General features: G+C 56.1%; 62 protein-coding genes and 1 tRNA gene (1 of these 63 only partly in view). 22 read left to right on the forward strand and 41 right to left on the reverse strand.

Translation table 11 applies throughout. The features are described 5' to 3' along the window. Positions 1 to 223: 223 nt before the first annotated feature. Entirely contained in the window at positions 224 to 1,324 is a 1,101-nt protein-coding gene (locus ACR0DH_RS18980; RefSeq protein WP_480551561.1) for a hypothetical protein, read from the forward strand. A 45-nt stretch (positions 1,325 to 1,369) separates the two neighbouring features. Then, positions 1,370 to 2,185 carry a hypothetical protein gene (locus ACR0DH_RS18985; protein WP_480545321.1) on the forward strand — a complete coding sequence of 272 codons (816 nt, stop codon included), beginning with the start codon at positions 1,370 to 1,372 and terminating at the stop codon, positions 2,183 to 2,185. Positions 2,186 to 2,522: 337 nt separating this feature from the next. On the opposite strand, the gene ACR0DH_RS18990 is transcribed toward ACR0DH_RS18985, so the two are convergent. Both ACR0DH_RS18990 and ACR0DH_RS18995 read right to left on the reverse strand, forming a co-directional pair. Beyond that, positions 2,523 to 3,077 (reverse strand): DinB family protein, encoded by a 555-nt coding sequence (locus ACR0DH_RS18990; RefSeq protein WP_480545323.1) that lies wholly within the window; start codon positions 3,075 to 3,077, stop codon positions 2,523 to 2,525. A 161-nt stretch (positions 3,078 to 3,238) separates the two neighbouring features. Beyond that, entirely contained in the window at positions 3,239 to 4,138 is a 900-nt protein-coding gene (locus tag ACR0DH_RS18995) for a histone deacetylase family protein (protein WP_480545325.1), read from the reverse strand. Positions 4,139 to 5,437: 1,299 nt separating this feature from the next. Between ACR0DH_RS18995 and ACR0DH_RS19000 the strand changes: the two genes are divergently transcribed. Further along, positions 5,438 to 5,626, forward strand: a complete 189-nt coding sequence (locus ACR0DH_RS19000; protein WP_480551563.1) for a hypothetical protein — start codon at positions 5,438 to 5,440, stop codon at positions 5,624 to 5,626. Positions 5,627 to 5,847: 221 nt separating this feature from the next. Here the strand turns inward: ACR0DH_RS19000 and ACR0DH_RS19005 are convergent, their stop codons facing one another. Next, positions 5,848 to 6,936, reverse strand: a complete 1,089-nt coding sequence (locus tag ACR0DH_RS19005; protein ID WP_480551565.1) for a hypothetical protein — start codon at positions 6,934 to 6,936, stop codon at positions 5,848 to 5,850. Positions 6,937 to 7,135: 199 nt separating this feature from the next. Between ACR0DH_RS19005 and ACR0DH_RS19010 the strand changes: the two genes are divergently transcribed. From ACR0DH_RS19010 to ACR0DH_RS19025, 4 genes are all read left to right on the forward strand, one after another. Beyond that, the gene (locus ACR0DH_RS19010) at positions 7,136 to 7,759 is read left to right on the forward strand and encodes a PepSY domain-containing protein (RefSeq protein WP_480551567.1); all 624 of its coding nucleotides are present in this window, start codon (positions 7,136 to 7,138) and stop codon (positions 7,757 to 7,759) included. Between the two features lie 37 nt (positions 7,760 to 7,796). Beyond that, positions 7,797 to 8,456 (forward strand): response regulator transcription factor, encoded by a 660-nt coding sequence (locus ACR0DH_RS19015; RefSeq protein WP_480545333.1) that lies wholly within the window; start codon positions 7,797 to 7,799, stop codon positions 8,454 to 8,456. Positions 8,457 to 8,533: 77 nt separating this feature from the next. Then, a complete protein-coding gene (locus ACR0DH_RS19020; RefSeq protein WP_480551569.1) occupies positions 8,534 to 9,784 on the forward strand; it encodes a sensor histidine kinase in 1,251 nt (416 codons plus the stop codon). Positions 9,785 to 10,105: 321 nt separating this feature from the next. Further along, positions 10,106 to 11,650: a ShlB/FhaC/HecB family hemolysin secretion/activation protein gene (locus ACR0DH_RS19025; protein WP_480551571.1), complete on the forward strand. Its 1,545-nt coding sequence runs from the start codon at positions 10,106 to 10,108 to the stop codon at positions 11,648 to 11,650. Between the two features lie 1,472 nt (positions 11,651 to 13,122). On the opposite strand, the gene ACR0DH_RS19030 is transcribed toward ACR0DH_RS19025, so the two are convergent. Further along, a complete protein-coding gene (locus ACR0DH_RS19030; protein WP_480551572.1) occupies positions 13,123 to 13,758 on the reverse strand; it encodes a hypothetical protein in 636 nt (211 codons plus the stop codon). Between the two features lie 31 nt (positions 13,759 to 13,789). Continuing rightward, the gene (locus tag ACR0DH_RS19035; RefSeq protein ID WP_480551574.1) at positions 13,790 to 14,317 is read right to left on the reverse strand and encodes a helix-turn-helix domain-containing protein; all 528 of its coding nucleotides are present in this window, start codon (positions 14,315 to 14,317) and stop codon (positions 13,790 to 13,792) included. 169 nt (positions 14,318 to 14,486) lie between these two features. Between ACR0DH_RS19035 and ACR0DH_RS19040 the strand changes: the two genes are divergently transcribed. Beyond that, positions 14,487 to 15,050 (forward strand): hypothetical protein, encoded by a 564-nt coding sequence (locus tag ACR0DH_RS19040; protein WP_480551576.1) that lies wholly within the window; start codon positions 14,487 to 14,489, stop codon positions 15,048 to 15,050. Positions 15,051 to 15,147: 97 nt separating this feature from the next. On the opposite strand, the gene ACR0DH_RS19045 is transcribed toward ACR0DH_RS19040, so the two are convergent. The 6 genes from ACR0DH_RS19045 to ACR0DH_RS19070 form a co-directional block, all read right to left on the reverse strand. After that, on the reverse strand, positions 15,148 to 15,954 hold the full coding sequence (locus ACR0DH_RS19045) for a hypothetical protein (RefSeq protein WP_480551578.1): 807 nt from the start codon (positions 15,952 to 15,954) through the stop codon (positions 15,148 to 15,150). Next, positions 15,954 to 17,144 carry a tyrosine-type recombinase/integrase gene (locus ACR0DH_RS19050; RefSeq protein ID WP_480551579.1) on the reverse strand — a complete coding sequence of 397 codons (1,191 nt, stop codon included), beginning with the start codon at positions 17,142 to 17,144 and terminating at the stop codon, positions 15,954 to 15,956. Before ACR0DH_RS19050 ends, ACR0DH_RS19045 begins: the two co-directional genes overlap by 1 nt. Positions 17,145 to 17,292: 148 nt before the next feature. Next, positions 17,293 to 17,369, reverse strand: a tRNA-Arg gene (locus ACR0DH_RS19055). A gap of 64 nt (positions 17,370 to 17,433) precedes the next feature. Continuing rightward, positions 17,434 to 18,816: an ATP-binding protein gene (locus tag ACR0DH_RS19060; protein ID WP_480551581.1), complete on the reverse strand. Its 1,383-nt coding sequence runs from the start codon at positions 18,814 to 18,816 to the stop codon at positions 17,434 to 17,436. Positions 18,817 to 18,835: 19 nt separating this feature from the next. After that, positions 18,836 to 20,254, reverse strand: a complete 1,419-nt coding sequence (locus tag ACR0DH_RS19065) for a dihydrolipoyl dehydrogenase family protein (protein ID WP_480551583.1) — start codon at positions 20,252 to 20,254, stop codon at positions 18,836 to 18,838. 4 nt (positions 20,255 to 20,258) lie between these two features. Beyond that, on the reverse strand, positions 20,259 to 20,990 hold the full coding sequence (locus ACR0DH_RS19070) for a TVP38/TMEM64 family protein (protein ID WP_480545416.1): 732 nt from the start codon (positions 20,988 to 20,990) through the stop codon (positions 20,259 to 20,261). A 295-nt stretch (positions 20,991 to 21,285) separates the two neighbouring features. Between ACR0DH_RS19070 and rpmH the strand changes: the two genes are divergently transcribed. From rpmH to ACR0DH_RS19135, 13 genes are all read left to right on the forward strand, one after another. Continuing rightward, positions 21,286 to 21,420: a 50S ribosomal protein L34 gene (gene rpmH / locus ACR0DH_RS19075; RefSeq protein ID WP_005980833.1), complete on the forward strand. Its 135-nt coding sequence runs from the start codon at positions 21,286 to 21,288 to the stop codon at positions 21,418 to 21,420. A 26-nt stretch (positions 21,421 to 21,446) separates the two neighbouring features. After that, positions 21,447 to 21,872, forward strand: a complete 426-nt coding sequence (gene rnpA / locus ACR0DH_RS19080; protein ID WP_480545353.1) for a ribonuclease P protein component — start codon at positions 21,447 to 21,449, stop codon at positions 21,870 to 21,872. Beyond that, entirely contained in the window at positions 21,869 to 22,114 is a 246-nt protein-coding gene (gene yidD / locus ACR0DH_RS19085; protein ID WP_480545355.1) for a membrane protein insertion efficiency factor YidD, read from the forward strand. The genes rnpA and yidD overlap by 4 nt, the downstream gene beginning before the upstream one ends. A 57-nt stretch (positions 22,115 to 22,171) precedes the next feature. Then, positions 22,172 to 23,065, forward strand: coding sequence for a tRNA 2-thiocytidine(32) synthetase TtcA (gene ttcA, locus ACR0DH_RS19090; RefSeq protein ID WP_480501777.1), 894 nt, complete (start codon positions 22,172 to 22,174; stop codon positions 23,063 to 23,065). Positions 23,066 to 23,129: 64 nt separating this feature from the next. Then, a complete protein-coding gene (locus ACR0DH_RS19095; RefSeq protein WP_480551585.1) occupies positions 23,130 to 24,683 on the forward strand; it encodes a putative bifunctional diguanylate cyclase/phosphodiesterase in 1,554 nt (517 codons plus the stop codon). Positions 24,684 to 24,794: 111 nt separating this feature from the next. Further along, positions 24,795 to 26,624 carry a membrane protein insertase YidC gene (gene yidC, locus ACR0DH_RS19100; RefSeq protein ID WP_480545359.1) on the forward strand — a complete coding sequence of 610 codons (1,830 nt, stop codon included), beginning with the start codon at positions 24,795 to 24,797 and terminating at the stop codon, positions 26,622 to 26,624. After that, a complete protein-coding gene (locus ACR0DH_RS19105; RefSeq protein ID WP_480551587.1) occupies positions 26,621 to 27,358 on the forward strand; it encodes an MOSC domain-containing protein in 738 nt (245 codons plus the stop codon). The genes yidC and ACR0DH_RS19105 overlap by 4 nt, the downstream gene beginning before the upstream one ends. Beyond that, entirely contained in the window at positions 27,355 to 28,008 is a 654-nt protein-coding gene (yihA, locus tag ACR0DH_RS19110) for a ribosome biogenesis GTP-binding protein YihA/YsxC (RefSeq protein WP_480545364.1), read from the forward strand. Before ACR0DH_RS19105 ends, yihA begins: the two co-directional genes overlap by 4 nt. Then, the gene (locus tag ACR0DH_RS19115) at positions 28,005 to 28,373 is read left to right on the forward strand and encodes a DUF2946 domain-containing protein (protein ID WP_480545366.1); all 369 of its coding nucleotides are present in this window, start codon (positions 28,005 to 28,007) and stop codon (positions 28,371 to 28,373) included. The genes yihA and ACR0DH_RS19115 overlap by 4 nt, the downstream gene beginning before the upstream one ends. A 67-nt stretch (positions 28,374 to 28,440) precedes the next feature. Continuing rightward, a complete protein-coding gene (locus ACR0DH_RS19120) occupies positions 28,441 to 29,844 on the forward strand; it encodes a PepSY-associated TM helix domain-containing protein (protein WP_480551588.1) in 1,404 nt (467 codons plus the stop codon). 114 nt (positions 29,845 to 29,958) lie between these two features. Next, a complete protein-coding gene (argB, locus tag ACR0DH_RS19125; protein WP_480551590.1) occupies positions 29,959 to 30,822 on the forward strand; it encodes an acetylglutamate kinase in 864 nt (287 codons plus the stop codon). Between the two features lie 18 nt (positions 30,823 to 30,840). Next, positions 30,841 to 31,515, forward strand: a complete 675-nt coding sequence (locus tag ACR0DH_RS19130) for a ferredoxin (protein WP_480545372.1) — start codon at positions 30,841 to 30,843, stop codon at positions 31,513 to 31,515. Next, positions 31,512 to 32,009, forward strand: coding sequence for a SixA phosphatase family protein (locus ACR0DH_RS19135; RefSeq protein ID WP_480545374.1), 498 nt, complete (start codon positions 31,512 to 31,514; stop codon positions 32,007 to 32,009). Before ACR0DH_RS19130 ends, ACR0DH_RS19135 begins: the two co-directional genes overlap by 4 nt. Before the next feature lie 46 nt (positions 32,010 to 32,055). Here ACR0DH_RS19135 and ACR0DH_RS19140 read toward each other — a convergent pair whose 3' ends face one another. From ACR0DH_RS19140 to ACR0DH_RS19170, 7 genes are all read right to left on the reverse strand, one after another. Continuing rightward, positions 32,056 to 32,847, reverse strand: coding sequence for an amino acid ABC transporter ATP-binding protein (locus ACR0DH_RS19140; protein WP_280922860.1), 792 nt, complete (start codon positions 32,845 to 32,847; stop codon positions 32,056 to 32,058). 12 nt (positions 32,848 to 32,859) lie between these two features. Then, the gene (locus ACR0DH_RS19145; protein WP_480545376.1) at positions 32,860 to 34,158 is read right to left on the reverse strand and encodes an amino acid ABC transporter permease; all 1,299 of its coding nucleotides are present in this window, start codon (positions 34,156 to 34,158) and stop codon (positions 32,860 to 32,862) included. A 3-nt stretch (positions 34,159 to 34,161) separates the two neighbouring features. Continuing rightward, positions 34,162 to 35,394 (reverse strand): amino acid ABC transporter permease, encoded by a 1,233-nt coding sequence (locus tag ACR0DH_RS19150; RefSeq protein ID WP_353010789.1) that lies wholly within the window; start codon positions 35,392 to 35,394, stop codon positions 34,162 to 34,164. Between the two features lie 122 nt (positions 35,395 to 35,516). After that, positions 35,517 to 36,533, reverse strand: coding sequence for an amino acid ABC transporter substrate-binding protein (locus ACR0DH_RS19155; RefSeq protein ID WP_170531599.1), 1,017 nt, complete (start codon positions 36,531 to 36,533; stop codon positions 35,517 to 35,519). Positions 36,534 to 36,740: 207 nt separating this feature from the next. After that, positions 36,741 to 37,448: an ATP12 family chaperone protein gene (locus ACR0DH_RS19160; protein WP_480545380.1), complete on the reverse strand. Its 708-nt coding sequence runs from the start codon at positions 37,446 to 37,448 to the stop codon at positions 36,741 to 36,743. A 3-nt stretch (positions 37,449 to 37,451) separates the two neighbouring features. After that, complete coding sequence (locus ACR0DH_RS19165) at positions 37,452 to 38,123, reverse strand: HAD-IA family hydrolase (protein ID WP_480551592.1); 672 nt, start codon at positions 38,121 to 38,123, stop codon at positions 37,452 to 37,454. Further along, complete coding sequence (locus ACR0DH_RS19170; RefSeq protein ID WP_480551594.1) at positions 38,120 to 39,163, reverse strand: RluA family pseudouridine synthase; 1,044 nt, start codon at positions 39,161 to 39,163, stop codon at positions 38,120 to 38,122. The genes ACR0DH_RS19165 and ACR0DH_RS19170 overlap by 4 nt, the downstream gene beginning before the upstream one ends. Before the next feature lie 199 nt (positions 39,164 to 39,362). On the opposite strand from ACR0DH_RS19170, the gene ACR0DH_RS19175 reads away from it, so the two are divergent. Then, complete coding sequence (locus ACR0DH_RS19175) at positions 39,363 to 40,403, forward strand: serine hydrolase domain-containing protein (protein WP_480551596.1); 1,041 nt, start codon at positions 39,363 to 39,365, stop codon at positions 40,401 to 40,403. 8 nt (positions 40,404 to 40,411) lie between these two features. Here the strand turns inward: ACR0DH_RS19175 and ACR0DH_RS19180 are convergent, their stop codons facing one another. The 23 genes from ACR0DH_RS19180 to ACR0DH_RS19290 all read right to left on the reverse strand — a co-directional run. Further along, the gene (locus tag ACR0DH_RS19180) at positions 40,412 to 41,722 is read right to left on the reverse strand and encodes a replication-associated recombination protein A (protein ID WP_480551598.1); all 1,311 of its coding nucleotides are present in this window, start codon (positions 41,720 to 41,722) and stop codon (positions 40,412 to 40,414) included. A 4-nt stretch (positions 41,723 to 41,726) separates the two neighbouring features. Beyond that, entirely contained in the window at positions 41,727 to 43,112 is a 1,386-nt protein-coding gene (locus ACR0DH_RS19185; protein WP_480551599.1) for a trypsin-like peptidase domain-containing protein, read from the reverse strand. A gap of 142 nt (positions 43,113 to 43,254) precedes the next feature. After that, a complete protein-coding gene (gene rplQ, locus ACR0DH_RS19190) occupies positions 43,255 to 43,674 on the reverse strand; it encodes a 50S ribosomal protein L17 (protein ID WP_170334079.1) in 420 nt (139 codons plus the stop codon). Positions 43,675 to 43,804: 130 nt separating this feature from the next. Then, positions 43,805 to 44,821 carry a DNA-directed RNA polymerase subunit alpha gene (locus ACR0DH_RS19195; protein ID WP_010437127.1) on the reverse strand — a complete coding sequence of 339 codons (1,017 nt, stop codon included), beginning with the start codon at positions 44,819 to 44,821 and terminating at the stop codon, positions 43,805 to 43,807. A gap of 114 nt (positions 44,822 to 44,935) precedes the next feature. Continuing rightward, positions 44,936 to 45,325 (reverse strand): 30S ribosomal protein S11, encoded by a 390-nt coding sequence (gene rpsK, locus ACR0DH_RS19200; protein WP_008757289.1) that lies wholly within the window; start codon positions 45,323 to 45,325, stop codon positions 44,936 to 44,938. Positions 45,326 to 45,340: 15 nt separating this feature from the next. Continuing rightward, on the reverse strand, positions 45,341 to 45,709 hold the full coding sequence (gene rpsM, locus ACR0DH_RS19205) for a 30S ribosomal protein S13 (RefSeq protein ID WP_008757392.1): 369 nt from the start codon (positions 45,707 to 45,709) through the stop codon (positions 45,341 to 45,343). Between the two features lie 202 nt (positions 45,710 to 45,911). Next, positions 45,912 to 46,487, reverse strand: coding sequence for an adenylate kinase (locus ACR0DH_RS19210; protein WP_480551601.1), 576 nt, complete (start codon positions 46,485 to 46,487; stop codon positions 45,912 to 45,914). Next, positions 46,484 to 47,848 carry a preprotein translocase subunit SecY gene (gene secY, locus ACR0DH_RS19215; RefSeq protein WP_170531614.1) on the reverse strand — a complete coding sequence of 455 codons (1,365 nt, stop codon included), beginning with the start codon at positions 47,846 to 47,848 and terminating at the stop codon, positions 46,484 to 46,486. The genes ACR0DH_RS19210 and secY overlap by 4 nt, the downstream gene beginning before the upstream one ends. Before the next feature lie 109 nt (positions 47,849 to 47,957). After that, positions 47,958 to 48,431 (reverse strand): 50S ribosomal protein L15, encoded by a 474-nt coding sequence (gene rplO / locus ACR0DH_RS19220; RefSeq protein ID WP_480551603.1) that lies wholly within the window; start codon positions 48,429 to 48,431, stop codon positions 47,958 to 47,960. Between the two features lie 202 nt (positions 48,432 to 48,633). Next, positions 48,634 to 48,849 carry a DUF1127 domain-containing protein gene (locus ACR0DH_RS19225; protein ID WP_480545396.1) on the reverse strand — a complete coding sequence of 72 codons (216 nt, stop codon included), beginning with the start codon at positions 48,847 to 48,849 and terminating at the stop codon, positions 48,634 to 48,636. A gap of 244 nt (positions 48,850 to 49,093) precedes the next feature. Further along, a complete protein-coding gene (locus ACR0DH_RS19230; protein ID WP_480545398.1) occupies positions 49,094 to 49,864 on the reverse strand; it encodes a VOC family protein in 771 nt (256 codons plus the stop codon). Between the two features lie 192 nt (positions 49,865 to 50,056). Next, positions 50,057 to 50,245, reverse strand: coding sequence for a 50S ribosomal protein L30 (rpmD, locus tag ACR0DH_RS19235; protein WP_008757946.1), 189 nt, complete (start codon positions 50,243 to 50,245; stop codon positions 50,057 to 50,059). A gap of 13 nt (positions 50,246 to 50,258) precedes the next feature. Continuing rightward, positions 50,259 to 50,837, reverse strand: coding sequence for a 30S ribosomal protein S5 (rpsE, locus tag ACR0DH_RS19240; RefSeq protein ID WP_480545400.1), 579 nt, complete (start codon positions 50,835 to 50,837; stop codon positions 50,259 to 50,261). Positions 50,838 to 50,955: 118 nt separating this feature from the next. Beyond that, entirely contained in the window at positions 50,956 to 51,315 is a 360-nt protein-coding gene (gene rplR / locus ACR0DH_RS19245) for a 50S ribosomal protein L18 (protein WP_039523386.1), read from the reverse strand. An 11-nt stretch (positions 51,316 to 51,326) separates the two neighbouring features. Beyond that, positions 51,327 to 51,860: a 50S ribosomal protein L6 gene (rplF, locus tag ACR0DH_RS19250; RefSeq protein WP_170356679.1), complete on the reverse strand. Its 534-nt coding sequence runs from the start codon at positions 51,858 to 51,860 to the stop codon at positions 51,327 to 51,329. An 11-nt stretch (positions 51,861 to 51,871) separates the two neighbouring features. Then, positions 51,872 to 52,264 carry a 30S ribosomal protein S8 gene (gene rpsH / locus ACR0DH_RS19255; RefSeq protein ID WP_039523381.1) on the reverse strand — a complete coding sequence of 131 codons (393 nt, stop codon included), beginning with the start codon at positions 52,262 to 52,264 and terminating at the stop codon, positions 51,872 to 51,874. Positions 52,265 to 52,277: 13 nt separating this feature from the next. Then, positions 52,278 to 52,583 (reverse strand): 30S ribosomal protein S14, encoded by a 306-nt coding sequence (gene rpsN / locus ACR0DH_RS19260; protein ID WP_010437098.1) that lies wholly within the window; start codon positions 52,581 to 52,583, stop codon positions 52,278 to 52,280. Between the two features lie 19 nt (positions 52,584 to 52,602). After that, on the reverse strand, positions 52,603 to 53,163 hold the full coding sequence (rplE, locus tag ACR0DH_RS19265; RefSeq protein WP_480501807.1) for a 50S ribosomal protein L5: 561 nt from the start codon (positions 53,161 to 53,163) through the stop codon (positions 52,603 to 52,605). Further along, a complete protein-coding gene (gene rplX, locus ACR0DH_RS19270) occupies positions 53,156 to 53,467 on the reverse strand; it encodes a 50S ribosomal protein L24 (RefSeq protein WP_170531626.1) in 312 nt (103 codons plus the stop codon). Before rplX ends, rplE begins: the two co-directional genes overlap by 8 nt. Before the next feature lie 2 nt (positions 53,468 to 53,469). Then, positions 53,470 to 53,838, reverse strand: coding sequence for a 50S ribosomal protein L14 (gene rplN, locus ACR0DH_RS19275; protein WP_039523372.1), 369 nt, complete (start codon positions 53,836 to 53,838; stop codon positions 53,470 to 53,472). A gap of 75 nt (positions 53,839 to 53,913) precedes the next feature. Further along, positions 53,914 to 54,144: a 30S ribosomal protein S17 gene (gene rpsQ / locus ACR0DH_RS19280; protein WP_008757253.1), complete on the reverse strand. Its 231-nt coding sequence runs from the start codon at positions 54,142 to 54,144 to the stop codon at positions 53,914 to 53,916. A 4-nt stretch (positions 54,145 to 54,148) separates the two neighbouring features. Continuing rightward, the gene (gene rpmC, locus ACR0DH_RS19285) at positions 54,149 to 54,355 is read right to left on the reverse strand and encodes a 50S ribosomal protein L29 (protein ID WP_037311745.1); all 207 of its coding nucleotides are present in this window, start codon (positions 54,353 to 54,355) and stop codon (positions 54,149 to 54,151) included. A gap of 270 nt (positions 54,356 to 54,625) precedes the next feature. Continuing rightward, positions 54,626 to 55,095 carry the 3' portion of an SDR family NAD(P)-dependent oxidoreductase gene (locus ACR0DH_RS19290; RefSeq protein WP_480551605.1) on the reverse strand. It continues 313 nt past the right edge of the window, so the window shows 470 of its 783 coding nt (coding positions 314-783); its start codon lies beyond the right edge, outside the window; it ends in the stop codon at positions 54,626 to 54,628.

The raw sequence follows: 55,095 nt of genomic DNA on the forward strand, positions 1-55,095 counted from the left end.
GCCGCCGGTGCCTGAAACCATCGTCCAGATGGACCAAAGGCCGATCATGCACTAACAATCAAATTGGACCACTCAAGTGGGGCTGATCAAGTTTTGTTGCGGGTACACTATACTCCTCGCGAAAAATAATCTGAAGCCGCCTGAATCGATTACTAACAAATTGGCGTGTATTTGGAGCATTATGCTGTCGCGTAAATTTATTTAGAGCGGAGCACCATTTGACATGTCGAATCTAAATTGGAATGCGCTTTTCACTGGGCTTGTTCGAAATGAGGCTCCCTCGCTCTGGGGCAATTGGACTCTGAACAGTTCGGTCCAACCAGGTATGATGGGCTTCCTTGATGCGACCAGCGGAGATTTTACATCTTATGGACTAATCGACTCCCCGCAACTAACTGCAAAACCGTACAACTCCCACTGGAACATGACAACTAACGGAGTGACTAAAACAGGGAGTGAGGTGAAGATAAGTGGACGTCATGATCCGACCACAAATACAACTGTTGAAGTCGAAGCGGAGGCTAAGTGGTCGTTTAGCAATTCCCAAGATATGATGTCCAAGTTCCAGCCATCGAAAAAGGTTCTCTTGCAAGGCCCAAAGATCAGCAGCGGTGTGCAAATTGCAAACAACATGGATTTAATAAAGTCCACCGCAAGCGCCAACAACTACACGCAAAATGGCCAGATCACACAGGGCTTCGGGGTTATCACTCAGGTGATCTATGCAGAGGCAGGCATGAATGTTGGGTCAGCGTCAACCAACTCCAGCTTTTCGATGTCGGCGTCGGTCGATGGAATGGCAGGGATGACGGACAGTGATAAATCGAAGGCCAGCCTCAAAGGATCATACTTTTCAGAAAACAGCACCGGAACCATATCCTCGCATCTTTGGCCAGCTTCTTCGGATGAAATCTCATCGGTTGATGCACCGATTGCATTCAAATTCGCCACCTTCGTCGGCGACAACTTATTGGTTCCGCTATGGGTGAATCGCCTGAACTACTTTACTCTGTACTTCGACAATCAGCACGGCGGCACTTACATCGTGAATGTCTCTGTGACTGGCTTGATTCCCGGGAAAGATGGGATGCAGCCTTTGGGCGGATGCCAGGTCTCCGGTGGATCAAGTAAAGAGGTCACCAATATTCCTCTGAACGTTACAAATCTTACCGCTACACTATCGTTGGAATCCGGCCCAACATTCGCACCAAATTGGCCAACTCCACTATCGTTGATCCCGACAGGAGAAGCATGGATAGACATTTACGGCTATTCTGGTGGGCCACCAGCGCACATTAAAACACACGTCGTCCCTCCACCGTAGGCTACACCCTCTGATGATCCAAGAACATTGTGATGAGAATGGACAATGAATTTTGATGTAACCTACCCGCAAGGAATGCCTCAAGGCGCGCAAGCTGCTTTTGCCCGCGCTATAGCTACATGGGAGGCCACAAACCTTCAGTCCAATATCGATATCAAAGTCAATGTGCAGTGGAATCTACAATTGGGAGGCCTATTGGGAATGTGCATTCCCGGTGGCCACGAGAACTTCAACAACGCTCCGCGCCAAGATACTTGGTACACCAGTGCGTTAGCAGACAAACTCGCAGGCGCCGATTTGTCAGCGCAAAACCTGTTCGATATGGAAGTCATCTTTGGTCAGCAGAACTTCTACACAGGCCAGGGTCAACCTGCACAGGACCAGTACGACCTGGAATCAGTTGCCCTTCATGAAATCTGTCATGGTTTAGGGTTTGTTGGGCTATTTTGGGTCGCCGACGTGAATGGGAATAACTTTGGCTCTTACGGAAACAATGCGGTGCTTGGGGCAATTCCACCAAATCTGAACCCCCAAGTAAGCCTTCCTGCAAACCTGAACGGTCATCCCAGCGCTTTTGGCGTTCTCGTTGAGGATGCACAGGGCAATGAGCTTGTCGGGAACCACTATGCAAACAATTCTCAGCCACTTGCCGTGGCGCTCACCTCAGGAAGTTTGCGTATCCGAACCGGTCTGAACCAGACCTATCCAATATATTCACCAAACCCGTTTCAACCGGCATCAAGTGATGAACACTTTCGGCCTCCACCAAATTCCTTGATGGTCCCAGATAGAAACTCAGGAACGACTTTTCGGAACATAGATCAGCCGGTACTGAACGTCTTGACGGCGATCGGTTGGTAGCTGCTCAATCAAAGGTAACCCGCTTTTCCGATCTTGCCATCGATAAATCCAAATTCTTACAACTAGATGGCAACTGCTTGTTAGCTGGGGGAGAATCTAGGGGCAGGTCAAACCATAGAGTTCGACTTCCCGAGGAGCAACTATACTTTCTATATAAGTACCTCATAGTAAAACATTAAAATTCAAAAACTCAAACAAATACCACTAAATATACCACACTGAGGTTAGACACTCGCGATTCAAAGCCAAAGGCTTGAATGCAATGGGACGCACGATAAGAAATGTATAACAGACACTCATTTAGAGTAAAGCGAAGGCCTTCTTCGAGCCCAAACTGTCAGTCCCAGATGTCTTTTTCCGAGGTGCTCATCTGCTCCAAGTCAGGTGCACGCAGTTGTCGATCTGGCTCCCAAGCGAGATAAAACTCATCAAGCTGAGGCGGTGCGACGCTCGTCGCTGATAACATAGAGTGGACTTGTCCACGATGGTGAATTTGATGCTGGATAAGATGTAGAAAAGTTCTGTCAAAGCGCTCGGTCTGAATGTTGCCACCGCGTATCATCTCGACAGGCTTAGCTCCTAGGTCAGTACTTGCATCTGAGCAGGTAGACACAAAGCGTTGGTCAATTTTTCGCTGTTCTTCAATGAGATTACCTATGTTGGGGCAAGGTATGCGATTGTCGAAAGCGCTTAGGCCAATGCACCGACCTTCCAACGCGGAAACGTAGAACCAATCTACAATCAGAATGTGATTGAGGGTGGCGATGATCGAGCCAAAGAAGCTCTCTCTTTCCTTTTCAAGTTCGCTCTTTGATAACAAAGAGCAGGCGACCCCCAGCCTATGGTTCGCCCAAGCATTGTTGTAGGCTTGTACACAAAGTAATTTGTTCATGTATTGTTCTTATCTTTGTCATCAAATCTTGTCTATGCTGTAAATGTCAACTTCGTCCGCTTTCCCTACATCTGCACAAAGCTCGGCATCCGTGAATTTGGGCTCAGTGCGGACCATCGATACACAGTTAGAATGACGAACCACAAAGATCATATCTGTTGTCAAAATCGGTGAAGTTTCTTTGCGACCCGGTAGGTATTGGCATAGGCCGTGACGGAAGCATCGATTGGGTCGGCATAGCCACCGCCGATTGCCATTGAAACTGGGATGCCACGGCCTTTGCAGGCGTGTAGAACGGCCCGATCGCGCTGGATGAGGCCATTATGGGTCAACGCAAGCCGCCCTAGCCGGTCTTCTGCCAGCGGATCAACACCTGCCTGGTATAGAATGAGGTCGGGGCGAAATTCGAATACGGCGGGCAAGTGGTTGGTTAAGGAGCGTAGGTAGTCCTCATCGCCGGTGCCATCTGGAAGGGCAACATCGAGATCCGCCGGAAACTTCCGGAACGGAAAATTCTTTTCGCCGTGCATCGAAAAGACGAAGACCGATGGATTGGCAGCGAAAATCGCGGCGCTGCCGTCACCCTGATGAACATCAAGATCAATGATTGCGACCCTTTCGGCCTTGCGAGTCGCAAGCAGGTGGAGCGCCGCGACGGCCTGATCGTTGTAGACGCAATAGCCAGATCCAAACGTTGGATGGGCATGATGCGTGCCACCAGCGAGCTGCCCCGATATACCGTACTCATGAGCTGTCTCAGCAGCGGCTATTGCGCCACCGGCCGTTGCGCGAACGCGCCTCACTAATTCCAGGCTCCACGGAAAGCCAATCCGTTTCATGGCTTTTTCTTCGAGTTCCCCGATTTCAAACTGCGCGACAAATCCGGCGGCGTGCGCGCGCCTTATTGATTCATCGCTGGCTGGCAAAGACTCTGCCAGCTGCGCCTCCTGAAGAATACTATCTTTCAGCAGTAGCTTATGGAGCATCTCGTACTTGCCCTGCGGAAAGCGATGTCCGGAAGGCAGGCTAAGAGAGGAGTTTTGAGGTGCGTAAAATCTCATGACTTCGGTGTATTGGAGCTCAGGCAACGCGCCAGCGTACAACCGACCTCAGAACAGATCTTCAATAACAGTCCCCGATGGCATTGTGGTTCAAATTGTGCGTCGATTTGCAGGAAGGTGACAGTTGATATCTTATGAGATTGTTCGATGTGCTGGACTTTGCTTTCGTTCCGGCTGCGGCCTCGAAGATTCGCTCACCAGCCATTTGTCGACATCAAGGGCGAATGAGTGACTCGTCCTTTTGGAAGGCCTTGCTGTAAAACTTTGACTTTCTAGCTTCTTTAAAATTTTCTCGAGCATCCAAAAAAATCGTAAATCAATGATCGGTACGTAGCAACGCTGCTCAGGCAACGTTTAGTGCTTTTCGGAGTAGCGCTGCAGCCATTACAGGATGGCGTCATGATCTGTGACTAGTTCTTGGGCTAGACCGTCGCAGAACCGGAGGAGCGCGGCTGCGTTCAATGCGTTTGACCCCACCAGAACCGGCAGATGACCGGTTTGAGCCCGTTGTCTCTTGTCGTGGTTCGCGTCCGAAAGGCCTGATACCAGGCATATTTGGTCTGAGAAGAAGGCCGTTAGTTAAGTATATCAGCTATGGCGCCTATCAGGTTCAACACCTCGTGCGTCTCTCGGTTCACCTGATAAACATAGTCTCCAGCACGCACATAGTAGCCGTTTCGCCGTAGTCCATATCGGCTGGGATTGTCGATAGGTACGTACCCATCGTAGATGTAGTCCCCAACCCGATATCGTTTTACTTGGCCTGGCGGCACGCATGGAATTGCTTTTTTGGCCAAGCCAGGTGGACAATGTCCCACCTTCGATTTCACGAGAACAGGCTGCACTGCGGTATGTGAACTAATAAGTAGTCCAAGCCCAAGGGTCTGTAAGTCGAAACTCGCACCCGCAACCGGCGCAGTCTGAATGGCAGACAGTGTTACCGCGATTACTAAAGTTGTTTTCATCTTTTGGGGCCTCATTTGCTTTAAAATTTTAAGTATGCTTCCGGTCACGGTTTGCCTAACCCATAGGCGGAGACTGGCTTGCGGCTAGCATCTTTGGATCTGAGGCGATGGTTCGACTGATGCATCATCCTCACCTAGCGACCTTCCAAACCGTTAAGTTAAAAGGTGGCAATCGAACGGTCCCACAACCAGAGAATTCATTTGTTTTTATTCCGTAAACAATATTAACCGAACATGAACAGCATATTCTCGGTGCGTTCAACCACGCTGAGTCATAGTCCCTGAATTGGATCGAACGACATGTGTATCGTTTGACGAAAACAAGGGGAACAACATGGTCAAGCCTGCCTTTGTGACTAAAGACTGTGGCACACCAGCTGCAATGCAGACCTCCGGCAAAGCTGCCGACGAGCGTCTGCAAACCTTGATCAATTCGAGCAATGACCGCTTCCCTCCTATCGAAAATGCACTAACCGAAATCACCAAAAACATGCGGCTCTCCGAGGCTCGTCAGGACGCCTGAAGGCAGATCAGTTGACCCCCCCGAACAATTCTCGATATTCACCCTAAACATCAGAATTGTCCCCCGATCCCACCCCATCATTTGGGGTGGGATTTGTTTTGGATGGGCGACACTATCACCAGAAAACGCGTTTCAGCTTCAGAAATCGTCAAAACATCTCTGGGCGCGCCTACGGTCGGCACGCCCAAAGTGTAGATCAACAAGGGCCTAAAGGCTTCGGGTTATAATCCCAAAAGGGCTTTGACCTGTTCTTCGACGGCGTCAGTTACAGGTTTGTTGGCCGCCGCTTCCAACGCTTCGCGCTCGGCTAGATCCTGTTCTTCAACAAGCTCTGTCAGTTCTTCCACCTCTTCGACCGCGTCATTGTAATCGATGGCAGCCTGTCTTTTGTCGCCCAGGTCTTGCGCTTCATCAATTGAGGCATCCAAAGCGGCCTGAGCCTCTTCAAGCTGCGCTTCGATGTTGGGATCTGTTCCGCCCGCTTCAGCCAAGGCCTGTTCAAGCTCTTGTACTTTGTTCTGGTTTTCTTGAACTTCAGACAGCGCAGTTTCCAAATCATCTTCGATATCTTGCAATGGGCGCTCCGGTGGCTCCAGCCCCGCTAAAACCTCTAGCTGCTCGACCAGATCCTCACGTAAGGGTTCACCGGCCAACACCGTGTCTCGGTAGGTGGCTATTCTGCCAACGCGCGAATTCGGCGCAGCATTGGCCAGTGCAGTGGGGCTGGCGTTGGCAGCATTCAGCGCGCCCAGTTCCGATGGATGGGCACCAAGCAACGCGGCCATACGATTGCCCTTAGCACGAGATACGGGGCGCTTTGACTCGTCCACAATGACAGTCTGCGCTGAGGATTTTGGTGCCTTGGTCTTACGGGTCCCGTGCGTTTTGTTAGCACCCGTCGCGGCGGCTTCTGTTTTACGCGCTTTCTTTTTCCCACCGAACAGATCTTTCAGAGAGAACCCACCGCCTTTTTTCTGACCAACCCCGGCAGAGCGAGACTTTGTTTTTCCTGATCTGGAATTTCCGGCCTTGCTTCCGCTGGCGTCCTTGCCAACCGTGCTGTGATCTCCGCCAGATCCCTTCGCCCCGTTGCCGTTCCCACCGCCATTACCGTTGCCGTTTCCACCACCGTTGCCATTGCCGTTTCCGCCGCCGTTACCATTGCCGTTCCCACCACCCTTGCCGTTGCCATTGCCTTGCTTTGCATAGGCAAAATCAGGAGCTGCAACAGTGGTCACAATGGCCGTCGAACCCAAAAGGGCAATCGCTATTGTCGAGGCTTTCAACAGTCCGCACTTGGTGATGTTCATCTCAATCTCCTAAAAAACTCACAGCAACAGCTATCGAAAAACTGAACCTAGATGCCGTGTTCTGGCCGTTTGATCCATGTTCGAATCAACAAGGCTGGACTTCATTTAACTTGAGCGTGCTTGAACGCAGGGCTAACTGCTTGTTCATCGCCGGTTCACATCCGGCCCTGTAGTCTCGGCCCAAGAGTATGAGGGTTCTATGCAAACCAAAGCTTTATTGTTGGTTGCAGCGTTGCTGAGCGCCTTGTCCGGAGGACAAGCGGTGGCCGAGGCGCGCGAACTCAAACAGTCTGAACTGCGCATGGCAACTCTGTCGGGAAGCGCAATCCGGTTGAAACGTGTCATCAAAGGTGTCGAAAAAGCCATCGGTGGGACCCCCGTTGATGCACGCGCCTTCCAAACCGACAAGATTTACTATCGCATTCTGGTCAAGAAGCCGGGCGGAAAGATCGTCAGCGTAATTGTGGACGCCCAAACCGGCGCCGTCGTGTCGAATAATTCAAGTGTCGGACGCGAAATCTCCAAAGCCGCACGCTCCACAGCCTCCAAGTCCAAAAGCAGTATTGGTCAAAGCGCCTCTGCGACTCGCGGGAACAGCACTAGCCGTGGCAACAGCAATGGCGGCGGAAATGGTAACGGCAATGGCGGAGGCAATGGCGGAGGCAATGGCGGAGGCAATGGCGGCGGTAACGGCGGAGGCAATGGCGGCGGTAACGGCGGCGGCAATGGCGGCGGCAATGGCGGCGGCAATGGCGGAGGTAACGGTGGCGGCAACGGCGGTGGTAACGGCGGCGGCAACGGCAATGGCGGCGGTAAGAAATAGCGTGAAGCTGACCGCGTTTTAGATATAGTCTCCGAATATGCGAATTCTCCTTGCTGAAGACGAACCCCAGCTTTGTGAACAAGTCAAAAAGCTGTTGGGCTCCGAGGGCCGCGTGGTCGACGTGGCAACCAATGGTACGGATGCCCTGCATCTGGGGTCGACTGAACCTTATGACATGATCATCCTCGACATCGGCCTGCCCGAACGCGACGGTATCTCGGTCCTGCGGGAATGGCGTAACGCGGGCGTCAAAACCCCGGTCTTGATCTTGACGGCCCGAGATGGCTGGAGCGAACGTGTCGACGGTCTGGATGCGGGCGCAGATGACTATATGACAAAGCCATTTCACATGCCTGAACTGGCCGCACGGGTGCGGGCGATCTTGCGCAGGCAAAGCGGTCAGCTGAACCCTGTAATCGAAATGGGGAACGTGGTGTTAGACACTAGAAACGGTCGGGTCAGCGTCGGAGGAATCCCGGTCGATTTGACTGCGCAGGAGATCGCGGTGCTCACTTATCTTGCGCATAATATCGGTCGGATGGTGTCGCGTACAGAATTGTCCGAACACATCTACGAATATGACGGCGACCGGGACTCCAACACAATCGCTGTATTCGTTACGCGTCTGCGCAAAAAACTGGGCTCTGATTTGATCACAACCGTCAGGGGACGGGGCTATATGATTGATCCTGCCTAATGCTGTCGTTACGCCAACGGGCCTTGCTCGGAGGTATCGCCTCGGGTGCGTTGTCTGTAGGCGTTGGTACGCTGGTGGTGTTTTCCTACATCAATGCGCGCGTCCTGGATCAGTTCGACAGTGCGCTGCAAGACCATCATACGCAAGTTGTCGTTGGCCTAAGTGCGACTACGGATGACCCTGAAACCTTGCGGCAGTTTGTATTCGACCCGGCCTATGGTACGCCCTACTCAGGGCGGTATTGGCAAGTAACAGACGGTACTGGCGCCATCTATACCTCTGCCTCGCTTTTTGACGAAACGATTTCCGAGCCTCCGCGCGCAAGTGGCGAAACAATCATTTGGAACACTACAGGTCCGGACAACGAGGCCGTTCGCAGCGTCTATCAAAAAATTACGTTCGAAGACGGAACGGAGTGGGGTGTAACTGTCGCCGAAAGCAGGAGCCAACTGATCGACGAACGCAGTGCCGCACAAAGATACCTGCTCTCGGTTTTCGGATTGATCGGTTTGATCGGAGTGGCCAGTTCACTTTTATTGATGTCCGCCATTATTGGCCCCCTCAGGAAGTTGCGTGCCGATGTCGCTCATCGCTGGGATCGGGGTGATGAATTGGTGCCCGCAGACTACCCGGATGAGGTTTCGCCTCTGGTAGAAGACCTCAATAAACTGCTGCATCGAAACCGAGAGATCGTCTCCGGTTCGCGAAGGCAGGCAGCGGATCTGGCGCACGCTCTGAAAACGCCGACAGCCATCTTACGAAACGAATTGGCGGATCTGTCTGAAGCCGGCGTACACACAGAGCCTGCGGAAGAGGCGTTATCTCGAATTGACGCTCAGCTTGGCCGTTCGCTCGCGCGCATGCGTGCTTCAAACACTGGAGAGCTAACCCATTCTAGGACAGACCTGTCGAACTCGGTCGAACGACTGTCCCGGCTATTCTCGGTTATGGCGGAACGCGAGGGGAAGACCCTGGTGTCAGACAACGAGGCAGGTCTTCTTGTCCGCATGGATCCTCAGGACATTGAAGAAGTGATCGGAAATCTCCTCGACAATGCGCTCAAGTGGAGCCGAACAACATTCCAAATCACTGTGAGGCGAACGGAAAGCGGTATCGAGATTTGCGTTGAGGACGATGGGCCTGGAATCCCAGAACATGCCAGACTTGAAGTCCTTCGTTCCGGCAGTCGGCTGGATACCTCTGTCAAGGGAACAGGTTTGGGTCTGTCTATCTCGGTCGATTTATTGGCTGCATATGGTGGGAAGCTAGAACTTAGAACATCGGAGCGCCTAGGTGGCTTGGCTTGTGAAGTGACGATTGGCCCCTGAGAACAACGTACTGTTTTCGATCTCTGGAAGCCTCGGTGCAGTTCTTTAAAATTTGTAAACCTCCGTCTGAATAAACTACAAACGCTTTCAACAAACACTACAAGCGCGATGCCAATTCGAGCGTAGCGGGCATCAACTAGAGCCAACAGCTTAGGTCCCGCCAGTGAGCAGCTTTCTATTAAACAGCATAAACTCACTCAAAATGTTATGTGTTCAAAAAGCATCAACAACAATTAAACTCAAATGCTTCTAAGTTGGTCCCTTCTAACCTCGTATTAGGATTGGTTGCAAATAAGCTCAGTCATCTTAAGGTTGTCGATAATGCGCCTATTCAACTCGGTTGTTTTTACGGTGTTATGCACTTTCGTGGCCGTGATATCCGTGTCGAAAAACAGTATTGCCCAAACCTGGGACATCGCATCCCAGCACTCTGTCAGCGGTGTAACGGTGTACGATACCGATGAGCTGTTAACGTTTGCCGGTCAGTTGGCCTTTGATCGGTCGGGGCGCATCACGGCGGCGGAGGTCGCATCAACGATCACGCAGATCTACCGAGAAGACGGTTACTTCTTGGCTGAGGCGTGGCCTGGTCCCGATGGGCAGAGCATAGTTGTTGATGAAGGGCGTATTCAAACCATCGAAATTGAAGGTGTAGATACACGCACGTTCCAAACCCTAGAAAAGATCTTTCGCCCCCTCACTACAGCATATCCAATAACTCTTAAACGATTTGAGCGTGCGGTTATGTTGGCCGAGGACATACCCGACTTGGACGTGTCGACCGAACTTGACTACCCGGACCAGGGTGGTGCGCGGCTGAGAGTATTGGGAGACCCTCTACTCAAACAAGCCGGCAGCGCGACACTCGACAACCCTCCGCGTGAGCTTGGAGAAGCGCTCAGTTTCTATATCGTACAAGAATATTATTCGACGCTGACCGTCGGGGATTTGCTGCGATTTGAGGGGTCAGGCAACTACAATTGGGACAAAGACGACGAACACTCTTTGTGGGGCGCTGTTACCTATCGCACGCCGCTGAACAGCAATGGTCTGTACGGTGAGATTTTCTACGGAAACATAAACGCAAAACGTGACCTCTCGGGGGATTTTGCAAGAACAGATGTTGATGGCGAGAACTTCACCCTCGCGTTGGGATACCCCGTGATCCGCGATGTGGCTCGCTATGGGTATCTTCTGCTGGATTATCGCGTTTCCGAAGCGGACTCAGTCAGTGGCGGTGTTCCACTATCCAGTGACGCGAGTGTCGTTGGCCTGACATATCTCTACGGACAAAACTATCCAAAAGGACAGGCTCTGGAAGCGGGGCTAACCCTATCTTTTGGCGATAATGACAACGACACGACGGACGCAAATTTTGACGATGGAGATTCTTCATTCTGGCATCTGCGGGGCGGCATCGGATACGAAAGCCCGCTAACGAGCTTGTCGCCCAACACAGCTTGGCGCAATGAGATTTGGGGGCAGTACACAACCGACCGGCTGCCCTCGGTCGAGGAGTACTTCCTTGGTGATCGTTATGCTTTGCGTGGATATCGGTTTGACGAAGTGGATGGTGATTCAGGGATATCCGCGATTTTCGAAGTGTCTCACTCCTACTTTCCGAGTTCCCAAAGCATTCATCGCTTGACGCCCTTTGTCTTTTTCGACGTGGGTTACATCTCGAACAATGACCCTGCGAGTTTTGAAGTTGATAATGCTACACTGGCCTCGACAGGTCTGGGTTTAGACATTGAGTTTAAGCAAAACCTAATCCTGTCCGGATATGTCGGTGTCCCTTTGAGAGACGGTCCCTTGACCGACTCTGGCGATCCTGGCGCGTATCTTGCTCTGACAACAAGTTGGTGAGGATGTTATGAAACGGAACCGCATTGCAATAATTGCCGCAGCTTGTTTGGTCGCTGAGCTGGTCGCTACGCAGGTAGTTGCCCGCGGCAATCATTATGGGTGGTGCCGTGGTGTAGGGAACCCGCACCAATCGAGCCAAGGATGTGGGCAAGCTGGCGGGCAAGGGGCAGGCAACCAAATTACCGGTCCAACGCAGCCGGTGGCAAATCAGTTGCCACCTAAGGGAACGCAGCAAACACCCACGTCAGTTACTGTGCCGGTCCTAGCGCCTAGCGCGGTCCCGAATGCAATTCCCGGTCGGGTTCCAATCGCGACGCCGATAGCGGTTCCCGGTCAAGTTCCAACACCCGTCGCAGCGCCGACCCTAGTTCCGCCTTTGGTGCCAAATCCGACGCCAAACCGGGTTCCGACAGCCGTTCCCAATCAGGTTCCGCCATTGGCTACCGGGCCTACTGCTGTGCCGCCGCAAGTTCCGACTGCAACCCCAAATCAAGTTCCGATAGCTGTTCCTGGCCAGGTCCCGCCTCAGCCTAGTGTGCCGCCCCTTGTGCCAACGGCGACACCCAACCAAATACCAGTCGCCGTTCCTGGTCAGGTGCCGCCTCAGCCTACCGGTCAATCTGCTGTGCCACCGCTTGTCCCAACCGCGACCCCAAATCCGGTTCCCACAGCGGTTCCCGGCCAGGTTCCACAGTTAACGCCAAGACCTACGGCAACTCATGTCGCCGTCCCCGGACATACGCAGCCACAAGGCGTCGTGACAATCATGCGCCCAAGGCCGAGGCCGACAACAGGTACTGTTCAGCAACCTGGCCCAACACAAGTGACTCACCATTCAACCTACCAAAGCAGTTCAAAGAAACACGATCACGTCGCAGCAACGCCCGGACGGCATGACCCGCACGATCTACCGAGATTCCGCAACACAGCGGCCAAGGAAAACTGGGAATGCGTTGCCAGCGGATTTGGACAGCGCCGGTATGATGCTGGTCGAGGCGTATTGCTGAGCAACGGAGCGTCACGGCACCTTGGAAACGTTGACGCAATGGCACGGGATGTACCTGCACGGCATCCAAAACACTCTGGATGCATCATTTCGGTTAAACGAAAGCAGCGTTAAATCCAGCTTTGTACGGCTGATTTCAAAGTAGTCATCTGGCTGGTTTCGGTTAACGTGAGCATAGCCTTATCACAATTCTCTACTAACTCAATTGAGTTGCTACTCCAGTTTTCGTCCCCATTGGATCAAGTAGTTAACGGCTTTGCGGGCCTGGTTCGCGCTCTGCGACCGTTCCCCATGTTTCCATGACGGATGGCTTGGCCCAGCAGCATGCCCACCTCTGGCCCCATGCATGCGACAAACACTCCAACCTTGAACGGCGGGGGCACGGCACCGCTTGCCAGTGGACTTGGCTGTGGCGGTGCATCTGGGCGCATCATTGAGTCTTTTCGTAGGGTCCATGAGGTTATCGTCATTTTTTGTCATCCGACCGCCCCCCGTTTTGGACGTTGCCGACAATGGCCTGCCCACCTTCTTTGACCTCGACGCGTTCGACGCGGACGGTCTGATCTGCCTTGGAGCGGTACCGTTTCAGGGTTTCAATCTGGCTCGCGAAGGTCCGCGCAAGTTTATTCAGTGCCCTTTCAGCCGAGTCTTGCTGAGGGAGGGTTTCGACGTGATTGAGCCTGCGCGCCATCATCATCGTCGCCTGGTGGATCGCGCCCATTTGAATGGCCAGCATCGCTTCGATCTCATCCTCTGGCCGGATACCTGCAACAACCGACATCACGAAATTGGATGCGGTCTCGGAGACTGAGCTGCCTTGTTGTCCGAGCACAGCCACCTGGTCCATGACACCTTCGAAGAACCGGTAATCCGCCGTGCCGAGCTCATACATGGCCAAGGCACATGCCGCCTTTGGGTCTTTTCCCTTGTGCCCAACCGTGAGCCTGCGTGTATCTTCATCGAAGTCCAACTGGATGTCCGGTGCCCGAACGCGCGATTTCTTCCGTTCCCTCAGATCGACAATCGCATTGGTCTCCGCATCCGTGAGGTTGAAGCCCTTTGTCTGCAGATCGTTGCCTTTGTCTTTCTGTGTCTTGCTCATGTCCGCCTCGCGTAACAGGGAGTGGTTAGTATTAGTGTTCCGATTCAGAACCGATGGACCGACGCAAAATCGATCTGACGGGTTCTGATTTGGAACCATGGAAAGTCTTTGGGTTCTCGAACGGAACCACAGAAGTTGCTGACGGGTCCGTCTCAGAACCGCGTATTGTTTTTTCGGGCTGCCAGAACCGCCAGTCATTGGTGGCTGCTTTCTTGCCGGATCGGGTCTGCGTCGCCTTGGTCGTCAGCCGCCATTCGTGGGCGCGACGGTGATACCAGTTGCCTTCCTGCTTCAGCACGAGGAAGCCTTTGTCCTGCAGATCGTCGAAGGCACGCTGAACAGTGGCCTTGCCCAATCCCAGGATCTCTGCCGCCTCGTTCATCGACAGGAACACTTTGCCGTTGTTGCCGCCGTTGAAGCGGGTATGAAGCTCCAGCCAGAGCTTCACAGCAGGCCCAGACAACGCTCGCCACGCCGGGGACTTGATTATGGCGTAGGGCAGATAAACGAACTGGCCCTCATCCGACCGTTTGCCTTTGGGAGACCGCCGCCTACTCATCGCGACACCTCCGCTGGAAACGCGCGGGCAATGCATCCAGTTCAGGAATGTCACAGCCGATATGCGCCCGGACGAGTCGGGTGAGGCTGGATTTGGATACACAGTACCCGAGCGTGTCCCACGCCGCTCCCCCGGTCGGAAATTGGGGTCTCTGGCGCTGAAACAGCCATTGGATACCGTCCCGGCATACGGCGACGCGATAAACACCGTAGCGAAAGAGTTCACCGCTGTAGTTCTCAGCAGTTTCCCGATGATCGGTTCGCGAAAGAGGGCCAGTGTGCGGCTCCCTGTCGTGACCGGCATTGATCGACTTGGAAATGGACATTTCAGCCATGCTCAATCCGTCCTTTCCGCACGATCACCCGTTCCACCGAGTGGCTCAGGGGCGACCAGTAGTACCGGCGTTCGTTTTGTCTTGTCGGCACAGGGCATCCTGTGGCATCAACTGGACTTGCTAGGGTGGCAGTTGATGTCACTGGAAAAGCCCCATCTCCACGCTTGGAGTTGGGGTTTTTCATTATGCAGCCTCGTTGTTGGGATCGGTGCGCCGGGCCGTCAGCCAGGCGTTCAGATCGGCGCCGTGATAGGCGATCCGCCGACCTATGCGGATAAAGGCCGGACCACACATGCGGTGGCGCTATTGAGCCAGCTTTTCGCGGTTTCCCAGCAATTGCATTTCAGGGTCTTCTGGGAAATAGACCCGGTCGTCATTGAAGACGTTTGCCATCGTTGAAATCCTCTTGGATCAGTTGCGATGGCACTAAATTGGAACCATTTTCCCCTAACGAGCTAGTCGGGGAAAAATGAAAAGTTTGGCCCCAGTCTTCCCCCTATTTTTTCCCGGGGGGATTCGACGCCGCGTCGCGCCAGTCTCGAAGTGTTTTAGGTGAAGGCCGCTGCCCGGTCTGGTTCTCTAGTCGGTTTTGGACTTGCGTCCAAGACAACGATCCTTTGTCGTTCCCCATCGCGGCGAAGGCGGCTCTTGCTTTTTCCAATGATGGTCTGCCTCGTTTAGAGGTTGGTCTTTTCTCCCGATTGAATGCCACCAAGGACAAGCAATCCTGTGCCGTTTTTGGTATATCATCCTCTACAACGCACAGGCTCCAACCTTCAAACGATCTGACCCTCTCAGCAATTGGCAGAACATAGTCGGGATCAATCAGGTCGTTCTCGATCAAAAATTCTTTGGAAAATCTGTCCCAGCTTTTCGCAGAAATTAGGTACGATGGGTACTCCAAGAAAATCCACTGAGAGTCGTGGTTGTTTCTAATAAATTCTGGGAACTCCTCTGCCTCATAATTCAAGTCGAGGAGCTCAAGGAACAGATTAGAGCCCACCATTTTTTTACCACTCGGCGAACAAAGATAAAATCGGTCCGTTCCAAACAAAAACAACTTGAAAACGTCTTCTATAACGTATTCGAAGGCTGACGCACCAAAGTGCGTCGGCGCCGGAGACACGGAACCATCAGGTTCTCTCCGATCGCGAAGATAGGGTACCCCGTCTACATCTTCGTATTCGTACCCTAGTTCCCTACAAATCTCATGAAAGACGTTTCTGTTTTCCCAATAGGAGAGTATTTCACCAAACTTCCCTCTTAATTCGAGTAAGCTAACTGTGCCGATCGGGCTGAACATCAGTTCGAAGCCCTTTCTGTGCGCTCACATACGTAATTGCACCAAGTATTCATCATTTCCCGTCGCCTTTCTAACAAATCCGTTCGCGCGTAGGCCCGCTCCACGTCTGACCCAACCTGATGGGCCAAGGCCGCCTCTGCCAGTTCGCGTGGTGCACCTGCAGCTTCCGCCGCCCAATCTCGAAACGAGCTGCGAAAGCCATGCACGGTAACGCCATCCTGTCGCATCCGGCGCAGCAGCATCAGCATGGACATGTTTGACAGGGGCTGATGCCGCTTCTGCCCCTCGAACACATAGTCAGAGGCCAGCGCGCGCAGCGGTTCCAGAATGGCCAGCATTTCGTCGGTGAGAGGCACGCGATGGACCTGACCACCTTTCATGCGCTCCGCTGGTATGGTCCACAGGCGCGCATCGACATCAACCTCGGGCCACTTCATCTCTAGCACCTCTGAGGTTCGGCAGGCGGTCAGAATGGTGAACTGCAGCGCCTTGGCGGCCATGGCTGAACGGGTCTGTAGCTCGGCATAGAATGCGGACACTTCCTGCCACGGCATCGCGTCATGGTGCTGGACCTTGGCTTTGACGGTTGGCAGCACTTTACCTTCGCGGATAGCGGTCACCGGGTTCTCGCCCGAGCGGAAGCCCTTGGACTTTGCCACATCGAGCACCGTCTTGATCCGCTGCGACAGTCGCTTTGCGGTTTCGTGTTTCTCGGTCCAGATGGGGGACAGGCACATCAACACTTCGGGCTGATCAATGCTGTCGACTGGCATGCGCCCGATCTTTGGGAACGCATAGTCGCGCAAGGTGTTGAGCCATTGCTGGCCGTGTTTGGCATTCTTCCATGTTGGCAGGCGGTCAATGTGAACTTGTCGGCTGAGTTCCTCAAAGGTCGGGATTTCACGCTGGGCGTTGAAACGCGGGTTCAGCCCGGACTTTGCCATGCGTCGATATTCGAGGGCTCTTTCTCGAGCCTGGTTTAGTGTGACGACATCAGCGCCACCTAACCCGAAATCCGTGCGCAGCGGAGCGCCCTTGCGGTTCTTCTGTCCTTTGACCGTTACACGCACGATCCAGCGCCGTGCACCCGATGGATCAACAACAAGGTACAAGCCAGAGCCGTCACCATGCCGACCAGGGCCAAGATTCTCAACCAGCTTCTTTGTCAGCTTCCCGCCGAGTGCGGACATGAAAATACCACAAAATATACCACTCAATGAAAGCATACTTGTGCTATCGGATAAAATCCAATGAAACCCACCAGCGTGGCTATGGCCATAAAACACAGAGGTTTATACAACCTAGTGCGTCTCACCAAGATTTTGGAATATCACCAAGTGGCGGACCGAGGAGGATTCGAACCCCCGACCCCTTGATTCGTAGTCAAGTACTCTATCCAGCTGAGCTATCGGTCCGCGTTGGTGAGGCGCTATTTAGACCCGGCACGGTGGACGTGCAAGTCGATTCTGTAAAAAATCCTCAAAAAGTCTCGTCTCCGCGGGGCAGCCTTATTTCAAAGGTCGTTCCATCGGGTCCGGTGTCTTTCAGCACCAGATCCCCGCCATGGCCGCGCACCAGTTCCTGCGAAATTGCAAGACCTAGGCCAGATCCGCCTTTACGCACACCACCCTCAAACGGGGTGAACAGGTTTTCACGCGCTTTGGGCGGCAGGCCGGGTCCTGTATCGCTGACTTCGATGCACCAGGTGCTCTCCAGCTCGCACCCCACGATGACGATCCGACCCGGTTTTCCAGAGGCGACCAGCGCCTGTCGCGCATTGCGGACAAGGTTCATGATGACTCGGTACAATTGCTCAGGGTCGGCACGTGCGACCAAGTCGTCCGGTACTTCGTTCACAATCTCGACACAGGCATCGGCCACCGCCAATTGCTCGCTTGCAGCCACGTCCGCAGCAATTTCGCGAACCTTGACCATGTACAGTGTCGGTGCGGGTTCTTCTGCACGGCCAAAAGCCAGTGTGCTTTCGCACAGGGAAACCGCTCGGGTGATCGAGTTGACCAGCTTCGGCGCCATGCGTTTGACCAACGGATCATCGCTCGCCTCAATCCGGTCTGTAAAAAGCTGCGCCGACGTCAGAATATTCCGCAAATCGTGGCTGACCTTAGCCACGGCACCACCCAATTGTGCCAATCGTTCGCGCTGTTTCAACGCCTGTGTCAGGTCCGTTTGCAACATCTGCAAGGCTTCTTCCGCCTCCCGCAGCTCGGTCACTTTCGAACTTGGCGAGATGATGCCACGCGCATCCTCGGGCGCGCTAGCATAGCGCTGCATATAGCCGACAACACTTTTGATCGGACGAACAAGAACAATACGTACTGCGAGAAACAACAACGACGCCGTTATGATCGAGATCACGAATGACAGGCCAAGGATTCGAAGACCATAGTCCACCATCGCCATCCGCAAGGGCGCGCTTTCCATGGTCACTTCGATCAACAAACCAGCCCGTTTGACAGGTTCGCCGATCACACGGATAACTTCGTTTTCGACGGTGAATATCCGGGTCATCGCGTCACGGATCAGAATCCAGGGGCCTGCATCCCGCAGATCGTAAGTATTGGTGATCTGCTCAGGGATGGGTGAGGACAGCATCAACTGCCGAACCTCATCACGCCTGAGCACGACATTATAAACACCCGCGTTTTCCAGCAGTTCGGCCTCAAGCTCATCGGCAAGCATGTCGTCGGCCAATAGCGCCAGAGATGCGATCTGTGCGCGCTCCAGCCGGTTTAGCAGAAAGTCTTCCCGGAAGCGCGCGATTGACGGGACAAAGATCAGGATTTCGGCCAGCATCACGAAGACCGTCGTCAAGATCAGGAAACGGCCCGACAGAGAGTTCAATTGACGCTCCTTCTTTGTGTCAGGGAATCCAGCGCTGGACGAACCTGACCACACGTTTAACTGTCTGATTCTCAAACAGCCTCGGCGAGAAATAAGCACCCGCGACGCGTTTGTTAAGCTCTCCGATCGTCGGATAAGGCGAAACCATCGCGGCGATCTGACCCATCTTGAGATTATTGGCCAGCGCCAGAGACCACAAGTTGATCAACTCTCCGGCCTGATGTCCCACGATTGTTGCACCAACCGGGCGGCCTTTGACGACCATCACCTTGATGAAACCCTTGGTCTTTCGTTCAGAAATCGCGCGGTCATTATGGTGATAGTCAAACCGGGCAATTTCCATCGCCTCACCATGTTGTTCGCGGGCTTGCACCTCTGTCAAACCGACCTGAGCGAGTTCCGGGTCGGTATAGGTTGCCCAAGGAATATGCGCTGTTTTGGCTTTTGAGGGCAGTCCGAACAAAGCTGACCGAATAATGATGCCAGCATGATACCCTGCAACATGAGTAAATTGCAGCCCACCTGCGACATCGCCAATCGCATAAACCTTGCGGTTGGTCGTGCGTAGAGCGTCGTCAACCTGGATACCGGTGCGTGTTCGGTCGATACCAGCAGCCTCAAGGTTCAGACGATCCACATTCGCCTTGCGCCCGGCAGCCATCAACAGATGGGTGCCTGAAATGATATCGCCGTTCTCAGTCACAACTTCGATCTTACCGCCCTCACCACGTATCTGAGCGACCATGGCTTGCTCGCGGATATCGATGCCTTCTGCCCTCAAGGTGTCCACAACCACGGCCGCAGCCTCAGGGTCATCCTTGCTCAGCGCCTTCATGCCTTCGATCACTGTAACTTTGCAGCCAAACCGGATATGCGCTTGCGCCATTTCCATGCCGATAGGCCCTCCACCGATGATCAGCAGATGGTCCGGTTTGTCGCGCAGATCGAAAACGGTCTCGTTGGTATAATACGGCACATTTTCCAAACCGGGGATCGGAGGGACCAACGGAATTGACCCGGTCGCAATCACAACACGGCGCGCGGTGATCACGGTGTCCCCGGCCTGCACCTCGGTTGGCGACAGGAAGGTGCCAAACTCTCGGATGACTGTCACGCCAAAGCCCTCGAACCGCTCCTGACTGTCCATCGGCTCGATCTGAGAGATTACATCATGAACGTGATCTTTCGCTGCACCATAGTCGACCTGAGGCACAACATTCGCCACTCCAAACGACGTGGCGTGCCCCTGCGCGTGAGCCGCTTTACCACTTGCGATCAGCGCCTTTGACGGGACGCAGCCAAAGTTCAGGCAGTCACCACCCATCTTGTGGCCTTCCAGCAGGATCACGTCGGCCCCCATCTGTGCAGCTCCTGCGGCAACTGACAACCCGCCCGATCCGGCTCCGATCACCAGGATATCCGTCTTCACTTTCTTCATGCGTTCAGGTGTCCTTTTTGCCGCGCAGGGCTTTGATCACAATTGGCAACGCGGCCAGCACACAAAGACCGATGATCGGGCCGATCACAAACGGTTCCCACAAAAGGGATACATCAGGCGTTTCACCCCGATCAAACACACCGCCCAGCCCGACGCCGATCCACGTGTACACGATCCCGCCCGGAATAATCCCCAGCGCTGTGGTGATCAGGAAGTTACGAAACTTTACGCCGACCAATGCGGGCACCAGATTGGCGACAAAGAAAGGCACAACTGGAACCAGCCGCAAGAGGAACAGCACAGAAATCTCGTTCTCGCGCAGCCCGTCTTTCAGCTTTTTGACCGTGCCTTCCGAGGATTCCAACCGCGCGGTCAGTGATTCACCCAAACCCCAACGGGCGGCCAGGAAAATCGCCGATGCGCCAATCGTCGCCGCGAAAACGTTGAAAACCGTTCCCGCGAACAAGCCAAACAGGAAGCCACCGGTCATAGAAGCCACGGCTGCACCGGGCAAGGAGAAGGCCACAATCACGATGTAGATTGCGATAAAGGCACCGGCCATGGCCCAGTAATTTGCATCCCGCCATGCCAGAAGCGCCTCACGATTATCGCGCAAGGTCTCAAAGCTGAGGTAATCGCCAAGCGTGAAGAACCCCAGCGCTGCGACCGTAAGGATCACCAGCAGTGGAATATGGCGCGCAACGCCGCTGCGCGGGGGCTGGGTCGTTTCACTCATAGGCTCATCCGGCTTGATCTGTTTCATTCTGACCCCAACATGCGTTGCCCGACCGCCAAACGACAGGTCCCTCACGCGGCCTTGAACTATGTGGCAGGGAATGTGAGAGTTTCGGGTGCAAAACCAGGAATCTGAAACCTTTTCGACGGCCCGGTTACAGAATTGTTGCAAAAGGCGTCAAAACCCCTGTCTTGGGGTTTGACTTACCCCCCGCTTAGCAGTAGAGGACGGGCTTCGAACACTAGGGCCAGGCGAATCCGCGCCGCACCCACCGCTATAGATTGGAGACGGAGCGATGAAACGCACCTATCAGCCTTCGAACCTGGTTCGCAAACGCCGCCACGGTTTCCGCGCGCGCATGGCCACCAAGGCCGGCCGTAAAATCCTGAACGCGCGCCGCGCACGTGGCCGCAAGTCGCTGAGCGCGTAAACCGCTCGACCTGTCAGGTACTGAACATGACGCCGCCGGAGGCCCCTGAGGTTGGTAAGAACCACCCCCGGGAAAAGCCCCCGGCGGCTTCTGTTTGCGCGCCAGTATCTTTGACTGCACTTAAGAACCGGCCTGATTTCCTGAAAGCCGCGCGCGCGCGCAGGCAAGGCACATCGTCGATGATGGTACAGGCCCGCAAGCGCGCGCCGGACGAAGCACCCGGTATTCGGGTTGGGTTCACCTGTTCCAAGAAAGTTGGCAACGCTGTCGCCCGAAACCGCGCCAAACGGCGCTTGCGCGAAGCAGCGCGTGCCATTCTGCCCACCCGAGGTCATGACGGGTGGGACTATGTGCTGATCGGACGCGCCGATGTCACCGGGTCCTGCCCCTATGACTCTCTGCTGAACGATCTGAAATACGCGCTGCGCAAAATCCATGGCACGGGCAAATGACCTTTCTGGCTCATATCATCGCCCTGCCCGTCCGGGCGTATCGGTTGATCTTTAGCCCCTGGGTTGGCTTCAACTGCCGCTATCAACCCACTTGTTCTGCCTATGCGCTGGAAGCGCTGGAAAAGCACGGGGCGATTAAGGGGGCATGGCTGGCCGCGCGCAGAATCGGGCGGTGCCATCCCTGGGGCGGCGACGGGTACGATCCGGTTCCAGAGTGCCAGGCGTGTAAAGACAAAACCTGATGCTCAAAACCTGGCATTTATCTTGCCGGGGTTCCTCAAACTCTTTAGGGCAGGTCCATGTTTGACGAAGCAGATGATATCCACCCGCTTTTCGCTGGCGCGCCCTCGACCACCGAGTTCAAGAAACTACGCAAGCGTATTGTGCGCCAGACCCGTGAAGCCATTGAACACTACGGGATGGTGAACCCCTCTGCCCATGACAAGGACGGCAAGCCGCCCCGGTGGCTGGTCTGCCTGTCCGGAGGCAAAGACAGCTACACCCTGCTTGCAGTTCTTTATGAGTTGAAATGGCGCGGCCTGCTGCCCGTCGATCTGCTGGCCTGCAATCTGGATCAGGGGCAACCCGGTTTTCCCGCCACCGTCCTGCCTGAATTTTTGGAACGCATGGATGTACCCCACCGGATCGAATATCAGGATACCTATTCGATCGTAGTCGATAAAGTCCCGCAAGGCCGTACATATTGCGCGCTGTGTTCTCGCCTGCGTCGCGGCAACCTGTATCGCATCGCACGCGAAGAAGGGTGTTCAGCCGTTGTGCTGGGCCATCACCGTGACGATATTTTGGAAACCTTCTTCATGAACCTGTTCCATGGCGGTCGTTTGGCCACTATGCCGCCCAAGCTGGTCAATGAAGAGGGTGATTTGTTCGTCTTTCGCCCACTGGCCCATGTGGCCGAAGCGGATTGCGAGAAATTTGCCAATGCAATGCGCTACCCGATCATCCCCTGCGATCTGTGCGGCAGTCAGGACGGGTTGCAACGCCAACAGGTCAAACAAATTCTCGATCAATGGGAAAAGAACAGCCCCGGTCGGCGGCAGGTCATGTTCCGCGCCCTGACTAATGCCCGACCGTCGCACCTGCTGGACCCCAAACTGTTCGATTTTGCAGGGCTTTCTTTGGATCCGGACAAAAAACCCGAAGATTTGGGTGAAATTCCGCATCTGCGTTAACGGCTGACTCAGATTGGTTTCATACGGTCGGGGCCTGTGATCATCTCTCAGGGCCTGGAAACCGATGCGGAACCTACCTTCTTTTGACCGTCTGTCGCGTAGCCTCGCGTCGCTGCTGAACTCCCCATCTGCTCTCGCCTTCATTCCCGCACTCAGCCTTGGTGCGTTCTGGATCGGGGGTGAACGTGCGCTTGTCGCCGCCGCTTTGGGCCTGCCGTTGATCGCCGCGGCAGTCGGCCGGTTTGGGTCAAAGGCTGGTGGGACGTTTGGAACTCACCAAGCAGGTGGTCTTCTCACCAACGACCGCTTCGATGCAGAGTTGGAGGCGGTCTTTCAAGGTTCAAAACAAAGCGGGGAAATGTCCGCTTGTATTGCCATTGCGCTCGACGATTACACACAGCTTCTTGACCTGCATGGCGAGGCCGCGACGAACCTGATATCGGAGCAGGTCTGCAATCGCATTCTCTCGGTCATTCGCAGCCAGGACTTTGTAACCCGGTTGGCAGGCAACAGGATTCTGATTGCTCTGCGCCCAGCGCAGCACCTGGATCTTGAGGCCTGTATACAAATGGCGGGGCGCATTCAGTCAGCCATCGAAGATCCGATACCGCTGAACGGCACCGGCATCTATGTCTCGTGCTCCATAGGGTTCTGCCTCAGTTCAGGCGAACCTAACGGGACCCCGGAAATGTGGAAGGACGCCGCCAACAACGCCTTGATCGAGGCGCAACAGAATGGCCCATCCACGATTCGCGCCTATTCGTCGGATACACGCCGCCGGTCGCGCATTCGTACCAATCTGAAAAAAGAGTTCGAGACCGCGCTGAACAGCGGCGAAATCCGCCCATGGTTTCAGCCTCAAATCTCTACCGATACCGGCAAGGTCACCGGGTTTGAAGCGCTGGCAAGATGGGAGCATCCGCAAAAAGGCGTATTGGGCCCGCACGTGTTTCTGCCCTTTGCGGAACAGGCCGAGATGATGGAACGTTTCGGACAGACCATCCGCCATCATGCGTTCAAAGCCATGCGTGACTGGGATCGGGCCGGAGTAATCGTGCCGCGGATCGGCATTAATTTCTCATCGGATGAGCTGCGAGACCCCGGCCTGATCGATCGCTTAAAATGGGAGATGGATCAATTCGACCTCACCCCAGACAGGCTGGCGGTTGAAATTCTGGAAACTGTTTTTTCCCGCAGACCCGATGACGTAATCACGCGGAATGTCACCAGCATGGCCGCGCTTGGATGCTGTATTGATCTGGACGATTTTGGCACCGGACATGCCTCAATCGCGTCGATCAAGCGGTTTCAGGTCTCCCGGATCAAGATCGACCGGTCCTTTGTTGCCAAATCCGATCAAGACCCAAGCCAGCAACAGCTTGCAAGCGCGATCCTGACCATGGCGGAGCGCCTGAAGGTTGAAACCCTGGCCGAAGGTGTGGAAACCCCAGGGGAACACGCCTTGATGGCACAGCTTGGTTGCAACCATGTTCAGGGCTTTGGCATTGGGAAACCCATGCCGTTCGAGAAAACACTGGATTGGATTGCCGCGCATCGCAACAAGGTCAACGGTGTTCCGAAGATTGGCCGGCAAACGGGATCACAAGGCGGATTTTAAGCCCTATATGGATGATCCGTGACGAATTGACAGCCGATTCCGCTTGACCTTTGGGCCTGCACTCTGTTGAACCCTGCGGGTGTCTTTCACTGCTCAAGGTGGCTGTCCCAGATGGACGATCAGAATAAGAACCTCATCCTCGCAACCGCGCTCAGCTTTCTGGTGATCCTGGTCTGGTTCGTCCTGTTCCCCCCGCCGGAGCCAAGCACTGTGGCAGAGGATGCTGAGATCGCGGCAATAGATGAGGCCGAGATTCAGACGCCCAGCGCAACTGCAAGTGGCACAGTAGGTGAAGCAACCGCCGCCGCCGAAGACACGCTACCCGAAGAACAGGCCCCGCGCGTGGAAATCGACACGCCCCGCCTGAAAGGCAGCCTGTCACTGTCGGGCGGACGTATCGATGAGCTGTTCCTGAAAGATTACAAGGTCTCGATCGAAGAAGACGCACCGATTGTTGAACTGCTATCACCGGTTGGATCAAACTCTGCCTACTACGCGCTGTATGGCTGGGCGCCGGGCGCGGGCGTTTCGGGCGAAGACGTCCCCGGCCCCAACACCTTGTGGACGTTGGAACAGGGTGAAACCCTGAGCCCGGACAGCCCGGTAACGTTGGCGTGGGAGAACGGCAACGGGCTGACCTTCCGCCGCACCATTTCTGTCGACGACAACTACATGTTCTCGGTGACCCAATCCGTCGAAAACGCCACCGCGTCCGAAGTCAGCATGGCCCCCTACGGCATTCTGGCGCGCCATGGCATTGGCGAGGATGGCGATCTGCCGGGCTTGAAAAACTTCTTCATCCTGCATGAAGGGGCCATGGTCATGGCCGATGGCGTGCTGGATGAGATCGACTACGGCGATGTGCGCGATTTCGACATCGATCCGAACGAACGCGCGCAGGCCGAAGTCTTTCAGGTGAAAGAGGGTGGCTGGGTTGGTTTCACAGACCACTACTGGATGACAACCCTGATCCCTGCCGAAGGCGCGACGTTCAAGGCCGCCGCAAAATACGACGCTCGGCGCAAAATCTACCAAACCGAGACGGTGCTGCCGACAATCGCAGTCGCACCGGGCACGACCGAACAGACCACGACGCGGCTGTTTGCTGGTGCAAAAGAGTGGGAAACCATTCGCGAGTACCAAGCCGAAGGCGTGCAGAAATTCATCGAAAGCATCGATTGGGGTTGGTTTGCCTTCCTGACTAAACCGATCTTCTGGCTGCTGCACAACATTAACCTGCTGATCGGCAATATGGGCTGGTCAATCATCGGCTTGACCTTGATCATCAAGGCGATCCTGTTCCCGCTGGCCTTCAAATCCTATGTCTCGATGGCGAAGATGAAAGAACTGCAGCCGCAGATGGAGGCCCTGAAAGAAGCCGCTGGCGACGACCGCCAGAAAATGCAGCAGGGCATGATGGAGCTGTACAAGAAGGAAAAGGTGAACCCGGCTGCCGGCTGTCTGCCGATCCTTATGCAGATCCCGATCTTCTTCTCGCTCTATAAGGTGATCTTTGTCACCATCGAACTGCGGCAGGCTCCATGGTTCGGCCCGTTCCAAGACCTCAGCGCGCCTGATCCGACCTCGATCTTCAACTTCTTTGGTCTGCTGCCTTGGGCCGCACCTGCGCCCGAAAGCCTGATGGCACTGATCTTCATCGGTATCCTGCCCTTGCTACTGGGTATCTCGATGTGGATGCAGCAGAAACTGAACCCGGCCCCAACCGACCCGACCCAAGCGATGATCTTTGCCTGGATGCCATGGGTCTTCATGTTCATGCTGGGGGGGTTTGCCAGTGGTCTGGTCGTCTACTGGATCGCGAACAACACCATAACCTTCACGCAGCAATATCTGATCATGCGCAGCCAGGGATATACGCCGGATGTGTTCGGCAATATCAAATCGGGCTTCAAACGAACGCCAAAGACGGATGACAAATGACCGGCACCGTAACCTGCATATGGCGACACCCCATCAAAAGCCATGGGCGGGAGAGCCTGACTGACGTGACATTGACCCCCGGGCAGACAATGCCCGGGGATCGCGTTTGGGCAGTCGCGCATGAAGCCTCGAAAGCCGATGGATCAGAATGGGTGCCCTGCGCCAATTTCAGCCGTGGGTCGAAAGCGCCCAGCCTGATGGCGATATCGGCTGAGCTTGAGGGGGAAACCCTTGCCCTCAGCCATCCCGACAGGCCCGATCTGCGCTTTGATCCTGAGAACGAACAAGACGTGTTTCTGGACTGGGTGAAGCCTTTGATGCCTGCTGACCGAGCCGCCTCGGTGCGGATCATTCGTGTACCCGGTCGCGGCATGACGGACAGTGACTTCCCCTCGATCAGCCTGTGCAACATGGCTTCGCACCGCGCGGTTTCGCAGAAGTTGGGGCAGGATTTGTCGATCGCACGCTGGCGCGGCAATATCTGGTTCGATGGTCTGCCCCTATGGGAAGAATTCGATTGGCTGGGCAAGGATGTTCAGATTGGCGAGGCCGTGCTGCATGTGCGCGAACGGATCGTGCGCTGCATGGCCACCACAGTCAATCCTGAAACCGGCGAGCGGGATGCAGACACGCTGGGCGCTCTGAACAGCTGGGGCCATCAAGATTTCGGCGTCTATGCCGAGGTGATCAAAGGTGGCAGGATCAGCCTGGATGATAAGGTGCAGGTGCTATGACCGCCCTGCCCTTTCCCCTAACCGAAGACCCAGACGAAATTTCGCTGGAGCGCGGGCGCAAGCTGTTTGCAGGCCCATCGGAATTCGTCAAAGGCGTCGTTGCCATGAACGGCCTGCCTGCCCCTGACAGGCTTGAGGTCTGTTTTGCCGGGCGGTCCAATGTCGGCAAATCCAGCCTGATCAACGCTCTGACCGGGACCAAGGGTCTGGCGCGCGCCTCAAACACCCCCGGCCGCACGCAAGAGATCAACTTTTTCACCCAAGGCCCCGAGCTGTATCTGGTCGACCTTCCCGGCTATGGCTACGCAAACGCTCCGGTCAAGGTGGTTGAGAAATGGCAGCGGCTGCTCAAGCAATATCTGAGCGGGCGGCAAACCCTGCGCCGGGCTTTCGTGCTGATCGATTCACGCCACGGGGTAAAACCCGTCGACGATGAGATCATGAAACTGCTGGACACAAGCGCGGTGACTTTTCAATGCGTGATGACCAAGGCCGATAAGGTCAAAGCACAAGATCGGGAAAATGTGCTGGATCAAGTCCGCACGGCCCTGTCCAAACATCCAGCAGCCTACCCCGAGATTGTGCTGACCTCGTCCGAGAAGGGTGACGGTGTCCCAACACTCCGCTCTATAATTGCACATCTCGAATGACCCTGATCCTGCGTGCCATAGGCGCTCTGACCGTGCTTGCACTGCTGACAACCGGTGCAATCCCGCAGGGTTGGATGCCAGCGCAGGACATTGACGGCAAGATCCTGCTGGTGCTCTGCACCGGAGAAGGCACAGTTGAACAATGGGTCGACCTAGACGCGGATGAACCGGTTCATGACGATAGCGACACGCGGACAATGTGCCCCTTCGCTGGACTGACAGCTGGCGTAGATATCCCCGGGATCACCATGATCGTTCCGGCAGACTTCCACATTCAGTCTCGCTGGGATCATTCGGACTTCACCCATCGCAGCGCTGGTTTCTACACGCGCTACGACGCCCGCGGGCCACCCCAAATCTCCTGAAACAGCAAACACTTGTTCACCCTGCGTGCCACGCATGCGGGGCATGTCTGCATATGGAGATTTTCTAATGGCAATCGATAGCCAAAATCCGGGCACGGCCCAAGCGCAGGATACAATTGCGCAAAAATTTTACTTCGCTGCATGGCGGTGGCACTTCTACGCCGGGATTTTCGTGATCCCATTCCTCATCATATTGGCCGTGACCGGTTTGATGATGATGTTTATCACTCAGTTTGACGGACGTGACGGCGAAAAGATCGGCGTCACGATTGACGGCAACGCCCTGCCCGTCTCGCAACAGGCCGAGGTCGCGCTGAATGAAATGCCCGGTCAGGTCGTGGAATGGATCGGTCCCAAGGCAGAAAATCTGGCCACCGTGTTCCGCATCAAGACCGAAGCTGGGCACCGTATGGTTGCCGTCGACCCCTATGCCGGTCAGGTGATCGAGGTCTGGGACCGCCGCGCGGGTTGGTACGATTTGGCGGACAATATCCATTCAACCCTTTTGATCGGCACCACAGGCGACCGTATCCTTGAAATTGCTGCGGGTCTAAGTTTGGTTCTGGTCTTTACCGGCCTTTATCTGTGGTGGCCTCGTGGCAATACACGGGCCGCCCTTGTCCCGAACCTGAAGGCGCGCGGTCGTGCGCTTTGGAAGTCACTGCACGCCATGGTTGGCTTTTGGATGTCGTTTCTGCTGATCGTATTCCTGATCTCGGGCCTATCTTGGGCCGGGGTCTGGGGAGGCATGATTGTCCAACCCTGGAGCAGTTTCCCCGCCGAGAAATGGGACAACGTTCCGCTATCGGACGACACCCACGCCAGCATGAACCATGGGCATCAGAACGATGTCCCTTGGGTGTTAGAACAGACCCCAATGCCCGCCTCGGGTTCGGATGTGGGGATCACAGGCGTGCCAGAGGGCGCAAGCGTCGATATCGACGCATTGGTCGAACTCGGCACGGCTCTGGGCATGGCAGGGCGGTTCCGGGTGGCCTATCCCAGCGGGGAAGCGGGGGTTTGGACGCTGAACCGTGACAGCATGAGCAGTGACTCAACTGACCCGGTGAACGATCGAACCGTACATGTGGATCAGTACACAGGCAAAATCCTGGCCGATGTGCAGTATGCGGACTATTCGCTGATGGGCAAGGCCATGGCTGTTGGCATCCCGTTGCATATGGGGTTGATGGGCATTTGGAACTTTGTTCTGAACCTGGTTTTCTGCCTATCAGTGATCTTTGTCTGCGTCTCGGGCGTGGTGATGTGGGTTAAGCGACGTCCGCAAAAAGCCGGCCGTTTGGCCGCTCCACCCATGCCGGCAGAACTGCCCTTTTGGAAAGGTGCTGTTCTGATCGGGTTGTTCACGGCCATGGCTTTCCCATTGGTTGGTTTGACCCTAATGGCCGTTCTTGCCTTTGACTTGCTCATCCTCAGCAACATTCCCGCGATGAAACGCGCGATGAGCTGAGCTGAACACGGGCCGCGCCAAGCCGGCGCGGCCTCAGATTGCAGCAATTGCCCGGTATGGTCTTGGCAGCCCGGTCCAAACGCCCTAACAGGGTGGATCAGAGGACTGACAGCCATGAAGACACGAGACATGAACCGGGACTGGATCGCCACTGCTGCAACCCTGAACAGCGCCTTGCCGTATCTGCAGCGCTATGACGGCGCCATTGTCGTCATCAAGCTGGGCGGCCACGCCATGGGCAGTGATGAGGCGATGGAGAGCTTTGCCCGCGACGTTGTGCTGATGCGTCAGGTAGGTGTGAACCCGGTCGTCGTGCATGGCGGCGGGCCAATGATCAACGCGATGCTGGATCAGTTGGATATCCAATCGGACTTCGTGAATGGTAAACGTGTCACGGACAAAGCCACTGTTGAGGTGGTTGAGATGGTCCTGTCTGGCCTGGTCAACAAACGCATCGTTCAAGCGATCAACCGTCAGGGCGGCACCGCAGTGGGCCTGTCGGGCAAGGACGCCAACCTGATGACTTGCGAGCAGACAGATGCCTCACTGGGCTTTGTCGGCACCCCATCCGAGATGAACCCGAAGGTCCTGCACGACCTGTTCTCGCATGATGTGATCCCGGTCATCGCACCGCTGGGCGCTGGCACGGACGGAGAGACATTCAACGTCAATGGCGATACAGCTGCCGGGGCTATCGCCTCTGCCCTGAAAGCGGATCGCCTGTTGCTGCTGACCGACGTATCTGGTGTTAAAAACGCGGCCGGTGACGTGGTCACCGAGTTGAAAGCCGGTCAAATCCGCGAAATGACCCGCGAAGGCACGATTGCAGGCGGTATGATCCCCAAAACCGAAACGGCGCTAGACGCTTTGCACAGTGGCGTTCGCGCGGTGGTCATTCTGGATGGGCGCGCACCTAATGCGGTGCTGCTGGAGCTGTTCACCGAACACGGTGCCGGGTCTTTGATCCGGCCCGATTGATCTGAGCGCGGAGGGGATATGACAGACCAGGCACACTCCGCAGAGGTCACATATGAACGCGTTGAACACGCGGCGCAGCAGGTCAGCCTGATTGTCATGGGCGCACTGCATCCGCATATGACCGACGCAAAGCAGCTTGAAGGGGGAACGTTGATCCTGCTGGGCGCGGGGCCAGAGTTCTGGCCAACGCTCAAAGCTGCGCCGGAATGGCAGGGCGACGATCCGGTAGACAGTTGGTCTCTACGCGTGATTGGGCAATTGGCGCAGCAGATGCAGGCACAGGCACATTTCCCATTCGGTGGCCCGCCCTATGCCCCATTCATCGATTGGGCACTGAAATCCGGGCGAACCTTCAGTAGCCCTGTTGGCGCCTTGGTTCATGATACTATGGGCATGATGATCTCATTTCGCGGCGCGCTGCATTTTGTGCAGGAGTTTGACATCCCCAAAGCCGAAGGGACATCTCCTTGCACCACCTGCCCTGCGCCTTGCGCGCAAACCTGCCCGGTGGGGGCCTTGAACGATCAAACCTTTTACAATGTGGATGCGTGCCACCAACACCTTTCCACCCCTGAAGGCCAGACCTGTATGACAGGTGGCTGTCTTGCGCGGCTGTCCTGCCCGATCAATGCCGGGGCCAAGCGCGACCCGGAACAATCCGCCCATCATATGAAGGCATTTCACCCGTCATGACCTTGACGCTGATCCTGACCCGCCATGCAAAATCCAGTTGGGACAGCCCAATGCTGCCGGATCACGACAGGTCCTTGAACAAACGTGGACGTAAATCCGCACCGGCAATCGCCGAATGGCTGCGCAGCAATGGCTGGGTGCCGGATGAGGTGCTTTGTTCCACCGCAGCTCGTACGCGCGAAACCTGGGACCGGATGGGGTTGCAAGCTGATACGGTGCGTTTTCTGCGCACGCTCTATCACGCGAGCCCGGAGGATATGCTAGACGCGCTATCCGGGGCCACCGAGCCCACCGTTCTGATGCTAGGGCACAACCCCGGCATTGCCGACTTTGCCAACCGCATAACTCGCCAGCCAGCGGATCACCCGCGCTTCTACGACTACCCAACCTGTGCGACGACAGTGATCCGCTTTGAAAGCGATGACTGGGCGCAAGTGAATTGGAACAGCGGGTTGGTTCTGGGCTTTACGATCCCGCGCGAGCTTCTGGCATGAAAAAAGGCGGGGTCAAACCCCGCCTTCTCTATTCGTTTCTCTGGGATCAGTGCCCCAGAATCTGGCTCAGGAACAGCTTGGTCCGTTCGCTCTGCGGATTGTTGAAGAACTCTTCCGGTTCATTCTGCTCAACAATCTGGCCAGCATCCATAAAGATCACGCGGTTGGCGACCTGACGGGCAAAGCCCATCTCGTGGGTCACGCACAGCATGGTCATGCCTTCTTCGGCCAGCTCGATCATGGTGTCTAGCACCTCTTTGATCATCTCAGGGTCAAGCGCCGATGTCGGTTCATCGAACAACATGATCCGTGGCATCATGCAGAGCGAGCGTGCAATCGCCACACGCTGCTGCTGACCTCCTGAAAGCTGACCGGGATATTTCAGCGCCTGATCGGGGATCTTCACCTTCTCAAGGAAATGCATCGCGCGCTCTTCGGCCTCTTTCTTGGGCGTCTTACGCACCCAGATCGGAGCCAGCGTGCAGTTTTCCAGAATGGTCAGGTGCGGGAACAGGTTGAAGTGCTGGAACACCATGCCAACCTCGGACCGGATTTTGTCGATGTTTTTCAGGTCATTCGACAGTTCGATCCCGTCCACCACGATCTTGCCCTGCTGGTGTTCCTCCAGCGCGTTCAGGCAGCGGATCAGGGTGGATTTGCCCGAACCGGACGGGCCCGCGATTACGATCCGCTCGCCTTGGTTGACGGTCAGATTGATGTCACGCAGTACGTGGAAAGACCCGTACCACTTATTCATGCCGTTGATTTCGATGGCGACTTCGTCGCTCACCTGCATCTTCGAGCGGTCGATTTCGCGTTCTACTGCAAGTTCAGACATGTGTTGAACTCCTTAACGATGATCTGTGGCAAGGCGACGCTCGAGCCACTGAGAATATTGAGAGATGCCGTAACAGACGACGAAGAACAGAAGCGCGGCAAAGCCCAGAAGCTCCCAATAGACGCCGTTCCATTCGGTCGACGCCAGGATGGGCCCCCGGATCATGCCCACCAGGTCGAACATCGAGATGACCGAAACCAGTGTGGTGTCCTTGAACAGACCAACGGCCACGTTCACGATACCGGGGATCGAGATCTTCAGAGCCTGCGGCAGGATGATCAGACGCATCGCCTGAGGGTAATCCAAACCAAGGCTGTCTGCTGCCTCGTACTGTCCGCGTGGAAGCGCTGCCAGACCGCCGCGGATCACCTCGGCGATGTAGGCGGCTGAGAACATGGTGATCATGATCACAACGCGCAGGAACAGATCGACCGTGCTGTCAGGCGGGAAGAAGTAGGCCAGCATCACCGAAGCCACAAACAGCAGCGTGATCAGAGGCACGCCACGGATAAACTCGATGAAGATGACACAGACCCACTTGATCAGCGGCATATCGGACTGACGGCCCAGCGCCAAGGCAATGCCCAGCGGCACCGACAGGGACACGCAGGTTACGCCCAGCATCATATTCAGCATGAAGCCACCCAGATCGCGGCTAGGCACATAGGTCAGCCAAGCATCCTCTGACGCCCCTTCCGGGATCAGAGCCCCGCCCACGTTCCAGACGACCAACGCGACAACGATGGCGCCAAAGAATCCAGCGGCAAAGCTGTTCTTACCGAACTTCTGGAACACGGCGCCAGCGGCCACACAGCCGACCAATGCCACCAACGGGGCCAGGATCGTACCGCCCCAGATCAGCCAGAAGGCAATGAAGGGATAGAGGCCGGTAAAGATCAGCATCTTGCGCGGCAGGTCGAAGAACAGCACAGGCGCGAATGCAACCAGCATCAGCACAAACGCCAGATTTGGGCGCCAATAGGCATCAGCAGGGTATTTGAACCCATAGATCAGCTGCGGCCAGCGTTCCGTCAGAACGGCGAAACACGCCCCTGTCTTACCCGCCAGAATCTCCCGGCATTCGGCCAGAGAGTTCGCGTTCCAGACTCCGTTCAGGATCCACGGCAGAGTGTTCTTCAGCAACAAGTAGATCAGGATCAGCGACAGAACGGTCAGGACTGTGTTTGCAACACCCGAGAACAGGTTATCCCGCAGCCATTTGACGGCGCCGGTTTGGTTGGCCGGAGGTGGCGATTCAGGAATATTCCCGTCTGCCACGAAAGCGATCGGATTTGTTGATTGATCAGCCATGGCTCAGCGCTCCTTCAACTTGACGGATGCGTTGTAGAGGTTCATCACCATCGAGATCAGCAACGAGGCTGTCAGGTAGAACAGCATCAGCAGCAGAACGCACTCGATCGCGCGACCTGTCTGGTTCAGCGTGATACCGCCCAAGGTTGCGGTGATATCCGCGTAACCCACGGCAATCGCCAGCGACGAGTTCTTGGTGATGTTGAGGTACTGCGAAATCAGCGGCGGGATGATCACCCGTAAGGCCTGAGGCAGAACCACAAGGTTCATGATCCGACCCGGGCGCAAACCCAGTGCCGCTGCGGCCTCGGTCTGGCCTTTGTTGATCGCCTGAATACCCGCCCGCACGTTTTCGGCGATGAAGGCACCGGTGTAGATCGACAAGGCAAACCATAGGGCGATCAGCGGACCACCAACTTTGATACCGCCACTGAAGTTAAAGCCCTTGAGCTCTGGAATATTCCAGGTCAGCCCCATCAGGACCATCAGAACCACAAAAGGAACAAGCCAAACGCCCAGTTTCACCAGAAGCGTCTGCGGTCGTTCACCTGTTTGTTCCTGCTTCAACGCCGCGCGTTTTTCAATCTCACGTGAGGCAAACCAGGACCCGACAAGGCCCGCTATCACCAGAAGCCAGCTTAGCAATGTTGAGCCAAACAACGCATTCGTGAATTCCGGCCGCGGAACATAGACACCCCGGTTGGTGAAGGCAAACGCGTCAAACAGCATCGTCGACGTTGGATCTTCACCCCGGAAGGCGCGTGGCCCCGGCAGCACGGCTGTCATGATGGTGAAAATGATGATGATCCAGATCAGAACCGGAATGTTCCGGAAAATCTCGACATACACCGCCATCAGTTTTGAAACGAGCCAGTTGTTGGACAGGCGCAAAACACCCGCGATCACACCGAATACCGTGGCCGTGATACAGGCCAGAAAGGCCACCAGCAGCGTGTTCAGGATCCCAACGACAGCAGCACGGCCATGCGAGGCCTGGCTGTCATATTCGATCAGACGCTGGTTGATGTCATACCCGGCGGCATCGCCAAGGAACGTGTATGAGATATTGAGCCCTGCGGCCCGAAGGTTCTGGATCAGGTTGTTGCCCAGATACCAAATGGATAGCGCAATAGCGATGGCCGCAATCACCTGGAATGTGAGTGATCTGTAGCGGGTATCGTTAATGAGCATCGACAACCGAAAATCAGCTTTCGGTGGGTCAGTCATAGTCGACATATATGGAATCCCCGTGGCTTGCGGACTTTTAACCCCGGCGAGGTATTCCCCGCTCTGCAGCGTCCGCAGCAGTTATGAAAGAAAAGGGCGCAGGTTTCCCCACGCCCTTTCCCATGGATGTCTTAGCGGAAAGGCGGCGAGTACAGCAGGCCGCCTTCGGTCCACTGTGCGTTCAGGCCGCGTGCCAGACCGATCGGAGTTTCTTCACCGATGTTCTTGGCAAACACTTCGCCGTAGTTGCCGTCCGCCTTGATGGCGCGCATGGCCCACTGTGCGTCCAGACCCAGCATCTCGCCCAGGGTACCTTCGGTGCCCAGCAGACGGTTCACTTCCGGGTTGTCGGTGCCAGCTGCCAGCTCGTCGATGTTCGCCGAGGTCACGCCCAGCTCTTCAGCCGAAACCAGCGCGTTCAGGGTCCAGCGGACAACATCGCCCCACTCGTGATCGCCGTGACGGACCAGCGGGCCCAGCGGCTCTTTCGAGATGATTTCGGGCAGCAGGACGTGATCACCGGGGTTTTCGAACGTGGCGCGGGTTGCGGCCAGGCCCGAAGCGTCGGTTGTGTAAACGTCACATGCGCCAGCCAGATACTGCTGTTGTGCTTCGGCATTGGTTTCGATCGGTACCGGCTCGTAGCTGATATTGTTGGCGCGGAAGAAATCGGCCAGGTTCAGTTCGGTTGTGGTGCCGGTCTGGATACAGACGGTTGCGCCGTCCAATTCCTTGGCAGAAGTGACGCCCAATGCCTTGGGAACCATGAAGCCCTGACCGTCATAGTAGTTCACGCCGGTGAATTCGAATTTCAGGTCAACGTCGCGGCTGAAGGTCCAAGTGGTGTTACGGGCCAGCATGTCGATCTCACCCGATGCAAGCGCGGTAAAGCGCGTCTTGCCGGTGGTCGGCACGAATTCAACAGCGCTGGCATCGCCCAGAACTGCGGCTGCAACCGCACGGCACAGCGAGACGTCAAAGCCTTTCCATTCGCCATTCGCATCTGGTGCCGCAAAGCCAACCAGACCGGTGGTCACACCACAGTTCAGAGTACCGCGCGCCTTGACGTCATCGATAGTACCCGCCACTGCAGCGCTTGCGGCCAGACCGGCAACTGTTGCCGCGCCCAAGATTACGGATTTTTTCATTTTTACCTCTTCCTGATTTTCCGCCCCTTTGCGGGACGGCTCTATCCGGCAAAGTGGATGCCGGTAAGGTTACCCCAAAGGTGTCTCCCCTTTAGTGGGCACGAGTTTGGTCGCATTCATAAACAAACGTCAAGTGCCCGATCATGGAAATCGATTTATCACACCCTACGACAGCGTTAACACGGCCAGTTTTTTAGCCGAGAGCGATCAAAACGATAGATCAAAGAAGGATTTAGCATGCAGAAAGGCCGCTTTCTTGGTCTCGGCTGCGGCGTGGGCCTCGTCATCATGGCCCCATTGTTCGATCTGCCAGTCTTCGTCCAGACGCGAAATGCGCCAAATCTCATCCGGTTCGCGCCAATTCAAGGCAGCTGCAAAGCCCAGAATCAACGATCCCGACAGACTCACCAGGTCATGGAATGCAGCCAATTGAAACGCATCCATCCCATGAACCCGTTGCCGCAGCCGCGCCAGCGCGTCTTCGGATTGCGGTTTGTGCAAGACGCCTGACACCGGGACCAACCGGGCTGACAGGGTTTCAGCGGCCCAATCCAAGGCCGGGTCCCATTCGGCCACTTGACGGTCTTGCAGCGCCTGAGGATGCGTTGCGCGATAGCACAGCAGATCGGAATCCCCATAATCGGACAACATCGCAGCCACTTCGCCATGCTGGGTTCGAACCTTATCAATTGCAGCATTGGCTGAACGCGTGTAAGGCATGGTGGCGGGATCCAACTCTTTCTCTTGCGCGTCCCATTCGGCGGCGATCTCCTTGGCCATGGCCTCTGTGGGCAGGATCAACGCCTGTTTTGCAGGGGTTTTGACCCGGCGGCCATCCAGCTCAACCGTATGCCCACCATCGACCTTGACCACCGCACTGTGCGTCCAAAAGCGTTTCGGTTTCCAATCGCTCATGTGTCAGTTCCAGATATGGGCCAGCGCCTCAGGCATCTGGTCGAAGGTTTCAATAACGCAGGCAGCCGCGTTCAATGCAGAGCGATCATGGTAGCCCCAATCGACACCGATCCCGGCCACCCCTGCTGCGGCAGCCATATCCATGTCATAGCTGGTATCCCCGATCATCACGGCATTCACGGCCTCAACCCCGGTTTCGGCCAAGGCGGACTGAACCATCGATGGATGCGGTTTCGACGGGTGATGATCTGCAACCTGACGCGTGACGAAATACCCTTCGAGCCCATGCGCCTCGATCAACGCATCCAATCCCCGCTTTGACTTGCCCGTCGCCACACCCAGCAGGATGTCCGGCACCGCATGCAGGGCCTCAATCGCCGCACGCGCACCGGGATAAAGCGGCGAACTGGCCGCCCCAAGGTTCAATCGATACGCGTGGAAGGCCTGCTTGTAGCCCTCGACCAACTGCGTCCGCACCGTGTCGGACTGCTCCGGCGCAAGCCGCGCAATCGCCTGCGGCAGCGATAGGCCCACAATCGACAGGATCGCCTCACGCGACGGAGCGGGGACTGAAACGTCCTGAAAACTCGTGATCATGCAATGGACGATGCTGCCCTGACTGTCGACCAGAGTGCCATCGACATCGAACAGCACCAACCGCAAGGGTGTGCTCATTGCAGTTCCTCAAACGGGTCATCCAAGGCCAGATCCTCGGTCCAGCCAAACGTGTCCCAGCTGTGTTTCATATGCTCGGGCAATGGTGCTTCGATTGTGATCGGCTTGCGCGTCACTGGATGCTGGAACGACGCGCTGCGTGCGTGCAGATGCAGTTTCTTGCTGATAATCCCACCCAGTTGCGCGCCCCAGCCATCACCAAGGTTCTCCTGACCAGATCCGCCATATTTGCCGTCTCCGATGATCGGATGCCCGATCGCAGCCATATGTGCGCGCAGTTGATGGGTTCTGCCTGTAATTGGCTCCATTGCGACCCAGGCGGCACGACCTGCAACACGGTAGAGCGTGGCGTAAAGCGTGTGGGCACGTTTCGCACCAGGTGTGCTGTCGATGTCACCCATATGGACCGGGATCATCTTCTCTCCCTCACCCTGCTTGCCATGGCCCGATGCCTTGACCAGACCCGTCTTGATCTCGCCCAGATATGGCGTCGGCACCCCCGCAACCAAAGCCCAATAGATCTTGCGTGTGTCGCGGTGGCGGAACGCAGCAGTCAGCCCCTTGGCGGCCTCGCGCGTGCGGGCCAGCAGCAAAACGCCCGAGGTGTCCTTGTCCAGACGATGCACCAGACGCGGGTTTTCGTCGTAACCAAAGCGCAACGCTTCTGAAAGGCTGTCCACGTGGCGCGTCTGGCCGCTGCCGCCCTGCACCGGCAGGCCATGCGGCTTGTTAAGCGCCAGCACGTGATCGTCGCGATAAATCACGCAGGATTGGATCATCTTTGCATCTGCATCGGACACACGCCGTTTCACCTCTACCGGTTTGTGATCCGCATCAGGCAAAGGCGGCACGCGCACGACCTGCCCAGCCTCCAGCCGAGTCGAGGCCTTGGCGCGGCTGCCATCCACGCGCAGTTCACCCTTGCGGCACATCTTTTCGATGCGCCCCTGGCTGACATGCGGAAACAGACGGCGCAGCCAACGGTCGACCCGTTGGTCTCCGTCACCCTCTGCGATTGTAATCATCTGAACACCGCTCATGCTCGTATTCCCATTTCCGGGTTCAGCTGCAGGAACATTTCCGTCGCGCCAGCCAAAGCCTTGTGTAAAAGCGAAATCAACATGGGCGGTCTGTCGCGCGGGTGGGCATGGATGTCAAGTTTCAGCAACACCGGGACTTGTCCAAGCTGACCAACCAACCCAGCTATGATCCATAGATGTTTCACAAAGGGTTTTTGTTTTGTCTTTATTGTATCACCTGGTTTTCGCCAGTACCCTGGTCGCAACCGTCGCCTCTGCCGGTGAGATCGAGGATTCTCTGCAAACAGCCTTTGACGCCGGAAAGCTGACCGGCCTGCACGGCGTGCTGGTTCAGCAGCGGGGGGACACACTGGCAGAGATCTACTTTTCCGGCTTAGATGAACGTTGGGGCAGCCCGTTGGGCAAACGCGACTTCGGGCCGGAGGAATTGCATGATCTGCGGTCCGTGAGCAAAAGCATCGTCAGCCTGTTATATGGCATCGCGCTGGATCAGGGCCTGGTTCCACCGCCCGATGCGCCCCTTCTGGCGCAATTCCCTGAACATGCCGATCTGGGCAGCCCGGAACGCGACGCCATCACCATCCGGGATGTGCTGACCATGCGGATGGGACAGGAGTGGAATGAGAGCCTGCCCTACAGCGACCCCAGAAACTCGGAGATCGCGATGGAACGTTCAGACGATCGTATACGCTATGTCCTATCACGCCCCATGGTCGCACCCCCCGGCACACAATGGACTTATTCCGGCGGCAGTACAGCCGTTTTGGGCGCATTGATCGCACGCGGCAGCGGTATGGATATCGTTCAATTCGCAGAGGCCAACCTGTTTACGCCGCTTGGCATCACACAGGTGGATTGGGTGCGCAGCTTTGATGGCACGCCCTCGGCGGCCTCGGGCCTACGACTAAGCGCGCGCGATTTGGCCCGGATCGGCGAGATGCTGATCGATGGCGGGCAGTACAATGGCAAGCAGATTGTGTCCGAAGACTGGCTGACACAAAGCTTCGCTGCCCATGCCGATACGGGTGATCTGCGCTATGGCTATCAATGGTGGCTGGCCCCTCAGGGTAACCCGCCCAACTGGATCGCAGGTTTCGGTAACGGGGGGCAGCGGCTGAACGTCGTGCCGAACGAAGGCATTGTGGTCGTAATTCAGGCCGGAAATTACAATCAGCCAGACGCCTGGAACGTGCCGGTGGCCGTGATAACACAACACATCCTGCCCAATTTGGAACGATAAAGCCCCGCTTAGCTGTTCCGCTGCGCCCGAAGCTTGGCGAAATAATCCAGCCGCTTCTTCAACTCACGCTCGAACCCGCGTTCGACCGGTTGATAAAGCGACTCTCGCTCCACGCCGTCGGGAAAGTAGTTCTGGCCAGAAAACCCATCCTCGGCGTCATGATCATAAGCGTAGCCAGCCCCGTATCCCTGATCCTTCATAAGTGATGTCGGCGCATTCAGGATATGTTTGGGCGGTGGCCTGCTGCCGGTTTTCTTGGCCAATCGCATCGCCGCCTTGTAGCCCACATAGGCCCCGTTCGATTTTGGTGCGAGCGCCAGATAGACCAGCGCCTGCGCCAGCGCCAATTCACCCTCGGGTGAACCGAGCCGTTCGTAGGTTTCCCAAGACTGCAGGCAAACGGCCTGCGCCTGTGGATCGGCCAGCCCGATATCTTCGACCGCCATTCGGGTGATGCGCCGCGCCAAGAAGCGCGGGTCCTCGCCCCCTGTCAGCATCCGGGCAAACCAATACAGCGCTGCGTCCGGGTCCGAGCCCCGCACGGATTTATGCAACGCCGAAATCAGATTATAATGCTCATCGCCCGATTTGTCGTATTTCGCCGCCCGGCGCATCAGGCGCGTCGCCAGCGCATTCGGGTCCAGCGGTGCATCCACCGTCCAGGCGGCCACCTGTTCGATCAGGTTCAGCAGGGCCCGCCCGTCCCCGTCTGCCATTTCCTGCAACGCATCCCGCGCAGCGGGCGTCAAAGGCAGCGCGTTGCCCAGTTCCTTTTCCGCGCGCTGTGTCAACCGCTCCAAATCAGCCAAACCCAGCCGCTCAAGCACCAGCACCTGAGACCGGCTGAGCACAGCGGCATTCAGTTCGAACGAAGGGTTCTCGGTCGTTGCCCCAACCAACAGGATGGTTCCATCCTCCATATGGGGCAGAAACCCGTCCTGTTGGGCTTTGTTGAACCGATGAATCTCATCAACGAACAACAACGTGCCCTGCCCATTCTGACGCCGGATCTTGGCAGATTCGAACACCTTTTTCAGGTCCGGAACCCCGGTGAATATTGCGCTGATCTGAACAAAGTGCAGGTCGGTTTCCTGCGCCAGCAATCGGGCAATCGTTGTCTTACCAACACCCGGCGGCCCCCAGAAGATGAGGCTGGATAGGCTGCCTGAGGTCAGCATCACCCCAAGGGGCGCCTCCGGTCCCAGCACCTGTTTCTGCCCAATGACCTCGGCCAGTGTCTGCGGCCGCAGCCTGTCTGCCAGCGGACGGTGCTTGGCCGACGCGGGGTCTGAACCTGCAGTATCGAACAGATCGCTCATGCGCCTAGAGCCTGAACCGCAAGGATAAAGAGCGCCCATCACGCTCTAGCGTGATTTGCACCCGACGTCCGGGATCGGTCAGGGCACGAACCGCATCGCGCGGGCGCTCAATCCTGTCACCGTTGATTTCCCCCAAGATGTCACCGGTGCGCAGACCGGCACGCGCACCATACAGGCCGGGGTCAACAACAACGACTCCCGTTTGCGACATGCGCAAGCCCAGATCGGATGCCACCGCTGGATTGACCCGTGCAATCGTCAATTCGGGCAACACAGTAGTATCATTCAAAGTGGTCTCTTCCGCATCCGGTGTTTCGGGCGCCCGAATCAGCGCAACTTCAACCTCGGCACTCTCATCGCCGCGTAGCCGGGTCAGGATCGATGTCCCGCCAACACCCGCAACGGCCATGCGGAACTTCATTTCAGCGGGAGAGTTCACCTCATCCCCGTCCACATGGGTCACGACATCGCCAACCCTCAATCCGGCTTCTGCCAAAGGACTAAGCTCATGCAGGTGTGAGATCACGACACCCAATGGGATGGCTAGACCCAACGACTCGGCGATATCGGCACTCATGTGCTGGCCGGTTATCCCGGCCCAGGGGCTGATGAAACTGTCATTGCCTTCTTGCGCTTGCCGCAGGAATTCAGCCACCAGATTGGCCGGTATCGCAAATCCGATCCCGTTCGAGCCACCCGACCGGGTCAAAATCGAGGTATTGATTCCGATCAGGTCGCCATTCACATCGATCAGCGCGCCGCCCGAGTTGCCCGGATTGATCGCCGCGTCGGTCTGAATGAAATAGCCCCGTGCGTTACCCGTGGCCGTGCCTGTGCGGGCCAACCCTGAGATTATGCCCGATGATACGGTCTGCCCAACCCCGAAAGGGTTACCAATAGCCAACGCCAGTTCACCCACCTCAACTTGATCGGAATCCCGCAAGCTCAGGTGGGGTAAATCGGCAGCCTCTTCAAGACGCAGGATCGCGATGTCGCTTTCCTCATGCCCCAGAACAACGGTTGCTGAAAACTCCCTCCGGTCAGTGGTGACCACTCGGATTTCTGTTGCCGAGCCCACCACATGGAAATTCGACACAACATACCCGTCACCAGATAGGATAACGCCAGAACCCAGAGAATTCTGCACGCGCGGCTGTGGCGCCCCAAATCCACCGCCGAAGAAATCCTGAAAGAACGGATCCGAGAACAAGGAATTGCTGCGCCCCTGCCGAATGATCTTGGCATAAATGTTCACCACCGCCGGGGCTGCCTGTTTCACAACAGGTGCGAAGCCCAGGCTGATTTCGGCCTGAGATTGCGGAACCCGTGTTTCGGCCGTGGCAAAGGATGCCGACAAAATGGAGAAAGCTAATACTGTGGCGCGAAGCATTCCGACCTCAATCTTCAGAGACCCGTAGGATATGCGGCCAGACAGCCGGTATTGCAAGCGCAGGACCCTTGGCGGCCCCCGGGAAAAAGAAAACCCCCACGTCCGGGACGCAGGGGTTTGTCAGTCAGATCGATGGATCGACTTATTCTTCTGCAGCTTCTTCGGCGGCAACGCGGGCTTTGTCAGCTGCGCCTTTGGCGTCGACGTCACGATCAACAAATTCGATGATCGCCATCGGGGCCATGTCACCATAGCGGAAGCCGGCTTTCAGGATACGGACGTAACCACCCTGACGCTCGGCGTAGCGGGGGCCCAGAACTTCGAACAGCTTGGCGACGTCTTTGTCTTCTTTCAGCTGTGCGGCGGCCTGACGACGGGCGTGCAGGTCGCCGCGCTTACCCAGAGTGACAAGCTTTTCGATGATCGGGCGCAGTTCTTTTGCCTTGGGCAGAGTTGTTTTGATTTGTTCATGCTCGATGAGCGAGCCAGCCATATTCGCAAACAGAGCCTTGCGGTGCTCATGAGTACGGTTCAGGCGGCGGTAACCACGTGCGTGACGCATTTTCTAGTTCCTTCTTTCGCGTTTTGCTTTGTCTGGCCGGCGATGCGTGTCACCGGCTCTCCTTGGGGCGGAAGTGCCCATATGATCCCCGGATAGTCCCAATTCGGGCCGGGCATTGGGGAAGACGCGCTTAGAACGCGTCTTCGAATTTCTTCGCCAGATCTTCGATGTTGTCGGGCGGCCAGTCCTCGACATCCATGCCGAGGTGCAGACCCATGCCGGACAGCACTTCTTTGATCTCGTTCAGCGACTTGCGGCCGAAGTTCGGGGTGCGCAGCATCTCGGCTTCGGTTTTCTGGATCAAATCGCCGATGTAAACGATGTTGTCGTTCTTCAGGCAGTTTGCCGAACGGACCGACAGCTCCAGCTCGTCGACTTTCTTCAGCAGCAGCGGGTTGAACTCCAGACCATCGTCTTCGTCCTGGCGGCCAGCCGATTCCGGCTCGTCGAAGTTGACGAAGATCGACAGCTGGTCCTGCAGAATACGAGCGGCAAAGGCCAGTGCGTCCTCGGGTGTGATCGAACCGTCGGTGTCGATCTTCAGGGTCAGTTTGTCATAGTCCAGAACCTGACCTTCACGGGTGGGCTGAACGTCATAGGCAACCTTTTTGACCGGCGAATAGATCGCGTCGATCGGGATCAGGCCGATGGGTGCGTCTTCGGGCTTGTTCTTCTCAGCCGAGACATAGCCTTTGCCGGTGTTGACGGTCAGTTCCATGAACAGATCGGCGCCATCGTCCAGGTGGCAGATGACGTGATCGCGGTTCAGAACCTCAATGCCGGCGCTTTCGCTGATGTCGCCAGCGGTGACAACTGCGGGGCCTTTGGCATTGATCGACAGGCGTTTGGGGCCTTCGACTTCCATGCGCAGCGACACGCCTTTGAGGTTCAGGATGATGTCGGTGACGTCTTCACGTACGCCCGCAACCGAGCTGAACTCGTGCAGGACGTTGTCGATCTGAACGCTGGTGATGGCCGCGCCTTGCAGCGAGCTCATCAGAACACGGCGCAGCGCGTTGCCCAGGGTCAGACCAAAGCCACGCTCCAGCGGCTCAGCAACCAGGGTTGCCTGACGTGCGGGATCATTGCCCGGCTTGCCGTCAAGCTGGGTTGGCTTGATCAATTCTGCCCAATTCTTATGGATCATGTAATCCCTCCATTCCTGTCCGCGCCCCATGACCAACAAGGTGCAGACGCCCGAGGTTCAAAATGACATGCTGGGGCCGCGCAGAAACGCAGCCCCAGCTGAATTCAAAATCGCTTAGACGCGGCGGCGCTTCGGCGGGCGGCAGCCGTTGTGAGCGATTGGGGTCACGTCGCGGATCGACGTGATGTTGAAGCCCACGGCAGCCAGCGCACGCAGAGCCGATTCACGACCCGAACCGGGGCCCTGAACTTCGACTTCCAGCGTCTTGACGCCATGTTCCTGCGCCTTCTTGCCTGCGTCTTCTGCAGCCATCTGAGCGGCGTAGGGTGTCGATTTCCGCGATCCCTTGAAGCCCATGGTACCGGCAGACGACCACGAGATGGCGTTGCCCTGTACGTCCGAGATCAGGATCTTAGTGTTGTTGAAGGTCGAGTTCACATGGGCAACGCCCGATGCGATGTTCTTACGCTCTTTGCGCTTAACGCGAGTCTTGTCACGTGCCATCAGTCAGACCCTCCCTTATTTCTTCTTACCAGCAATGGCCTTTGCGGGGCCTTTGCGGGTACGAGCATTGGTGTGGGTACGCTGACCGCGAACCGGCAGGTTGCGGCGGTGACGCAGACCGCGATAGCAGCCCAGGTCCATCAGGCGCTTGACGTTCATCTGAACTTCACGACGCAGGTCACCTTCGACGGTGAAGTTTGCATCGATGTGCTCGCGGATGGCCAGAACTTCGGCGTCGGACAGTTCGTTGACGCGACGATGCGCTTCAATGCCTACGGCTTCGCAGATCGCTTTGGCCGAAGTGTTTCCGATACCGGTGATATATGTGAGGGCGATTGGTACCCGCTTTGCAGTCGGGATGTTTACGCCGGCAATACGTGCCACGTTTCACTTTCCTTTTTTGTTGCGGTTCCGTAGCTCCAGAACCTTTTTTCACAACACTTGACCGTGGCAGTGAGGCCAGAGGGTCCAGCATTTGTACGAGGTATTAGATGCGACAGGGACGAATCCCGCACGCGATTGTGATTCCCATAGGGATGTGGGTCGATATGGGGTTTTGAAGGGGCCGTCAAGCCCCTTGATTCAATCAACCCAGCACGGCCTCGATTGAGGCTGTGACATCGCCGATATCCGCGAGACCATCCACCGGGCGCAAATCGCCCTTGGCGTGATAGTAGCCAATCAACGGAGCGGTCTTTTTGTAGTATTCCATCAGGCGTATGCGTACGCTGTCTTCGTTGTCATCTGCACGAACAGGCTGACCGGCGGCGCGGGCTTCTTCGGCACGACCCACGATGCGCTGAACCAGCGTTTCGTCATCCACCTGAAGCTCAATCACGAAATCCAGTGTCTCACCCTTCTCGGCCAGCAATGCGCCCAGTGCATCTGCTTGCGCCAGGGTCCGGGGAAAGCCATCGAAGATAAAACCACCTTCGGCACCCTGCTCCAGCTTTTCTCGGATCAGGCCGATTACGATCTCATCCGTAACCAGTTCGCCCTTGTCCATCACTTCAGCTACGCGCTTACCCATTTCGGTACCGCTGCTTTTGGCTTCGCGCAGCATATCACCGGTGCTCAGCTGAACCATGCCGCGTGTATTGACCAGATGGGAGGCTTGCGTCCCTTTACCCGCCCCCGGGGGGCCAAGAAGAATAATGTTCATCGACGAGAGGGTCCCTTCCTACCGCGTTTCTTGCTTTTACCGCGCAACTGGGACTTTTCGATAAGACCTTCGTATTGGTGCGCGAGAAGATGGCTCTGTACCTGTTGGATGGTATCCATGGTCACAGAGACGATAATCAGAACCGAGGTGCCGCCAAAATAGAACGGAATGGCAAACTGGTTCCGCAGAATCTCCGGCAGCAGACAGACCGCTGCCAAATAGGCCGAGCCTAGAACCAGCACGCGATTGACCACGTATTCCAGATACTCGGCGGTCTTTTTGCCTGGGCGTATACCCGGCACAAATCCGTTTTGCTTCTTCAGGTTGTCCGCCACATCATCCGGTTTGAACGACACATTGAACGTGTAGAAATAGGCGAAGAAAACGATCATCGCGGCAAAGAACAGCAGATAGAGCGGCTGACCCGGGCCAAAATTGGCCAGCAGCCACGACATGATCGGGCCGTTGGTGGCCCCCGCCGAGAAGGTCGAGATGGTGACCGGCAGCAGCAGAAGCGAGCTTGCGAAAATGGCCGGGATCACGCCCGCTGGGTTGACCTTGACAGGAAGGTGGCTGGAGCCGCCCTCATACACTTTCATACCGGCCTGACGACGCGGATACTGAATGTGGATCTTGCGCAAGGCGCGTTCCATAAACACGACAAAGGTGATCACGGCGATCACCATGACAATCACGCCAACGATAACAGCAGGGCTGATTGCGCCCGAACGACCCGAGGCAAAGAACTGAGCCAGGGCAGCCGGAACCTCGGCGATGATGCCGACGAAGATGATCAGAGAGATACCGTTACCGATGCCACGTGCTGTGATCTGTTCACCCAGCCACATCAGGAACATGGTGCCCCCAACCAGCGTGATCATGGTGGACATGCGGAAGAACAGGCCCGGATCGGTCGCCAGATCACCCGATTCCAGCGATACGGCCAGTCCATAAGCCTGAACGGTGGCCAGCGCCACGGTACCAAAACGGGTGTATTGGTTGATCTTCTTGCGCCCCTGCTCGCCCTCTTTCTTAAGTTGCTCAAGCGCGGGAACCATGGATGTCAGCAGCTGCACGATGATCGAAGCCGAGATGTAGGGCATGATGCCGAGGGCAAAGATACCCATCCGCCCCAGCGCCCCGCCGGTGAACATCGAAACCATGCCGCCGATGCCTTGCCCCGCCTGTTCCATGAATTCGCGCAGCGCTTGCCCGTCAATCCCCGGCACCGGGATAAAGGTGCCCAGACGATAGACGATCAGCAAACCCAGCGTGAACAGGATGCGGTTGCGCAGATCGGTGGCTTTGCCCAAAGCAGCCCAGCTTGTGTTGGCTGCCATTTGTTCTGCTGCTGATACCATAAATCGGTCTCTCTTATGCAAACGCCGCCCGGAACCGTTTTCCGGCTCGGACGGCGTCTTGGAAAACTCTGACGTCTATGTAAGCGGGTCTTGGCCCGCTCACAAGCGCTTACTCTGCCGCAGCAGCTTTTGTGACTTTCAGTGAACCGCCCGCTTTTTCGACTGCCTCGATGGCAGTTTTCGAAGCACCGGTCACTTCCAGGTTCACCTTCACGGTGATTTCACCTTTGGCCAGAACACGCACGCCATCCAATTTGCGGCGAACCAGACCGGATGCAACAAGCACGTCTTCGGTGATCGCGGCTTTGGCGTCCAGCTTCTTGGCGTCGATGAACTTCTGGATCAGACCCAAGTTGATAACAGCAAATGCCTTGCGGTTCGGTTTGTTGAAACCACGCTTGGGCAGGCGCTGGTACAGGGGCATCTGGCCGCCTTCGTAGCCATTGATGGCCACACCCGAACGGGATTTCTGGCCTTTGATACCACGGCCACCCATTTTACCTTTTCCGGAACCCGGACCACGGCCAACGCGAGTGCGTTTCGGGTTTGCGCCGGGGTTGTCGCGCAATTCATTCAGTTTCATTTCGCTTCTCCTTAGCCGGATGTGACCCCCGAAGCGTGATGGGCCAACCACGGCATTTCTTGATTTTGATTCTCGTGAACGGAAATCCACCGGAGCGCTCTACAGCGTCGCGGCCTTTGATGCAAGGTTTGTTGTTAATTAGAACGCGATGCAAAAGAGGCGCTCGAATGGCGCCTCTTTCTTTGTGAGTGGTGCGGTATTGTTAGGAGCAGTACGCATGCTCACGCGCGATATCCGCGATGTCGCAACGGCGGACGCCAATATCGTCCAGCTCACGGTTGGTGAGACGCTGCAGTTCTGAGTAGGTGCGCTGATATTCCGCCGCGCGTGCGCGGGCTGCTTTAACGCGCTCAACCAGGTTCGCGAAACGGGCGCTCAGGTTGAAGCCGCCATGTGTCAGTGTAGCTGTATGTGCCATATTCTTATTCCTTTCTGTGCCGAGGCGTATTCCCCGGTTGTTTCCATTTGTTCCTTTGTGGACAAGGCTCAGATAGGCATAGTCGATACCGCTAACAACGCGCGTTTTGGTCTAGCCGCTATGCGTGTTGCGAATAACTTTCGCTGGTTGGCTTGTTCCTAGCCTGGTTGCTATTCGTTTTGGCACGTAACTTGCAGCTGACCTGCTGATCAGCTCGATGGCCATCTGCGTTTTTTGAAGGCCGCTAGCCTGTTGCTAGAATTGGGCCCACCTGCTGAAGTGCAAAGTAAAGTCCCGTCGGGTCATGAAACACACGCGGCACCTGCTGAGCACTTTGCCGTGATCGAACACGCGTTTCAGACGCTCCAAGCGTCAAAGCATCACGAACCGCCTTCTCGATTGCGACCACTTTGATCACAGGCAGCCAGGCGCATCTTTCGCGCATCTCAATATCTGGCAAAGTAACCACAAGAAATTGCGAAAGCCACCGGCTTGGCGCGGCCCTCTCACTGCCATCCGTATTCGAATATGTGCTATTAAAAAGCGCCTGGTAGAATTCAACTGGAAACTCTGAGCCTCCGCCTGAATAAACCTCTGCTGCAAACTGCTGCGTAGGTATTGGGTATTCGTGTTGTGAAACGGAGATGCCAAATCTGGCGCCCCTGGGGTCCGCCAATAGGCAGTTTCGCCCAACCCCAGGCACATCAAAGGGTCGCCGAATTATACGTGCGCCCAGCTTCTCAGCACGCCCTGAATACTCATCAACATCGGGAACCTCGAAATAGGGAAGCCATCCGGCATCAAAGCCCGTTGGAGTTTCGGTCAATCCGCTTCCGGCTTCCCCGTTTAGAAGAGCAAGAGTAAATTCCCCTTTCCCTTGGCCCCAGACGTATTCATCTGTGCTTTCCTTGATGAAATCCCACGACGCTACACTGCCATAGAACGTCTCAGAAGCGCTCAGATCAGGCGTGAAGAGGTCATGCCATACGATCTGACCGGTGCTATCCGCATTCATTTCAAAAAACCTCCTGCGTCACACGCGCTGGGTAGTCCAACGCTATCCAAATGGTCGTTGATACAAATCAATCAGAACATGGCACCTCGGAGGCCCGGGCTAGAAGAAGAGTTCCTCAACAAGCTAGAGTGCGAACAAAAAAACGCCCCCGACAATGTCGAGGGCGTTTCAAATTCTTCAATGAGCTCGCGCTTAGCCGCGCTCTTCGATGATCTCAACCAGATGCGGGATCTTGTTGACCATGCCGCGGACGGAAGGGGTATCTTCCAGCTCACGGGTCTTGTGCATTTTGTTCAGGCCCAGACCGATCAGGGTTGCGCGCTGTTCGGCGGGGCGGCGGATCGGGGAACCGATTTGCTTGACGACGATGGTTTTTGCCATTGCTCGCTACTCCTTACGCTTCGGCTTCAGCAGGCGCTTCGGCCGCAGGGGCTTCGTCCCGCTTGGGCAGGATGTCGGCAACTTTCTTACCACGACGCTGTGCAACCGAACGCGGGCTCTGCTCTTTCTGCAGGCCGTTGATGGTGGCGCGGATCATGTTGTACGGGTTCTGCGAGCCGATCGACTTGGACACAACGTCCTTTACGCCCAGCATTTCGAACACGGCACGCATCGGACCACCGGCGATGATACCAGTACCTTCAGGTGCGGTGCGCATAACCACTTTACCAGCGCCGTGACGGCCCTCGATGTCGTGGTGCAGGGTACGACCTTCGCGCAGTTGCACGCGGATCATCTGACGCTTGGCTTGCTCAGTCGCCTTACGGATGGCTTCAGGTACTTCTTTCGCTTTACCCTTACCAAAGCCGACGCGGCCTTTCTGATCGCCGACAACCACCAGAGCGGCGAAGCCAAAGCGCTTACCACCTTTTACGGTTTTCGACACGCGGTTGATTGCGACCAGACGATCTGCAAATTCCGGTGCTTCCTCACGGTCGCGGCCACGGCCCCGACGGTTTTCACGTTCTGCCATTTGGCATCCCTTTTCTCAATGTGGCGCTTGCGACGCCGTTTTATTCAATCCAAGTGAGCCCCGACTGCTGCCGAGGCCCCCGGATCATCGGGGTGGCCGTGAAGCCACCCGCAAGGTCTTAGATCTTCAGACCGCCTTCACGCGCGGCGTCGGCAACTGCCTTCACCTTGCCGTGGAACAGGAAGCCACCACGATCGAAATAGGCCTCTTCGACGCCTGCCTTCTTGGCACGCTCGGCGATGGCCGCGCCCACTTTGGTGGCCGCTTCGACGTTGTTCTTGCCAACAACACCCAGATCTTTTTCCAGGGTCGAGGCCGATGCCAGGGTCACACCACGAACGTCGTCGATCAGCTGAACGCTGATGTTCTTGTTCGAACGGTGAACCGACAGGCGTACACGGCCCGCGTTGACTTTGCGAAGTTTGTTCCGAACGCGCAGGCGGCGCTTCAGAAACAGGGTTCTTTTGCTGTTTGCCATTATTTGCGTCCTTACTTCTTCTTGCCTTCCTTGCGGAAGATGAACTCGCCCTTATAGCGGATGCCCTTGCCTTTGTACGGCTCGGGACGGCGCCATTCGCGGATTTTGGCCGCGACTTCGCCCACCTGCTGCTGGTCGATACCTTCCACAACGATCTCGGTCTGCTTCGGTGCGGTGATGGTGACACCTTCCGGAGCAGTGAAATCAACATCGTGGCTGTAACCCAGGTTCAGCTTCAGGGTGTTGCCCTGCATCTGCGCCCGGTAACCAACACCCTGGATCTCCAGCTCTTTTTTGAAGCCTTGGGTCACACCGGTTACCAGGTTGGCAACCATGGTGCGGCTCATGCCCCACTGCTGGCGCGCGCGCTTGGACATCCCACGAGGGTTGATCTGCACAACGTTGTCTTCGACCGACAGCGTTACGTCATCAGTCGCGGTGAAGCTCCGGGTGCCTTTCGGACCTTTGACTTCGATGGTCTGACCCGACACAGAGGCGGAAACGCCGCTGGGCAGCTCGACCGGTTTTTTACCAATACGAGACATTGCAGACCTCCTTAGAAGACGGTGCAGAGCACTTCGCCGCCAACATTGTTGGAGCGTGCGTTCTGGTCCGACATCACACCTTTCGGAGTGCTGACAATCGACACGCCCAGACCCTGACGGACCTGCGGGATGTCATTGACGCCCATGTACACGCGACGACCGGGTTTCGAGACCCGCTTCAGTTCGCGAATAACAGGGGTGCCTTCGTAGTATTTCAGGCTGATTTCGATGGCCGGATGACCGTTTTCACCGGTCGTCTTTTCATAGCCACGGATGTAGCCTTCGTCCGCCAGCACGTCCAGAACCCAACCGCGCAGCTTGGACGCCGGGGTGGAAACGGTGGACTTGCCGCGCATTTGCGCGTTGCGGATACGGGTGAGCATATCGCCGATAGGATCATTCATATCTATGTCTCCCTTACCAGCTCGATTTCACCATGCCGGGGATCTGACCAGCAGAACCCAGCTCGCGCAGCGCGATACGGCTGACCTTCAGCTTACGGTAGTAAGCGTGGGGACGACCGGTCAGCTGACAACGGTTGTGAAGACGGGTAGCCGAGCTGTTGCGCGGCAGTTTCGCCAGTTTCAGACGCGCTTTGAAACGCTCTTCCATCGGCTTGCTCTCGTCATTCGCGATTTCTTTCAGCTCGGCACGCTTTGCGGCATATTTGGCCACCAGGCGTTCGCGCTTCTTCTCGCGTTCGATCATTGCTTTTTTAGCCATGTCTCAATCCTCCCGGCGCTTATGCGTTGAACGGCATGTTGAACGCTTTCAACAATGCCTTAGCTTCAGCGTCGGTTTTCGCTGTGGTGGCAATTACGATATCCAGGCCCCAGACCTCGTCGACCTTGTCGAAGTCGATTTCCGGGAACACGATGTGCTCTTTCATGCCCATGGCAAAGTTGCCCTGACCATCAAAAGACGGTTTCACACCGCGGAAGTCACGAATACGCGGCATCGCGATCGTGATCAGACGATCCAGGAATTCGTACATCCGGTCACCGCGCAGGGTTACTTTCGCACCCAGCGGCATGTCCTCACGAACACGGAAACCCGCGATCGACTTCTTTGCCTTGGTTGCAACGGCCTGCTGACCGGCAATCGCAGTCAGATCCTCGACAGCAGCTTTCGCTTTCTTCGAGTCTTTGACCGCCTCAGCACCACAACCGATGTTCAGAACGATTTTTTCCAGCTTGGGCAGCTGCATGTCGTTCTTGTAGCCGAACTCTTCTTTCAGAGCGGCACGGATGGTTTCAGCGTACTGAGCCTTCAGACGCGGGGTATAGGTTGCGTTATCAAGCATCGATCACGTCCCCTGTGGTCTTGGCGAAGCGCACCTTCTTGTCGCCTTCCATGCGGAAGCCAACGCGGGTTGCTTTGCCGTTTTTGTCCAGCAGTGCCAGGTTCGATAGCTGGATCGGGTTTGCCTGAGGCAGACGACCACCTTGCGAAGCTTGCGACTGACGGGTGTGACGGATGGCAATGTTGATGCCTTCGACAACAGCTTTGCCGGCTTTCGGGTCAACCGAGGAAATGGTTCCCTCTTTGCCCTTGTCCTTACCGGCCAGCACGACGACCTTGTCGCCTTTGCGGAGTTTAGCAGCCATGATTACAGCACCTCCGGCGCCAGCGAGATGATTTTCATGAAGTTCTTGCCGCGCAGTTCACGCACAACGGGGCCAAAGATACGGGTACCGATCGGCTCGTTGTTGTTGTTCAGGATGACGGCGGCGTTCCGATCAAAACGGATCGCGGTGCCGTCTTCGCGACGGACTTCCTTGGCGGTGCGTACGACGACGGCCTTACGGACGTCACCTTTCTTCACGCGGCCGCGCGGGATGGCTTCCTTCACCGAGACGACAATGATGTCGCCGACGGAGGCGTATTTACGCTTGGAACCACCCAGGACCTTGATGCACTGAACTCGGCGTGCGCCGGAGTTGTCAGCGACATCCAGATTGGTCTGCATCTGGATCATGTGGTTTCTCCCGACCTGTGGGGGCTGGTCTAGTTAAATCCCCCAGGGTTTCGACAAATGGAAAATCCTGGGGGCTTACGCCTCCAGAACCTCCCAACGTTTCGTCTTCGATTTCGGCGCGCATTCGATGATGCGGACTGTGTCGCCGACCTTGAAGGCGTTCTTTTCATCGTGAGCCCGGTATTTCTTGGACTTACGGATGGTTTTCTTCAGAACCGGATGCGTAAAGCGGCGCTCGACGGATACGGTTACGGTCTGTTCGTTGGCGTCGCTGGTTACGGTGCCGGACAGGATACGCTTGGGCATCTGATTACTCCTCGGATGCCGCAGCAGCGGCCTTTTCGTTCAGAATGGTTTTGACACGGGCAGCGTTGCGGCGGGCCGCTTTGATGCCGGCTGTGCTTTCCAGCTGACCGGTGGCCTGTTGAAAGCGCAGGTTAAAGCTTTCTTTCTTCAGGTTGGCCAGTTCCTCGCGGAGCTGGTCCGGGGTCTTGTCACGCAGTTCTTGGGCGTTCATCGCCTTTTTCCTTTGCTCAAAACACCAGAAGGCCCCGTACACGGGTCACCTTTGACCTGGTGGATGAATGATAGACATACGAATCGCCCGACAACGCCGGGAGATCGTAGGATGCCGCCGTATAAGGGTTTGGGGGATGGGTGGCAAGGGAAAGTTTGGCACTGTCTTTGCAAGCGGCTTCCGACAAATTTTGGCAATAGCCGAAAGCAGCACCGCGAATTAGCTCCGCTCGGGCAATCCAGTTTGATTCAAACCAGAACGACCTTCTGTTCAGGTCCCTTTCTCCTGCATCTTCCGAACCATCTTCAGACGAGTCCTGCGTGGCAGGAATGGAATGATCCAGCCCGTCATAAATGCGAGAGTCCTGTCATTTATCACGGCCAGCTTTCCATCAATCATGGCGTCATAGCCAAACTTGGCGACAGCTTCAGCAGTTGCCCCTTTCTGGGATACGAGTTTAGTACCCTCAAGATCAGCTGAAGCGGCGAACTCAGTTGCCACATAGCCGGGTTCCAGGGCTGTAACGGAGACACCTTTGTCTTTCAGTTCATCGGCCAAAGCCTGACTGAAACTAGAAACATAGGCCTTCGTGGCAAAATAAGTGGCTTGCAGCGGACCCGGCACATACGCCGCGGTCGAACTGACATTTAGTATCTTGCCGCCGCCACTGCTAACCATATCCCTGCCAAACAAGTGACACAGGGAGACAAGCGCTTCAACGTTCAGGCGGATCATGCTCA

This window comes from Ruegeria sp. I1, from assembly GCF_056532675.1.

Excerpts from the sequence above, each read along its gene's own strand:
- ACR0DH_RS18980 (WP_480551561.1), top strand. The coding sequence starts at position 224 with ATGTCGAATCTAAATTGGAATGCGCTTTTCACTGGGCTTGTTCGAAAT.
- ACR0DH_RS18985 (WP_480545321.1), top strand. The coding sequence starts at position 1,370 with ATGAATTTTGATGTAACCTACCCGCAAGGAATGCCTCAAGGCGCGCAA.
- ACR0DH_RS18990 (WP_480545323.1), bottom strand. The coding sequence starts at position 3,077 with ATGAACAAATTACTTTGTGTACAAGCCTACAACAATGCTTGGGCGAAC.
- ACR0DH_RS18995 (WP_480545325.1), bottom strand. The coding sequence starts at position 4,138 with ATGAGATTTTACGCACCTCAAAACTCCTCTCTTAGCCTGCCTTCCGGA.
- ACR0DH_RS19000 (WP_480551563.1), top strand. The coding sequence starts at position 5,438 with ATGGTCAAGCCTGCCTTTGTGACTAAAGACTGTGGCACACCAGCTGCA.
- ACR0DH_RS19005 (WP_480551565.1), bottom strand. The coding sequence starts at position 6,936 with ATGAACATCACCAAGTGCGGACTGTTGAAAGCCTCGACAATAGCGATT.
- ACR0DH_RS19010 (WP_480551567.1), top strand. The coding sequence starts at position 7,136 with ATGCAAACCAAAGCTTTATTGTTGGTTGCAGCGTTGCTGAGCGCCTTG.
- ACR0DH_RS19015 (WP_480545333.1), top strand. The coding sequence starts at position 7,797 with ATGCGAATTCTCCTTGCTGAAGACGAACCCCAGCTTTGTGAACAAGTC.
- ACR0DH_RS19025 (WP_480551571.1), top strand. The coding sequence starts at position 10,106 with ATGCGCCTATTCAACTCGGTTGTTTTTACGGTGTTATGCACTTTCGTG.
- ACR0DH_RS19030 (WP_480551572.1), bottom strand. The coding sequence starts at position 13,758 with ATGAGCAAGACACAGAAAGACAAAGGCAACGATCTGCAGACAAAGGGC.
- ACR0DH_RS19035 (WP_480551574.1), bottom strand. The coding sequence starts at position 14,317 with ATGAGTAGGCGGCGGTCTCCCAAAGGCAAACGGTCGGATGAGGGCCAG.
- ACR0DH_RS19045 (WP_480551578.1), bottom strand. The coding sequence starts at position 15,954 with ATGTTCAGCCCGATCGGCACAGTTAGCTTACTCGAATTAAGAGGGAAG.
- ACR0DH_RS19050 (WP_480551579.1), bottom strand. The coding sequence starts at position 17,144 with ATGTCCGCACTCGGCGGGAAGCTGACAAAGAAGCTGGTTGAGAATCTT.
- ACR0DH_RS19065 (WP_480551583.1), bottom strand. The coding sequence starts at position 20,254 with ATGAAGAAAGTGAAGACGGATATCCTGGTGATCGGAGCCGGATCGGGC.
- ACR0DH_RS19070 (WP_480545416.1), bottom strand. The coding sequence starts at position 20,990 with ATGAGTGAAACGACCCAGCCCCCGCGCAGCGGCGTTGCGCGCCATATT.
- rpmH (WP_005980833.1), top strand. The coding sequence starts at position 21,286 with ATGAAACGCACCTATCAGCCTTCGAACCTGGTTCGCAAACGCCGCCAC.
- rnpA (WP_480545353.1), top strand. The coding sequence starts at position 21,447 with ATGACGCCGCCGGAGGCCCCTGAGGTTGGTAAGAACCACCCCCGGGAA.
- yidD (WP_480545355.1), top strand. The coding sequence starts at position 21,869 with ATGACCTTTCTGGCTCATATCATCGCCCTGCCCGTCCGGGCGTATCGG.
- ttcA (WP_480501777.1), top strand. The coding sequence starts at position 22,172 with ATGTTTGACGAAGCAGATGATATCCACCCGCTTTTCGCTGGCGCGCCC.
- ACR0DH_RS19095 (WP_480551585.1), top strand. The coding sequence starts at position 23,130 with ATGCGGAACCTACCTTCTTTTGACCGTCTGTCGCGTAGCCTCGCGTCG.
- yidC (WP_480545359.1), top strand. The coding sequence starts at position 24,795 with ATGGACGATCAGAATAAGAACCTCATCCTCGCAACCGCGCTCAGCTTT.
- ACR0DH_RS19105 (WP_480551587.1), top strand. The coding sequence starts at position 26,621 with ATGACCGGCACCGTAACCTGCATATGGCGACACCCCATCAAAAGCCAT.
- yihA (WP_480545364.1), top strand. The coding sequence starts at position 27,355 with ATGACCGCCCTGCCCTTTCCCCTAACCGAAGACCCAGACGAAATTTCG.
- ACR0DH_RS19115 (WP_480545366.1), top strand. The coding sequence starts at position 28,005 with ATGACCCTGATCCTGCGTGCCATAGGCGCTCTGACCGTGCTTGCACTG.
- ACR0DH_RS19120 (WP_480551588.1), top strand. The coding sequence starts at position 28,441 with ATGGCAATCGATAGCCAAAATCCGGGCACGGCCCAAGCGCAGGATACA.
- argB (WP_480551590.1), top strand. The coding sequence starts at position 29,959 with ATGAAGACACGAGACATGAACCGGGACTGGATCGCCACTGCTGCAACC.
- ACR0DH_RS19130 (WP_480545372.1), top strand. The coding sequence starts at position 30,841 with ATGACAGACCAGGCACACTCCGCAGAGGTCACATATGAACGCGTTGAA.
- ACR0DH_RS19135 (WP_480545374.1), top strand. The coding sequence starts at position 31,512 with ATGACCTTGACGCTGATCCTGACCCGCCATGCAAAATCCAGTTGGGAC.
- ACR0DH_RS19140 (WP_280922860.1), bottom strand. The coding sequence starts at position 32,847 with ATGTCTGAACTTGCAGTAGAACGCGAAATCGACCGCTCGAAGATGCAG.
- ACR0DH_RS19145 (WP_480545376.1), bottom strand. The coding sequence starts at position 34,158 with ATGGCTGATCAATCAACAAATCCGATCGCTTTCGTGGCAGACGGGAAT.
- ACR0DH_RS19150 (WP_353010789.1), bottom strand. The coding sequence starts at position 35,394 with ATGTCGACTATGACTGACCCACCGAAAGCTGATTTTCGGTTGTCGATG.
- ACR0DH_RS19155 (WP_170531599.1), bottom strand. The coding sequence starts at position 36,533 with ATGAAAAAATCCGTAATCTTGGGCGCGGCAACAGTTGCCGGTCTGGCC.
- ACR0DH_RS19160 (WP_480545380.1), bottom strand. The coding sequence starts at position 37,448 with ATGAGCGATTGGAAACCGAAACGCTTTTGGACGCACAGTGCGGTGGTC.
- ACR0DH_RS19165 (WP_480551592.1), bottom strand. The coding sequence starts at position 38,123 with ATGAGCACACCCTTGCGGTTGGTGCTGTTCGATGTCGATGGCACTCTG.
- ACR0DH_RS19170 (WP_480551594.1), bottom strand. The coding sequence starts at position 39,163 with ATGAGCGGTGTTCAGATGATTACAATCGCAGAGGGTGACGGAGACCAA.
- ACR0DH_RS19180 (WP_480551598.1), bottom strand. The coding sequence starts at position 41,722 with ATGAGCGATCTGTTCGATACTGCAGGTTCAGACCCCGCGTCGGCCAAG.
- ACR0DH_RS19185 (WP_480551599.1), bottom strand. The coding sequence starts at position 43,112 with ATGCTTCGCGCCACAGTATTAGCTTTCTCCATTTTGTCGGCATCCTTT.
- rplQ (WP_170334079.1), bottom strand. The coding sequence starts at position 43,674 with ATGCGTCACGCACGTGGTTACCGCCGCCTGAACCGTACTCATGAGCAC.
- ACR0DH_RS19195 (WP_010437127.1), bottom strand. The coding sequence starts at position 44,821 with ATGATCCATAAGAATTGGGCAGAATTGATCAAGCCAACCCAGCTTGAC.
- rpsK (WP_008757289.1), bottom strand. The coding sequence starts at position 45,325 with ATGGCACGTGACAAGACTCGCGTTAAGCGCAAAGAGCGTAAGAACATC.
- ACR0DH_RS19210 (WP_480551601.1), bottom strand. The coding sequence starts at position 46,487 with ATGAACATTATTCTTCTTGGCCCCCCGGGGGCGGGTAAAGGGACGCAA.
- secY (WP_170531614.1), bottom strand. The coding sequence starts at position 47,848 with ATGGTATCAGCAGCAGAACAAATGGCAGCCAACACAAGCTGGGCTGCT.
- rplO (WP_480551603.1), bottom strand. The coding sequence starts at position 48,431 with ATGAAACTGAATGAATTGCGCGACAACCCCGGCGCAAACCCGAAACGC.
- ACR0DH_RS19225 (WP_480545396.1), bottom strand. The coding sequence starts at position 48,849 with ATGGCACATACAGCTACACTGACACATGGCGGCTTCAACCTGAGCGCC.
- ACR0DH_RS19230 (WP_480545398.1), bottom strand. The coding sequence starts at position 49,864 with ATGAATGCGGATAGCACCGGTCAGATCGTATGGCATGACCTCTTCACG.
- rpmD (WP_008757946.1), bottom strand. The coding sequence starts at position 50,245 with ATGGCAAAAACCATCGTCGTCAAGCAAATCGGTTCCCCGATCCGCCGC.
- rpsE (WP_480545400.1), bottom strand. The coding sequence starts at position 50,837 with ATGGCAGAACGTGAAAACCGTCGGGGCCGTGGCCGCGACCGTGAGGAA.
- rplR (WP_039523386.1), bottom strand. The coding sequence starts at position 51,315 with ATGGCAAACAGCAAAAGAACCCTGTTTCTGAAGCGCCGCCTGCGCGTT.
- rplF (WP_170356679.1), bottom strand. The coding sequence starts at position 51,860 with ATGTCTCGTATTGGTAAAAAACCGGTCGAGCTGCCCAGCGGCGTTTCC.
- rpsH (WP_039523381.1), bottom strand. The coding sequence starts at position 52,264 with ATGAATGATCCTATCGGCGATATGCTCACCCGTATCCGCAACGCGCAA.
- rpsN (WP_010437098.1), bottom strand. The coding sequence starts at position 52,583 with ATGGCTAAAAAAGCAATGATCGAACGCGAGAAGAAGCGCGAACGCCTG.
- rplE (WP_480501807.1), bottom strand. The coding sequence starts at position 53,163 with ATGCTTGATAACGCAACCTATACCCCGCGTCTGAAGGCTCAGTACGCT.
- rplX (WP_170531626.1), bottom strand. The coding sequence starts at position 53,467 with ATGGCTGCTAAACTCCGCAAAGGCGACAAGGTCGTCGTGCTGGCCGGT.
- rplN (WP_039523372.1), bottom strand. The coding sequence starts at position 53,838 with ATGATCCAGATGCAGACCAATCTGGATGTCGCTGACAACTCCGGCGCA.
- rpsQ (WP_008757253.1), bottom strand. The coding sequence starts at position 54,144 with ATGCCCAAGCGTATCCTGTCCGGCACCGTAACCAGCGACGCCAACGAA.
- rpmC (WP_037311745.1), bottom strand. The coding sequence starts at position 54,355 with ATGAACGCCCAAGAACTGCGTGACAAGACCCCGGACCAGCTCCGCGAG.